The sequence below is a fragment of the Aeromonas sp. ASNIH7 genome, from assembly GCF_002903485.1.
Classification (GTDB): domain Bacteria; phylum Pseudomonadota; class Gammaproteobacteria; order Enterobacterales; family Aeromonadaceae; genus Aeromonas; species Aeromonas caviae.
In genome coordinates this window covers 2,457,443-2,513,584 of record NZ_CP026226.1, presented here as the reverse complement: position 1 = coordinate 2,513,584, position 56,142 = coordinate 2,457,443, and the positions used below count along the sequence as shown (strand labels likewise).

At 62.3% G+C, this 56,142-nt stretch carries 54 protein-coding genes, 4 tRNA genes and 1 pseudogene (2 of these 59 only partly in view); 19 read left to right on the top strand and 40 right to left on the bottom strand.

Going from position 1 to position 56,142, the window contains the following annotated elements:
* From rpoB to C2U47_RS11770, 11 genes are all read right to left on the bottom strand, one after another.
* On the bottom strand, positions 1–1,715 hold the beginning of the coding sequence (gene rpoB, locus C2U47_RS11820; protein WP_010675956.1) for a DNA-directed RNA polymerase subunit beta. 2,314 nt of this gene lie to the left of the window's left edge; the window shows 1,715 of its 4,029 coding nt (coding positions 1–1,715); its start codon is at positions 1,713–1,715; the stop codon falls past the left edge of the window.
* A 223-nt stretch (positions 1,716–1,938) separates the two neighbouring features.
* On the bottom strand, positions 1,939–2,304 hold the full coding sequence (gene rplL, locus C2U47_RS11815; protein ID WP_010675957.1) for a 50S ribosomal protein L7/L12: 366 nt from the start codon (positions 2,302–2,304) through the stop codon (positions 1,939–1,941).
* Positions 2,305–2,355: 51 nt separating this feature from the next.
* Complete coding sequence (gene rplJ / locus C2U47_RS11810) at positions 2,356–2,856, bottom strand: 50S ribosomal protein L10 (protein ID WP_042016252.1); 501 nt, start codon at positions 2,854–2,856, stop codon at positions 2,356–2,358.
* A gap of 256 nt (positions 2,857–3,112) precedes the next feature.
* Positions 3,113–3,814, bottom strand: coding sequence for a 50S ribosomal protein L1 (gene rplA / locus C2U47_RS11805; protein ID WP_010675958.1), 702 nt, complete (start codon positions 3,812–3,814; stop codon positions 3,113–3,115).
* A 4-nt stretch (positions 3,815–3,818) separates the two neighbouring features.
* Complete coding sequence (rplK, locus tag C2U47_RS11800; protein WP_005306313.1) at positions 3,819–4,247, bottom strand: 50S ribosomal protein L11; 429 nt, start codon at positions 4,245–4,247, stop codon at positions 3,819–3,821.
* Between the two features lie 134 nt (positions 4,248–4,381).
* Entirely contained in the window at positions 4,382–4,933 is a 552-nt protein-coding gene (gene nusG, locus C2U47_RS11795) for a transcription termination/antitermination protein NusG (RefSeq protein WP_010675959.1), read from the bottom strand.
* Positions 4,934–4,942: 9 nt separating this feature from the next.
* Positions 4,943–5,314: a preprotein translocase subunit SecE gene (gene secE, locus C2U47_RS11790; RefSeq protein ID WP_010675960.1), complete on the bottom strand. Its 372-nt coding sequence runs from the start codon at positions 5,312–5,314 to the stop codon at positions 4,943–4,945.
* Positions 5,315–5,374: 60 nt separating this feature from the next.
* Positions 5,375–5,451, bottom strand: a tRNA-Trp gene (locus C2U47_RS11785).
* A gap of 52 nt (positions 5,452–5,503) precedes the next feature.
* Positions 5,504–6,688, bottom strand: coding sequence for an elongation factor Tu (gene tuf, locus C2U47_RS11780; RefSeq protein WP_005306325.1), 1,185 nt, complete (start codon positions 6,686–6,688; stop codon positions 5,504–5,506).
* A 172-nt stretch (positions 6,689–6,860) separates the two neighbouring features.
* A tRNA-Gly gene (locus tag C2U47_RS11775) sits at positions 6,861–6,935 on the bottom strand.
* Positions 6,936–6,973: 38 nt separating this feature from the next.
* Positions 6,974–7,058, bottom strand: a tRNA-Tyr gene (locus tag C2U47_RS11770).
* A gap of 263 nt (positions 7,059–7,321) precedes the next feature.
* Here C2U47_RS11770 and coaA point away from each other — a divergent pair.
* Positions 7,322–8,260, top strand: a complete 939-nt coding sequence (gene coaA, locus C2U47_RS11765) for a type I pantothenate kinase (RefSeq protein ID WP_029314861.1) — start codon at positions 7,322–7,324, stop codon at positions 8,258–8,260.
* A 59-nt stretch (positions 8,261–8,319) separates the two neighbouring features.
* Here coaA and birA read toward each other — a convergent pair whose 3' ends face one another.
* Both birA and murB read right to left on the bottom strand, forming a co-directional pair.
* On the bottom strand, positions 8,320–9,285 hold the full coding sequence (gene birA / locus C2U47_RS11760) for a bifunctional biotin--[acetyl-CoA-carboxylase] ligase/biotin operon repressor BirA (RefSeq protein ID WP_049636022.1): 966 nt from the start codon (positions 9,283–9,285) through the stop codon (positions 8,320–8,322).
* Positions 9,282–10,319 (bottom strand): UDP-N-acetylmuramate dehydrogenase, encoded by a 1,038-nt coding sequence (gene murB, locus C2U47_RS11755; protein ID WP_049636023.1) that lies wholly within the window; start codon positions 10,317–10,319, stop codon positions 9,282–9,284. The genes birA and murB overlap by 4 nt, the downstream gene beginning before the upstream one ends.
* A gap of 125 nt (positions 10,320–10,444) precedes the next feature.
* Here murB and C2U47_RS11750 point away from each other — a divergent pair, with 125 nt between their 5' ends.
* A complete protein-coding gene (locus C2U47_RS11750) occupies positions 10,445–11,098 on the top strand; it encodes a potassium channel family protein (RefSeq protein WP_010675965.1) in 654 nt (217 codons plus the stop codon).
* A pseudogene (locus tag C2U47_RS11745) lies at positions 11,095–12,449 on the top strand (TrkH family potassium uptake protein). The gene C2U47_RS11750 and the pseudogene C2U47_RS11745 overlap by 4 nt, the downstream one beginning before the upstream one ends.
* A gap of 73 nt (positions 12,450–12,522) precedes the next feature.
* Here C2U47_RS11745 and C2U47_RS11740 read toward each other — a convergent pair.
* Complete coding sequence (locus tag C2U47_RS11740) at positions 12,523–14,532, bottom strand: DNA topoisomerase III (RefSeq protein ID WP_049636024.1); 2,010 nt, start codon at positions 14,530–14,532, stop codon at positions 12,523–12,525.
* A 298-nt stretch (positions 14,533–14,830) separates the two neighbouring features.
* On the opposite strand from C2U47_RS11740, the gene C2U47_RS11735 reads away from it, so the two are divergent.
* Positions 14,831–15,961 (top strand): NapC/NirT family cytochrome c, encoded by a 1,131-nt coding sequence (locus C2U47_RS11735; RefSeq protein ID WP_049636025.1) that lies wholly within the window; start codon positions 14,831–14,833, stop codon positions 15,959–15,961.
* A 22-nt stretch (positions 15,962–15,983) separates the two neighbouring features.
* The gene (torA, locus tag C2U47_RS11730; RefSeq protein ID WP_049636026.1) at positions 15,984–18,464 is read left to right on the top strand and encodes a trimethylamine-N-oxide reductase TorA; all 2,481 of its coding nucleotides are present in this window, start codon (positions 15,984–15,986) and stop codon (positions 18,462–18,464) included.
* Positions 18,465–18,531: 67 nt separating this feature from the next.
* Here the strand turns inward: torA and C2U47_RS11725 are convergent, their stop codons facing one another.
* From C2U47_RS11725 to C2U47_RS11710, 4 genes are all read right to left on the bottom strand, one after another.
* Positions 18,532–18,993, bottom strand: a complete 462-nt coding sequence (locus C2U47_RS11725) for a hypothetical protein (RefSeq protein WP_045522787.1) — start codon at positions 18,991–18,993, stop codon at positions 18,532–18,534.
* Between the two features lie 102 nt (positions 18,994–19,095).
* Positions 19,096–20,442, bottom strand: coding sequence for a sensor histidine kinase (locus C2U47_RS11720; protein ID WP_010675971.1), 1,347 nt, complete (start codon positions 20,440–20,442; stop codon positions 19,096–19,098).
* A gap of 31 nt (positions 20,443–20,473) precedes the next feature.
* Positions 20,474–21,130 carry a response regulator transcription factor gene (locus tag C2U47_RS11715; protein WP_005332666.1) on the bottom strand — a complete coding sequence of 219 codons (657 nt, stop codon included), beginning with the start codon at positions 21,128–21,130 and terminating at the stop codon, positions 20,474–20,476.
* 87 nt (positions 21,131–21,217) lie between these two features.
* Positions 21,218–21,550, bottom strand: coding sequence for a PepSY domain-containing protein (locus tag C2U47_RS11710; RefSeq protein ID WP_041211926.1), 333 nt, complete (start codon positions 21,548–21,550; stop codon positions 21,218–21,220).
* 63 nt (positions 21,551–21,613) lie between these two features.
* On the opposite strand from C2U47_RS11710, the gene C2U47_RS11705 reads away from it, so the two are divergent.
* Entirely contained in the window at positions 21,614–21,862 is a 249-nt protein-coding gene (locus C2U47_RS11705; protein WP_010675973.1) for a PepSY domain-containing protein, read from the top strand.
* Between the two features lie 10 nt (positions 21,863–21,872).
* On the opposite strand, the gene C2U47_RS11700 is transcribed toward C2U47_RS11705, so the two are convergent.
* Both C2U47_RS11700 and msrP read right to left on the bottom strand, forming a co-directional pair.
* Positions 21,873–22,526 carry a protein-methionine-sulfoxide reductase heme-binding subunit MsrQ gene (locus tag C2U47_RS11700; RefSeq protein ID WP_102948933.1) on the bottom strand — a complete coding sequence of 218 codons (654 nt, stop codon included), beginning with the start codon at positions 22,524–22,526 and terminating at the stop codon, positions 21,873–21,875.
* Between the two features lie 91 nt (positions 22,527–22,617).
* Positions 22,618–23,628, bottom strand: coding sequence for a protein-methionine-sulfoxide reductase catalytic subunit MsrP (gene msrP, locus C2U47_RS11695; RefSeq protein ID WP_102948934.1), 1,011 nt, complete (start codon positions 23,626–23,628; stop codon positions 22,618–22,620).
* Between the two features lie 371 nt (positions 23,629–23,999).
* Between msrP and C2U47_RS11685 the strand changes: the two genes are divergently transcribed.
* Entirely contained in the window at positions 24,000–24,473 is a 474-nt protein-coding gene (locus C2U47_RS11685) for a DUF1097 domain-containing protein (RefSeq protein WP_043153924.1), read from the top strand.
* A 60-nt stretch (positions 24,474–24,533) separates the two neighbouring features.
* Here C2U47_RS11685 and C2U47_RS11680 read toward each other — a convergent pair whose 3' ends face one another.
* From C2U47_RS11680 to cydH, 4 genes are all read right to left on the bottom strand, one after another.
* On the bottom strand, positions 24,534–25,814 hold the full coding sequence (locus C2U47_RS11680; protein WP_102948935.1) for a sigma 54-interacting transcriptional regulator: 1,281 nt from the start codon (positions 25,812–25,814) through the stop codon (positions 24,534–24,536).
* Between the two features lie 54 nt (positions 25,815–25,868).
* Positions 25,869–26,378, bottom strand: a complete 510-nt coding sequence (locus tag C2U47_RS11675) for a hypothetical protein (protein WP_039039694.1) — start codon at positions 26,376–26,378, stop codon at positions 25,869–25,871.
* 105 nt (positions 26,379–26,483) lie between these two features.
* Entirely contained in the window at positions 26,484–27,896 is a 1,413-nt protein-coding gene (locus C2U47_RS11670; protein ID WP_045522797.1) for a sensor histidine kinase, read from the bottom strand.
* 102 nt (positions 27,897–27,998) lie between these two features.
* Complete coding sequence (gene cydH / locus C2U47_RS11665) at positions 27,999–28,091, bottom strand: cytochrome bd-I oxidase subunit CydH (RefSeq protein WP_010675981.1); 93 nt, start codon at positions 28,089–28,091, stop codon at positions 27,999–28,001.
* Positions 28,092–28,216: 125 nt separating this feature from the next.
* Here cydH and folK point away from each other — a divergent pair, with 125 nt between their 5' ends.
* A complete protein-coding gene (folK, locus tag C2U47_RS11660) occupies positions 28,217–28,762 on the top strand; it encodes a 2-amino-4-hydroxy-6-hydroxymethyldihydropteridine diphosphokinase (RefSeq protein ID WP_049636031.1) in 546 nt (181 codons plus the stop codon).
* A gap of 58 nt (positions 28,763–28,820) precedes the next feature.
* Here folK and C2U47_RS11655 read toward each other — a convergent pair whose 3' ends face one another.
* Positions 28,821–29,525 carry an SDR family oxidoreductase gene (locus C2U47_RS11655; protein WP_039039618.1) on the bottom strand — a complete coding sequence of 235 codons (705 nt, stop codon included), beginning with the start codon at positions 29,523–29,525 and terminating at the stop codon, positions 28,821–28,823.
* A gap of 159 nt (positions 29,526–29,684) precedes the next feature.
* On the opposite strand from C2U47_RS11655, the gene C2U47_RS11650 reads away from it, so the two are divergent.
* Positions 29,685–30,089, top strand: a complete 405-nt coding sequence (locus tag C2U47_RS11650; protein WP_049636032.1) for a CBS domain-containing protein — start codon at positions 29,685–29,687, stop codon at positions 30,087–30,089.
* 257 nt (positions 30,090–30,346) lie between these two features.
* A complete protein-coding gene (locus C2U47_RS11645; protein WP_234915651.1) occupies positions 30,347–31,102 on the top strand; it encodes a substrate-binding periplasmic protein in 756 nt (251 codons plus the stop codon).
* A gap of 101 nt (positions 31,103–31,203) precedes the next feature.
* Here the strand turns inward: C2U47_RS11645 and asnC are convergent, their stop codons facing one another.
* Positions 31,204–31,665, bottom strand: a complete 462-nt coding sequence (asnC, locus tag C2U47_RS11640) for a transcriptional regulator AsnC (protein WP_041214272.1) — start codon at positions 31,663–31,665, stop codon at positions 31,204–31,206.
* Between the two features lie 154 nt (positions 31,666–31,819).
* Here asnC and asnA point away from each other — a divergent pair, with 154 nt between their 5' ends.
* Positions 31,820–32,812 (top strand): aspartate--ammonia ligase, encoded by a 993-nt coding sequence (asnA, locus tag C2U47_RS11635; protein ID WP_049636034.1) that lies wholly within the window; start codon positions 31,820–31,822, stop codon positions 32,810–32,812.
* Between the two features lie 254 nt (positions 32,813–33,066).
* On the opposite strand, the gene C2U47_RS11630 is transcribed toward asnA, so the two are convergent.
* A complete protein-coding gene (locus tag C2U47_RS11630) occupies positions 33,067–33,573 on the bottom strand; it encodes a DUF1543 domain-containing protein (RefSeq protein WP_049636035.1) in 507 nt (168 codons plus the stop codon).
* Positions 33,574–33,599: 26 nt separating this feature from the next.
* Positions 33,600–34,226, bottom strand: coding sequence for a LysE family translocator (locus C2U47_RS11625; protein WP_049636036.1), 627 nt, complete (start codon positions 34,224–34,226; stop codon positions 33,600–33,602).
* A 171-nt stretch (positions 34,227–34,397) separates the two neighbouring features.
* On the opposite strand from C2U47_RS11625, the gene C2U47_RS11620 reads away from it, so the two are divergent.
* On the top strand, positions 34,398–35,303 hold the full coding sequence (locus C2U47_RS11620) for a LysR substrate-binding domain-containing protein (RefSeq protein ID WP_049636037.1): 906 nt from the start codon (positions 34,398–34,400) through the stop codon (positions 35,301–35,303).
* Between the two features lie 93 nt (positions 35,304–35,396).
* On the opposite strand, the gene clpB is transcribed toward C2U47_RS11620, so the two are convergent.
* The 3 genes from clpB to rluD all read right to left on the bottom strand — a co-directional run bounded on the left by clpB (position 35,397) and on the right by rluD (position 40,061).
* Positions 35,397–37,973, bottom strand: a complete 2,577-nt coding sequence (clpB, locus tag C2U47_RS11615; protein ID WP_042882774.1) for an ATP-dependent chaperone ClpB — start codon at positions 37,971–37,973, stop codon at positions 35,397–35,399.
* A gap of 250 nt (positions 37,974–38,223) precedes the next feature.
* Positions 38,224–38,961: a peptidoglycan editing factor PgeF gene (gene pgeF / locus C2U47_RS11610; RefSeq protein ID WP_049636038.1), complete on the bottom strand. Its 738-nt coding sequence runs from the start codon at positions 38,959–38,961 to the stop codon at positions 38,224–38,226.
* Positions 38,962–39,080: 119 nt separating this feature from the next.
* The gene (rluD, locus tag C2U47_RS11605) at positions 39,081–40,061 is read right to left on the bottom strand and encodes a 23S rRNA pseudouridine(1911/1915/1917) synthase RluD (RefSeq protein WP_010675991.1); all 981 of its coding nucleotides are present in this window, start codon (positions 40,059–40,061) and stop codon (positions 39,081–39,083) included.
* 116 nt (positions 40,062–40,177) lie between these two features.
* Between rluD and C2U47_RS11600 the strand changes: the two genes are divergently transcribed.
* A complete protein-coding gene (locus C2U47_RS11600; RefSeq protein WP_029314864.1) occupies positions 40,178–40,933 on the top strand; it encodes an outer membrane protein assembly factor BamD in 756 nt (251 codons plus the stop codon).
* Positions 40,934–41,005: 72 nt separating this feature from the next.
* Here the strand turns inward: C2U47_RS11600 and C2U47_RS11595 are convergent, their stop codons facing one another.
* The 5 genes from C2U47_RS11595 to yqhD all read right to left on the bottom strand — a co-directional run bounded on the left by C2U47_RS11595 (position 41,006) and on the right by yqhD (position 48,024).
* The gene (locus C2U47_RS11595; protein WP_049636093.1) at positions 41,006–42,313 is read right to left on the bottom strand and encodes an L-cysteine desulfidase family protein; all 1,308 of its coding nucleotides are present in this window, start codon (positions 42,311–42,313) and stop codon (positions 41,006–41,008) included.
* A 26-nt stretch (positions 42,314–42,339) separates the two neighbouring features.
* Entirely contained in the window at positions 42,340–43,011 is a 672-nt protein-coding gene (locus C2U47_RS11590; RefSeq protein WP_041211936.1) for a helix-turn-helix transcriptional regulator, read from the bottom strand.
* 323 nt (positions 43,012–43,334) lie between these two features.
* Entirely contained in the window at positions 43,335–44,819 is a 1,485-nt protein-coding gene (gene pntB, locus C2U47_RS11585) for a Re/Si-specific NAD(P)(+) transhydrogenase subunit beta (protein WP_049636039.1), read from the bottom strand.
* Positions 44,820–44,830: 11 nt separating this feature from the next.
* On the bottom strand, positions 44,831–46,357 hold the full coding sequence (locus C2U47_RS11580) for a Re/Si-specific NAD(P)(+) transhydrogenase subunit alpha (protein WP_010675996.1): 1,527 nt from the start codon (positions 46,355–46,357) through the stop codon (positions 44,831–44,833).
* A 506-nt stretch (positions 46,358–46,863) separates the two neighbouring features.
* A complete protein-coding gene (gene yqhD, locus C2U47_RS11575) occupies positions 46,864–48,024 on the bottom strand; it encodes an alcohol dehydrogenase (protein WP_049636040.1) in 1,161 nt (386 codons plus the stop codon).
* A 118-nt stretch (positions 48,025–48,142) separates the two neighbouring features.
* On the opposite strand from yqhD, the gene C2U47_RS23290 reads away from it, so the two are divergent.
* Genes C2U47_RS23290 through C2U47_RS11560 form a run of 4 tightly spaced genes read left to right on the top strand, consistent with a single transcriptional unit; the run spans position 48,143 to position 50,028 of the window.
* Positions 48,143–48,724 (top strand): AraC family transcriptional regulator, encoded by a 582-nt coding sequence (locus C2U47_RS23290; RefSeq protein WP_233735812.1) that lies wholly within the window; start codon positions 48,143–48,145, stop codon positions 48,722–48,724.
* Positions 48,700–49,065 carry a helix-turn-helix domain-containing protein gene (locus C2U47_RS23285; protein ID WP_233735811.1) on the top strand — a complete coding sequence of 122 codons (366 nt, stop codon included), beginning with the start codon at positions 48,700–48,702 and terminating at the stop codon, positions 49,063–49,065. The genes C2U47_RS23290 and C2U47_RS23285 overlap by 25 nt, the downstream gene beginning before the upstream one ends.
* 1 nt (position 49,066) lies before the next feature.
* Positions 49,067–49,588, top strand: coding sequence for a lipocalin family protein (locus C2U47_RS11565; protein WP_049636042.1), 522 nt, complete (start codon positions 49,067–49,069; stop codon positions 49,586–49,588).
* On the top strand, positions 49,585–50,028 hold the full coding sequence (locus tag C2U47_RS11560) for a GNAT family N-acetyltransferase (protein ID WP_049636043.1): 444 nt from the start codon (positions 49,585–49,587) through the stop codon (positions 50,026–50,028). The genes C2U47_RS11565 and C2U47_RS11560 overlap by 4 nt, the downstream gene beginning before the upstream one ends.
* 128 nt (positions 50,029–50,156) lie before the next feature.
* Here C2U47_RS11560 and C2U47_RS11555 read toward each other — a convergent pair whose 3' ends face one another.
* Both C2U47_RS11555 and C2U47_RS11550 read right to left on the bottom strand, forming a co-directional pair.
* Entirely contained in the window at positions 50,157–52,046 is a 1,890-nt protein-coding gene (locus tag C2U47_RS11555) for a methyl-accepting chemotaxis protein (RefSeq protein WP_102948937.1), read from the bottom strand.
* 200 nt (positions 52,047–52,246) lie between these two features.
* Positions 52,247–52,744 (bottom strand): lactoylglutathione lyase family protein, encoded by a 498-nt coding sequence (locus C2U47_RS11550; RefSeq protein ID WP_041209527.1) that lies wholly within the window; start codon positions 52,742–52,744, stop codon positions 52,247–52,249.
* 100 nt (positions 52,745–52,844) lie between these two features.
* On the opposite strand from C2U47_RS11550, the gene C2U47_RS11545 reads away from it, so the two are divergent.
* A complete protein-coding gene (locus C2U47_RS11545) occupies positions 52,845–53,717 on the top strand; it encodes a LysR family transcriptional regulator (protein ID WP_049636044.1) in 873 nt (290 codons plus the stop codon).
* A gap of 54 nt (positions 53,718–53,771) precedes the next feature.
* On the opposite strand, the gene C2U47_RS11540 is transcribed toward C2U47_RS11545, so the two are convergent.
* Positions 53,772–55,142, bottom strand: a complete 1,371-nt coding sequence (locus C2U47_RS11540; protein WP_049636045.1) for a phosphatidylserine decarboxylase family protein — start codon at positions 55,140–55,142, stop codon at positions 53,772–53,774.
* A 209-nt stretch (positions 55,143–55,351) separates the two neighbouring features.
* Positions 55,352–55,428, bottom strand: a tRNA-Trp gene (locus C2U47_RS11535).
* Between the two features lie 202 nt (positions 55,429–55,630).
* Here C2U47_RS11535 and C2U47_RS11530 point away from each other — a divergent pair.
* On the top strand, positions 55,631–56,142 hold the 5' portion of the coding sequence (locus C2U47_RS11530; protein WP_042015644.1) for a hypothetical protein. It continues 31 nt past the right edge of the window; 512 of the gene's 543 nt are visible here — the first part of the coding sequence; it begins with the start codon at positions 55,631–55,633; the stop codon falls past the right edge of the window.

Genomic DNA, 56,142 nt, shown 5'->3' with positions numbered 1-56,142 from the left:
ATCAGACCGATGTTCGGACCTTCCGGCGTTTCGATGGGACACAGACGACCGTAGTGGGTCGGGTGTACGTCTCGAACTTCGAAACCGGCACGCTCACGGGTCAAACCGCCCGGGCCCAGCGCGGAGATACGGCGCTTGTGGGTCACTTCGGACAGCGGGTTGTTCTGGTCCATGAACTGGGACAGCTGGCTGGAACCAAAGAACTCTTTGACCGCTGCGGAGATCGGCTTGGCGTTGATCAGATCCTGCGGCATCAGGGTGTCCAGATCGCCCAGAGACAGGCGCTCCTTCACCGCACGCTCGACACGGACCAGACCGACACGGAACTGGTTCTCGGCCATTTCACCGACGGAACGAATACGACGGTTACCCAGGTGGTCGATATCGTCCACTTCGTCGTTACCGTTACGGATGTCGATCAGGCGCTTCATGACCTCGACGATATCGTCCTTGGTCAGCACGCCAACGCCAGTCTCGTCTTCACGACCCAGACGGCGGTTGAACTTCATCCGACCTACGGTAGACAGGTCGTAACGCTCGGACGAGAAGAACAGGTTCTCGAACAGCTGTTCGGCCGCTTCGCGAGTGGGCGGCTCGCCCGGACGCATCATGCGATAGATCTCGACCAGAGCTTCCAGGCGGCTGGAGCTGGAGTCGATACGCAGGGTCTCGGACATGTAGGCACCGTGGTCCAGTTCGTTGGTGAACAGAACCTCGAAGTGCTTGAAGCCGGCTTGGGACAGGTTGGCAACTGCTTCCAGGCTCAGGGCCTGGTTGGCAGTCACGACCATTTCACCAGTCTGCGGATGTGCATAGTTCTTGGCTGCAACTTTGCCAACAACATACTCTACCGGCACCTCGATCTGAGTGATGCCGTCTTTTTCCAGCTGACGGATGTGACGGGCAGTGACACGACGACCGGTCTCGACCACCACGGCGCCATTGGCAATGATGTCGAAGGTCGCGGTCTCGCCACGCAGGCGCTCGGGCACCAGATCCATCATCAACTTGCCATCTTTCACTTCGAAACCGATGGTCTCGAAGAAGGTGGCCAGGATTTCTTCGGAGCTGAAGTCCAGGGCGCGCAGAATAATGGAGGCTGGCAGTTTACGACGACGGTCGATACGGACAAACAGGTTGTCTTTCGCATCGAACTCGAAGTCCAGCCAGGAGCCACGGTAGGGGATAACGCGAGCGTTATAAAGCACCTTACCGGATGAATGTGTTTTGCCTTTATCGTGGTCGAAGAAGACGCCCGGGCTGCGGTGCAGCTGGGAGACGATGACCCGCTCGGTACCATTGATGACAAAGGTGCCGTTTTCGGTCATGAGCGGAATTTCGCCCATGTAAACTTCTTGTTCCTTGATGTCTTTGACGGTGCCGGCAGCTGCTTCACGGTCGTACAGAACCATACGAAGCTTGACACGCAGCGGCGCGGAGTAGGTCACTCCACGGATCTGGCATTCTTTTACGTCAAATACCGGCTCACCCAGGCGATAGCTGACATACTGAAGCTCAGCACTACCGGAGTAACTGGTGATCGGGAAAACGCTACGGAAGGCGGCTTCTAGGCCGTACTCACCTTCCGGGTCAGCCTCGATGAACTGCTTGAAGGAGTCCAGCTGAATGGACAACAGATAAGGCGTGTCCAGTACCTGGTCTCGCTTACCGAAGTCCTTACGTATGCGTTTTTTTTCGGTATAAGAGTAAACCATAGGGTTCCTCAGCTCGCTGATAAGTGACCCACTCTGTCCCCACGGGACAGCTCTGTCTCAACACCGTTTTGTGTTGGCCCGGACGATGAGGCGGTCCGGATTGCTGGTGCACCGAGAGTCGTGAACGGTGTGAAATACTCTCAGTCTACAGCGCAAAAAGGCTGGTGAATAAAGATTCACCAGCCTTAGCCTGTTTTATCAGGCTAATCTACATAAATGCAGATTATTTGATCTCAACAGAAGCACCGGCAGCTTCCAGCTCTTTCTTCAGAGCTTCAGCTTCGTCCTTGGACACGGCTTCTTTCAGATTGGTCGGAGCAGCTTCTACCAGGTCCTTGGCTTCTTTCAGGCCCAGACCGGTAGCGCCACGAACGGCCTTGATGACGGCAACTTTGTTGGCGCCAGCAGCAGTCAGAACTACGTCGAACTCGGTCTTCTCTTCTACTGCTTCAGCAGCAGCCGGGCCGGCCATGACGGCAGCAGCGGCAGAAACACCGAACTTCTCTTCCATAGCTTCGATCAGCTCAACAACTTCCATTACGGACATGGAAGCAACGGCTTCGATGATTTGGTCTTTAGTGATAGACATGACAAAAATTCCTGATGTTGAATAAACTCAAACAGCCTAGATAGGCGAGAATCAAGCAGCAGCTTGTTTCTGGTCGCGAACAGCAGCGATAGTACGAACCAGTTTGCCAGCAGAGGCTTCCTTCATGGTAGCCATCAACTTCGCAATTGCTTCTTCGTAAGTCGGCAGCGTGGCCAGACGATCAATTTGTGCTGCGGCGATAAACTCACCGTTAAAAGCGCCAGCCTTGATTTCGAACTTTTGGTTCGCTTTGGCAAACTCTTTGAACAGACGAGCGGCAGCGCCCGGGTGTTCGTTAGAGAAAGCAATCAAGGTAGGACCGGTAAATGCGTCGTTCAGGCACTCGTATTCGGTACCTTCTACCGCGCGACGCAGCAGGGTGTTACGCACAACGCGCATGTACACACCAGCTTCACGAGCGGTCTTACGCAGGACGGTCATCTTCTCTACAGTGACGCCGCGAGAATCGGCTACAACTGCAGAAAGAGCGCCTTTGGCAGCTTCGTTGACTTCAGCAACAATTGCCTTTTTGTCTTCGAGTCCCAATGCCATTGGCTTAACTCCTGGATTGAATCCGGGTCTGTTGACCCAGTACTGACACATCCCCCCTACCTTTACAACAGAGGGGAACGATGCGGTAGCAGGATTCCAGAAGAGAAAGAATCTTTCTCGCTGGGTTTCCGGCACCGTCTACGCAGGAAGAATTAAGGCTTTGCGGCCTCCTGCGGTCTTGGACGGAGGTCGAAACCCCCAACCAATCAAGGCGCAAAATTATAGATTAAATTTTGCGCCTTGTAAAACCCATCAATTAGGCCTGAGCTTCCAGGGAAGCTTGGTCTACGGCAACACCGGCACCCATGGTGGTGGAGATGCTGACTTTCTTGATGAATACACCCTTGGCGGAGGACGGCTTGGCCTTCTTCAAGGCAACCAGCAGCGCTTCCAGGTTTTCTTTCAGCTGAACTTCGTTGAAAGAGACCTTGCCCAGTGTGGTATGAATGATACCGTTCTTGTCGTTACGGTAACGAACCTGACCAGCCTTGGCGTTCTTGACGGCTTCGGCTACGTTCGGAGTGACGGTACCCACTTTCGGGTTCGGCATCAGACCGCGCGGGCCCAGGATTTGACCCAGTTGACCAACAACACGCATGGCATCCGGGGATGCGATGACGACGTCGAAGTTCATCTCGCCTTTCTTGACCAGCTCGGCCAGGTCGTCCATACCAACCAGTTCAGCACCGGCAGCCTTGGCGGCTTCGGCGTTGGCACCCTGGGTGAACACGGCGACACGGATGTCACGACCGGTACCGTGCGGCAGTACAGTTGCACCACGTACGTTCTGATCGGATTTACGAGCATCGATACCCAGGTTAACGGCAACGTCAACGCTTTCAACGAACTTGGCAGTAGCCAGTTCTTTCAGCAGGGCAATGGCTTCGTTGATGGAGTACTCTTTGGTACCGTCAACTTTTTCGCGAATAACGCGCATACGCTTGGACAGTTTAGCCATTGTCTTACTCCTCCACTACCAGGCCCATGGAACGAGCGGAACCGGCGATGCAACGTACTTTTGCATCCAGATCGGCACCAGTCATATCCGGCTCTTTGGTCTTGGCGATTTCTTGCAGCTGAGCCACAGTCACCTTACCAACCTTGTCTTTGTTCGGCTTGGCAGAACCAGACTGGATACCAGCGGCTTTCTTCAGCAGGAAGGAAGCGGGCGGAGTCTTGGTTTCGAAGGTGAAGGAACGGTCGCTGTAAACGGTGATCACGACCGGAGTCGGAGAACCTTTTTCCAGCTTTTCTGTACGGGCGTTGAACGCCTTACAGAATTCCATGATGTTCACGCCGTGCTGACCCAGAGCGGGACCAACGGGAGGGCTGGGGTTAGCACTGCCAGCCTTAACTTGCAGCTTGATATAAGCTGTGACTTTCTTAGCCATTACAAAAATACCTCAAAAATGGGTTCTAACGCCTCGGAGACATGCTCCTGCAAACGGCTCCCCAACAAATAAAGGGGCAGCGAATTATAGAGATAATCGCTGCCCCTGACAACCGTTAAACGTACAGAGATTAATCAGCCTTTTTCGACCTGACCAAAATCCAGTTCTACCGGCGTTGAGCGGCCGAAGATCAGTACGGAGACCTTCACGCGGCTCTTTTCGTAGTCCACCTCTTCAACGGTACCGTTGAAGTCGGCGAACGGACCATCGGCAACCCGGACCATCTCACCCGGTTCAAACAGGGTTTTCGGACGCGGCTTGTCGTGGGCATCTTGCAGACGATTGAGGATGGCATCCGCTTCCTTATCGGAGATAGGAGCAGGGCGATCGGAGGTACCGCCGATGAAACCCATTACACGTGGTACATTGCGTACCAGGTGCCATGTGGTTTCATCCATCACCATCTGGACCAGGACGTATCCCGGGAAAAATTTGCGCTCACTCTTGCGCTTCTGGCCAGCACGCATCTCGACCACTTCTTCGGTCGGGACCAGCACTTCACCAAACAGCTCTTCCATGCCATGCATCTTGATATGTTCACGCAGGGATTTGGCAACACGGCCTTCGTAGCCGGAAAATGCCTGCACGACATACCATCTCATACGCTGTTCACGTTGTTCAGTCATGGCTTATCCTTACACACCGGTAATCAGGTTGACCAACCAGACCAAGGCGCCGTCCAACACGAACAGCAGCAGCCCCATCACGGCAGTCACCGCCAGCACAATCAGGGTTGTCTGAATGGCTTCCTGACGGGTCGGCCATACGACCTTGCGGACTTCCAGGCGAGACTCACGGGCAAACGCCAGTGTTGCCTTGCCCTTGGTGGTTTGCAGGGCCACTGCACCGGCAGCAGCGATGACAACGACCACACCCAGGGCGCGGACGGCAGCAATAACGTCGCTCAGCAGGTAATTGCCCACTACAGCGGCCGCCAGGATGATGAAAACCAGGCCCCAAAGCAGGGTATCCTTGCTTCCGCCCTGACCCTCAGAACTAACACTCATACAACCCACCTGTATCTGACGTAACCAAAGACACAAAAGCCCCGTACGAGACGAGGTATATGGCAGGGGCGGCAGGACTCGAACCCGCAACCATCGGTTTTGGAGACCGCTGTTCTACCAATTCGAACTACGCCCCTGCATAAGAAAGCCCCTATTATAGGGGCTTTGCTTTATTTATGTAAGCCAAGATTAAGCGATAACTTTGGCTACAACACCAGCACCTACGGTACGGCCACCTTCACGGATGGCGAAACGCAGGCCGTCGTCCATCGCGATCGGGGCAATCAGGGTAACAACCATCTTGATGTTGTCGCCCGGCATTACCATCTCTACGCCTTCCGGCAGTTCGATGGTACCGGTCACGTCGGTAGTACGGAAGTAGAACTGCGGACGGTAGCCCTTGAAGAACGGGGTATGACGACCACCTTCTTCTTTGGACAGCACGTACACTTCAGATTCAAACTTGGTGTGCGGCTTGATGGTGCCCGGCTTGGCCAGTACCTGACCACGCTCTACGTCTTCACGCTTCACGCCACGCAGCAGTGCGCCAACGTTCTCACCTGCACGACCTTCGTCCAGCAGTTTGCGGAACATTTCAACGCCGGTACAGGTGGTCTTGGTGGTATCTTTGATACCAACGATTTCCACTTCTTCACCAACCTTGACGATACCGCGCTCTACACGACCGGTTACTACGGTACCACGGCCTGCGATGGAGAAGACGTCTTCGATAGGCATCAGGAACGGCTGGTCAATGGCACGCTCCGGCTCCGGAATGTAGGTGTCCAGGTGGCCAGCCAGTTCCAGGATCTTCTCTTCCCACTGAGCTTCGCCTTCCAGCGCTTTCAGTGCGGAACCACGGACTACCGGCAGGTCATCACCCGGGAAGTCGTACTCGGACAGCAGTTCGCGAACTTCCATCTCGACCAGTTCCAGCAGCTCTTCGTCATCTACCATGTCGCACTTGTTCATGAACACGATGATGTACGGAACGCCTACCTGACGACCCAGCAGGATGTGCTCACGAGTCTGCGGCATCGGGCCGTCAGTCGCTGCTACTACCAGGATTGCGCCGTCCATCTGGGCAGCACCGGTGATCATGTTTTTAACGTAGTCGGCGTGACCCGGGCAATCTACGTGAGCGTAGTGGCGGGTAGCGGTGTCGTATTCTACGTGGGAGGTGTTGATGGTGATACCACGCTCACGCTCTTCCGGTGCCTTGTCGATCTGGTCGAAGGCGAAAGCTTTACCACCGAAGTGCTTGGCCAGCACGTTGGTGATGGCGGCGGTCAGGGTGGTTTTACCGTGGTCAACGTGGCCGATGGTACCCACGTTAACGTGCGGTTTATTACGCTCAAATTTTTCTTTAGACATGATCGTCCCTCTAAACTAACGCTGAGTACGCGGTGGCAAGCTAACCACAGAACAGTTTATATGATGGATATGAATCAAGGGGAGTAGAGAGGTTGGTGCTGACAGGCTGGTTCGATTGCCGAACTCACCCTAAGGTGTGGCTCTCAGAATTACCTGAGCCATATCAGCATCTTGGAGCGGGCAGCGGGAATCGAACCCGCATCATCAGCTTGGAAGGCTGAGGTAATAGCCATTATACGATGCCCGCATTTCTCTAACCCAAAGAACTCAAACCGCAGAGAAATATGGTGGAGGGAGAAGGATTCGAACCTTCGAAGGCAGAGCCGTCAGATTTACAGTCTGATCCCTTTGGCCGCTCGGGAACCCCTCCAGTTGCATAAATGCCACAACGGTAATTCTGCTTGCACCCGTTGTTTTTGTCGCTTTTGCTGGGCAAATAGACGACAGACATCCAAGCGTCGCGCATTTTATGGTAAGGATTTTGGGGATGCAACCATTGCACCTTGCAAAATGTGCATTTATGCCGGGATCCAGGCAAAAAAACGCTCCTTCTCCGTCCCGACCGGACGCGTCCCTTGTCGCTCCCGATCCCTTGGTGTATGGTCGCCCTGCCCAAGAAACAGTGATGACACCATGACGACAGAGCATAACCCCTATTTGCAATTCACCCGCGAACAATGGGCGTTATTGCGCGATGCGGTCCCCCTGACCCTGACCGAGCACGATCTGCAGACCCTGCGCGGGATCAACGAGAAGGTGTCATTGCGGGAAGTGGAAGAGATCTATCTGCCCCTCTCCCGTCTCCTCAATCTCTACGTCAAGGCCAAGCAGCGCCGCAGCCGGGTGCTGGAGCAGTTTCTCGGTCAGTCCCGCGGCAAGGGCACCTATATCATCAGCATCGCCGGCAGCGTGGCGGGGGGAAAGAGCACCACGGCCCGTATCCTTCAGGCATTGCTGGAGCGCTGGCCGGAGCACCCCAGGGTGGAGCTGGTCACCACCGACGGCTTCCTGTTTCCCAACAAGGAGCTGGAAGCCCGTGGCCTGATGCGTCGCAAGGGGTTCCCCGAGTCTTATGACATCCGCCATCTGGTGGAGTTTGTCGCCAATATCCGCGCCGGCCACGAGAAGGTCGAGGCCCCCGTCTACTCCCACCTCATCTATGACATCCTGCCCGACGAGAAGAAGGTGGTGGAGCAGCCGGACATCCTGATCCTGGAAGGGCTCAATGTGCTGCAAAGCGGCATGGACTATCCCCAGGACCCTCATCGCGTGTTCGTGTCGGACTTCGTCGACTTTTCCATCTATGTGGATGCCGATGCCGAGCTGCTGCGCACCTGGTACATCGATCGTTTTCTCAAATTCCGCAGCGGCGCCTTCTCGGATCCCGACTCCTATTTCCACCACTACGCCAAGCTGGCCGAGAGCGAGGCGACCGAGATCGCCAACAACATCTGGCAGGATATCAACTACCTGAATCTGCAAGAGAACATCTTGCCGACCCGGGAGCGGGCCAACCTCATCCTCACCAAGGGCAACGAGCACGCCATCGAGCAGATCAAGCTGCGCAAATAATGACAGCGACGAAGAGGGGGCCCATGGGCCCCCTCTTCTCATTCATGCCGGATGGAGTCTCAGTCCCCCCGGCGCAGGGAGATCTCCCCGCCCAGGTAGAACTTGATCCCCTCCTCCGTCTCCAGCCGCAGGGCCCCGCGATCGTCGATGCCCCTGGCGATCCCGCGGATCACCTGCCCCCCCATCAACAGTTTCACCGGCTGGCCGGCGAAGTGATCGAGCCGGTTCCAGCTCTCGACGAAGCTCGCCAGCCCGGTCTGTTCGAAGGTCTGCATGGCCTGCTGCAGGTGCAACAGCACGCAGGCAGCCAGCTGGTTGCGGTCCACCAGTTCGGGCTGGATGTGGCGCAGCTCGGACCAGGCCTGATCGATCTTCTCCCCCTCCCGGCTCGGCATCGCAAGATTGAGGCCGACCCCGATCACCAGATTGCAGCTGGCACCGGCACTGCCGCTCATCTCCACCAGGATGCCCGCCAGCTTGCGGCCCTGATAGTAGAGATCGTTCGGCCACTTGAGCTCAACCCCTGGATAACCGAGCGACTCCAGCGCCTCCACCACGGCCACCCCCACCGCCAGGCTGAGCCCCATAGCGGCCGCCATGCCCTGCTCCAGCCGCCAGTACATGCTGAGGATCAGCTGGCAGCCGAAGGGGGAGACCCAGGGCTTGCCGCGGCGCCCCCGGCCGGCGGTCTGGCACTCGGCCAGACAGCTCTCGCCTGAGCTCAGTTGATTGACCCGCTCCAGCAGGTACTGGTTGGTGGAGTCGATCACCGGGAAGCAGTGCACCGGTGCCATGGGCGCCAGCGCCCGCAGCTGCGCCTCGTCATAGAGCGCCATGGGCACCGCAAGCCGGTAGCCTTTGCCGGTCAGGCTGAATAAGTCCAGCCCCAGCTCCTTGAGCGCAGCCATGTGCTTGCTCACCGCCGCCCGGCTGATGCCGAGCCGCTCGCCGAGCTGCTCGCCCGAGTGGAACTGGCCGTCACTGAGCAGGGTGATCAGCGTCTGCCGGATGGGGGTCAGGATCATGCCAGTACCTCATCGAGCCGGGTCTCGCCGCTGCGGCCCATGAAGCGCACCTCGTGCTCCAGCACCACCCCGAACTTCTGCTCCACGCTGTCCCGCACATGGGCCGCCAGGGCGATCAGCTCCATGGCGCTGGCGCCTCCCAGGTTAACCAGCACCAACGCCTGCTCCTGATGGACGGCGGCACGGCCGATGGCGAACCCCTTGAGGCCGCACTGTTCGATCAGCCAGCCCGCCGCCAGCTTCACCTGACCGTCGCCGGCCGGGTAGCTGGGCATCTGCGGGTATTGCTGTTTCAGGGTCTCGGCCAGGGCGGCGGGCACCACAGGGTTTTTGAAGAAACTGCCCGCGTTGCCCAGCACCGCCGGATCCGGCAGCTTGGCCATGCGGGTGGCACAGACGGTGTCGAAAATGGCCTGTGGCGAAGGGGCATCCCCCAGCGCCGCCAGCGGGCCATAGCCGGCGACCGGGCGCCATGCCTTGGGCAGGCGCAGACCGACGGCGATGATGAAGTGGGAGTCCTGATAGTCGTGCTTGAAGATGCTGTCACGGTAACCGAACCGGCAGTCGGCCGCCGCGATGCGCTCAACCTCGCCACTCTGCCAGTTGAACGCCTCCACGTAGGCACAGACGCTGGCCAGCTCGACCCCGTAGGCACCGATGTTCTGTACCGGGGCCGCCCCGACCGTCCCGGGAATGAGTGCCAGATTCTCCAGCCCGTGCCAGCCCTGTTGCAGGGCGTGACATACCAGCTCGTGCCAGTTTTCACCTGCCGCCACGTGTAGCAGCCAGTGCTCGGACTCCTCGTGCAGCGTGATCCCTTTCAGGCCGTTGTGGACCACCAGACCGGCAAAGTCATCGCAGAACAGGATGTTGCTTCCTCCTCCCAGCACCAGGCGCGGCAAGGTGGCCAACTCCGGGTTAGTCCGCAGTTGCGCGAGATCATCCGGCCGGGTCACATCGGCCAGCCAGAGGCAGTGTGCGTCCAGGCCCATAGTATTGAGGGTCGACAGGGAGGCGTGGGGGGTGAGTTTCATCTGTGTGTTCCGACAAGGACAAGGGCGCAGTTTACCCCAGATTCCCCGGGACAAAAAACCCGGACACTTTTCGGACTCAGGGCTCTGGAGTAGAGTAACCCCTTCATCCCGCTGAGGAAGCATGCATGAACAATCAATTCGCCGTCATCGGCCTGGGCCTGTTTGGCAGCGCCTTGTGCGAAGAGTTGCAGCGCCAGAATGCCGAGGTACTGGCCATCGACATCGACGAGAGCAAGACCCGCCAGATAGCCACCCTCTGCAACCACGTCATCGTGGCCGATGCCACCGACGAGGCCACGGTCGCCGAACTGGGCCTGGCGAATTTCGACATCGTCTTTGTCGCCATCGGCGACAACCTGGAGACCAGCATCCTGACCACGCTGGTGCTGAAAGAGGCGGGCGTGAAGAAGGTCTGGGTCAAGGCCCGCGACAAGTTCCACGCCAAGATCCTGCAGAAGGTGGGCGCGGACAAGGTGATCAACCCGGAGTGGGACATGGGCCGCCGGGTGGCCCAGAGCATGCTGGACAACCGGCTGTTCGACTACCTGGAGCTGGGTCACGACATGGTGCTGACCGAGTTCGTGATCGGCTTGCAGCAAAACACCCGCACCCTGGCCGACTTGCGCCTGCTGCAGCAAAGCGATTTCCAGCTGTTGGCCATCAAGCGGGGTGAGGTGCTGCACAACGTCCTGACCGGCAAGATGGAGCTGCAACTCGGTGACATCCTGATCCTGGCCGGCAACAAGCACGCCATCGATCACTGGCTCGACACCCTATGATCAACTGGCGCAGCAACTACGCCTTCACCCTGCATCGGGAAGACAACTCCCGCTGGAGCGAGGCCAAGCTCATCCTGGGCAGTTTCCTCATCATCCTGCTGGTTGGCACCCTGTTTCTGGTCCAGCCCTCCAGCCACAAGGGTGAGGTCACCGTCATCAACGCCCTGTTCACCGCCACCTCCGCCATCAGCGTGACCGGCCTCGGGGTGGTGGATACCGGCACCGCCTTCACCCTGCAGGGGCAGATCATCCTGTTGATATTGATGGAGATTGGTGGTCTCGGCCAGATGACCATGACACTGCTGCTCATCGCCATGTTCAGCAAGCGGGTCGGGCTGCGCCAGCAGGTGCTGGCCAAGGAGGCACTGGGCCAGGAGGGATCCGTCAACATCGTCCAGCTGGTGAAACGCATCGTCCTGTTCGCCCTGATTGCCCAGCTGATCGGCACCGCCATCATGGCCATTCGCTGGGTGCCCGACATGGGCTGGGGTCACGGCCTCTACGTCAGCTTCTTCCACGCGGTGTCGGCTTTCAACAACGCCGGCTTCTCGCTGTTTGCCAACAACCTCATGGACTACCGGGATGACCCCATCATCAGCCTGACCATACCGGCCCTGCTGATCCTGGGGGGGTAGGCTTCACCGTCATCGTCGACCTGGTGCGCAACCGCCGCTGGCGCAAGCTGAAACTGCACAGCAAGCTGATGCTGCTGATGACCCCTGCCCTGCTGCTGCTGGGGACCCTGATGTTCTGGCTGCTGGAGCACAACAACCCGGGCACCCTGGGCAACGCCTCCTTCGGGAGCCAGTGGCTGGCAGCCTTCTTCCAGTCGGCCACCGCGCGCACGGCGGGCTTCAACACGGTGGATATCGGCCAGATGGTACCGGCCTCCCTGCTGTTCATGATGATGCTGATGTTCATCGGTGCCGGGGCAACCTCCACCGGGGGCGGTATCAAGGTCACCACCTTTGCCGTCGTTCTGCTGGCGACCCGGGCGTTTCTGACCAAGCGCCCCCATGTCACCGCCTTCGGCCGCACCCTGTCACCCCAGATAGTGACCCGCTCCCTGGCCATCATCATCGTCAGTACCATGGTGCTGATGCTGGCGATGTTCCTGCTGATGCTCACGGAGTCGCAATCATTCGACAAGATCATGTTCGAGACCATCTCGGCCTTTGCCACCGTGGGACTGTCCACCGGCATCACCGCTTCTCTAAGCGAACCGGGCAAACTGATCCTGGTGCTGGTGATGATCTGCGGCCGTCTGGGGCCCCTCACCCTGGCCATCATGCTGGCCCGCCCGGTGGAGACCCGCATCCGTTATCCGGAAGAGAGCGTCTACACGGGGTAAGCCGCTCCATCCATGCAAAGAGGGGCCACTGGCCCCTCTTCTTATTTTTATGTGATCACGGCGCGCACCAGCCTCAGGCAGCCTTGCCCCTGGTCGTCCCCTTACCAGTGCTCTTTCCAGGGCTCTTCCCCACACGAGCACTCTTGCCCGTGCTCGTGCGGGGGCGTGCGGCGGTGGACCCAGTCCGCTTGCGGCGGGCAAAGCGTTGCTTGCTGTCACCGGGCGCCGCCTTGGGCAGCGCGCTGAAGCTGGCGCCGGAATCCTGCCGCGCCCCCTCGATCAGGCCGTTGAGCTGCTCGGTGAGCGGCCCCATGAACTGCTGGTAGCTGCCGTGACGTTCGGCGATCTGACCCAGACTCTGCTCCCACAGTGCCGTCATGTCCGGTGTCGTGGCGGTCGTGGGCAGCGCCTGGACCAGGGCTCGCCCGGTCGGGGTGGCCTTGATGCTCTTGCCCTGGCGCACCAGGAAGCGGCGCTTGAACAGCAGATCGATGATCCCGGCCCGGGTCGCCTCGGTGCCCAGACCGTCGGTCTCCCGCAGGGTCTTGCGGATCTCGGGATCCTGCACATAACGGGCGATGCCGGTCATGGCGGCAAGCAGGGTGGCATCGGTAAACGGCTTGGGGGGCTGGGTCATCTTCTCCAGCAGTTCCCCCCGCTCGCACAGCAGTTCCTCCCCCTCTTTCAGGGCAGGCAGGGTTCCCGCCTCCTCCTCGTCATCCTCTTCCACTCCGAGCAGCGCCTTCCAGCCCGCCTTGAGGATGCGGCGCGCCTTGGCCTGGAACAGCCCTCCGGCGATGCGCAGCAACACCTTGCTGTCGTTGTACTCGAACGGCGGGTAGAACTGCAGCAGATACTGGCGGGCAATCAGGCCGTAAAGCTTCGCCTCGTCGGCCCCCAGGCTCCCCTCGTTCCCCCTCTTCTCGGTGGGAATGATGGCGTGGTGGGCATCCACCTTGCTGTCGTTCCACGCCTTGCTGCGGATCCTGCCATCCGCTTCGGCGACCGCCCTGGCCAGCGCAGGGGCCGTGCTGGCGATGGCCTCCCGCACCTGGCCGGCCCGGTTGAAGTGCTCGCTCGGCAGATGGCGGCTGTCGGATCTGGGATAGGTGATGAGCTTGTGCCGCTCGTAGAGGCTCTGGCAGATATCCAGCACCCGCTTGGCATCCATGCCAAAGCGCTTGGCCGCGTCGATCTGCAGGCTGGAGAGGTTGTAGGGGAGCGGCGCCGCCTGCTTGCGCGCCTGCTCCTCCACCGCCTCCACCCGGGCGGGTTGCCCCTGGATCCGCTCCACCACCTTGGCGGCCAGCGCCCGGTTGAGCACCCGTCCCTCCTCATCCTGCCAGGGCAGACATGCCTCCGATGGCAGCCACCTGGCGGTGAAGCGTTCGTTGCCCTGGGTCAACAGATGGGCCATCACCTCGTAGAACGGCTTAGGAACGAAGGCCTCGATCTCGAGATCCCGGCGCACCACCAGACCGAGCAAGGGGGTCTGTACCCGACCCACCGACAGCAGTTCGCTGCAGCCCCCCTTGCGGCCAAGCAGGGTATAGGCCCGGGTCATGTTGATGCCATAGAGCCAGTCGGCACGGCTACGGGCCAGCGCCGACACCGCCAGCGGCACGAACTCCTTGTTGTCTCTGAGCTTGTCGAGGGCGCGGCGCACGGCGGGGGGATTGAGATCGCTGATGAGGCAGCGCTGAACCGGTTTGGTCTTGGGATAGCCGAGAAAGTCGATCACCTCGTCCACCAGCAGTTGCCCTTCCCTGTCCGGGTCACCGGCGTTGACCACGCAGTCCGCCTGCTTGATGAGCCCCTTGATGACGGCCAGCTGGGCCTTGGTCTTGGGTTTGGCCACCAGCTGCCACTGGGTCGGGACAATGGGAAGGGATTCCATGCGCCACTGCTTGTAGGCGGCATCGTAGGCATCGGGCTCGGCCTGCTCCAGCAGGTGACCGATGCACCAGGTCACCACGTCTCCCTGCGCCGTCTCGATGAAACCCTCCCCCTTCTTGTGAGGTTTGGGGAGGACATCGGCGATGGCGCGGCCAAGGCTGGGTTTCTCGGCGATAAAGAGTCGCATGATGGATACACCTGAATACTGTATATGTGAACAGTATACAATCCTCTCGCCACAAACCCCAAGCCCCGGGGTGGCGTACTGCCTCCTCGCCCCGGCTTGGGCATCGCTCCCACCACCGCACATCCCGCTCCCGCTGTATGGGAAAAATGCGATTTAAATTCAATAAATCATGCCAAAACAAATAACAAAACCAAAAATCAATTATATGTCGAAATTAAAACCATGACCGAGGTCAACCCTTAGAATCCTGGGACTACTACTATATTGGTAATACCCGAATTCGAAGGACACCGTCACCATGCTTGGAAAACTGTTGAGAAAGACCTGGTTCTGGCTTCTGCTGCTCGGGGCCCTGCTGGGGATCGCCGCACTGGGCGTCACCGTCACCGTGCTGCACAAGACCAGCTCCACCGAGTTCTGCGTCTCCTGCCACTCCATGCAGACCCCCCTCGCCGAATATCAGGGCAGCGTCCACTTCCAGAACGTGAAGGGGATCCGCGCCGAGTGCGCCGACTGCCACATCCCCAGTGAACCCGCCGCCTATCTCTGGACCAAGATCCGCGCCGTGAAAGACATCTATCACGAGGCGATCGGCACCCTCGACACCCCGGAAAAATACGAGGCCCACAAGCTGCGCATGGCCCAGACCGTGTGGGATCAGCTCAAGGCCAATGACTCCGCCACCTGTCGCAGCTGCCACAGCTACGCCGCCATGGACATCCTGGCCCAGCGCCCCAATGCCCGCGCCGAGCACCCGGTCGCCATCAAGGAGGGTCAGACCTGCATCGACTGCCACCGCGGCGTTGCCCACATCATGCCGGACATGAGCGGCCTGGCTGCCGCCGGTGCCAGCGAGCTGGCGCAAGCCGCCGCCCAGACCCCGGCCACCGTCACCACCCGCTATGCCATCGCCACCACCCCGCTCTATCTGGATGCCGGCGCCAAGACTGATGAAGGCACCCTGATGCCCTCCACCCAGGTGGAAGTGCTGGCCAACGACAACGGCCGCGCCCAGGTGCGCATCGACGGCTGGCAGCAGGACGGGGTGAGCGAGGTGTTCTACGCCGCCCCCGGCAAACGGATCCTGAGCGTGCTGGTCGGCGAAGCCGCCAGAAAAGCCCTCGTGACCGGCAAGAGCGAGACCGACAGCGCCACCAACCTCACCTGGCATCAGGTCAGCCTGACCGCCTGGGTCGACCAGAGCCAGCTCATCGGCGACCAGGGCAAGCTGTGGCAATACGCCTCCACCCTGATGTCCAACAACTGCACCGGCTGTCACGGCCTCACCGCGCTGGATCACTTCAACGCCAACCAGTGGATCGGCGTCATCAAGGGGATGGAGTCCCGTACCTCCCTCACCCCGGAGCAGGCGCGCATGCTCACCCAATACGTGCAGAAACACGCCAGCGACATGAGCGCGGCCCATTAAGGCAGGAACAGAGGACTCTCCCATGACTTTTTTCAATGACCAACAGACCAACCTCTCCCGCCGTACTCTGCTCAAGGGGCTGGGGGCCTGTGCCGCCTTGCCCCTGCTGGCCGGTATCTTCCCGAAAAGCGCCCTGGCCAAGGCCGTCAGCACGGCCCTTGAGCAGTTCCCCACCCTGGTGCCCGCCCAGAAGGGCATCCTGACCGGCGCCCACTGGGGAGCCTTCGAGGCCATCGTCTCCGAGGGCCGCATGGTGCGGGTCCAGCCGGTGGCCGATGACCCAGCGCCGAATGACCTCATCGACATGGCGCCGTTCCAGGTCCACGCCAAGAACCGCATCAAGTACCCCATGGTGCGCAAAAGCTGGCTGGAGCACGGCCCGGGCGCCAGACCGGAGTTGCGCGGTGCCGACGAGTGGGTACGGGTGAGCTGGGAAAAGGCCATCGACTTGGTGGCCGGCGAGATCCAGCGCGTTCAGTCTGATTTCGGCCCGCAGGCGATCCACGCCGGTTCCTACGGCTGGAAGAGTGTCGGCATGTTCCACAACAGCCGCACCCTGCTGCACCGCCTGATGAACCTCTCCGGCGGCTTCACCGGTTATGCCGGTGACTACTCCACCGGCGCGGCTCAGGTGATCATGTCCCACGTGATGGGCTCCATCGAGGTGTACGAACAGCAGACCGCCTGGCCCAACGTGGTGGAAAACGCAGAACTGGTGGTGCTCTGGGGGGTCAATGCTCAGGTGACCCTGAAGAACAGCTGGAACATACCGGATCATGAAGGTCAAGCGGGCTTCAAGGCGCTGAAAGAGAAAGGCACCCGCGTCATCAGCATCGATCCGGTCTACAACGAGACCGCCAAGCTGGTCGGCGCCGAGTGGATTGCCCCGAACGCCTACACCGACGTGGCCATGATGCTGGGGGTGGCCCACACCCTCTACAGCGAGAAGAAGCACGATCAGGCCTTCCTCGATCGCTACACCGTCGGCTTCGACAAATTCCTCGCCTATCTGCTTGGCAAGGATGACGGTCAGCCGAAGAGCGCCGACTGGGCGAGCAGCGTCTGCGGCGTCGATGCCAAGGTGATCCGCCAGCTGGCCCTCGACATGGCCGCCAAGCGCACCATGATCATGGCCGGTTGGGGCATGCAACGTCAGCAGCATGGCGAACAGCCGAACTGGATGCTGGTCACTCTGGCTGCCATGCTGGGCCAGATCGGCCTACCGGGGGGCGGCTACGGCTTCAGTTACCACTACTCCTCCGGTGGCAGCCCCACCGCCAAGGGCGGCATTCTGGCGGGGATCTCCGCCGGCAACGCGCCGAAGAACAGCCCGGCACCGATCCCGGTGGCCCGCATCGCCGACTGCCTTGCCAACCCGGGCAAGACCATCGACTTCAACGGCCGCAAGGTGACCTATCCGGACATCAAGCTGGTCTACGTGGCGGGGGGCAACCCCTTCCACCACCATCAGGACACCAACAACCTAGTCAAGGCGTGGCGCAAGCCGCAGACCGTGATCGTGCACGAGCCCTACTGGACGGCGACTGCCAAACACGCCGACATCGTGCTGCCGGTCACCACCAGCTACGAGCGCAACGACCTGGAGATGGGGGGCGACTACTCCCAGCGCTACGTCTTCCCGATGCACCAGTGCGTGCCCCCCCAGTTTGAAGCCCGCAACGACTTCGACATCTTCAGCGCCATCGCAGCCAAGCTGGGCGTGCAGGAGCAGTACACCGAAGGGAAGGACGAGATGCGGTGGCTCAAGCAGATGTACGACGGCATGGCGGCGCAGGCCCGTGGCGCCCGTGTGGCGCTACCGCCGTTCAACATGTTCTGGGAGTCCAACAACTACATCCGCTTCCCGATCCCGGAGGCCAACCGCCAGTGGATCCGTCACGCCGATTTTCGCGAAAACCCGCTGCTCAACCCGCTCGGTACCCCGTCCGGCAAGATCGAAATCTTCTCCAGCACGGTGGCCGGCATGGGTTATGCCGACTGCGCCGGTCATCCCAAGTGGTATGAGCCCAAGGAGTGGGTGAAGAGCGAGGTGGCGGCGCGCTATCCGCTGTCGCTCAACACTTCCCACCCGACCCAGCGGTTGCACTCCCAGCTCGACAACACCCCGCTGCGGGACAAGTTCGCCATCGCCGATCGGGAGGCGATCCTGATCCATCCGGACGACGCCAAGGCGCGCGGCATCCAGGATGGCGATCTGGTGCGGGCCTTCAACGAGCGCGGCCAGATCCTGGTGGGGGCCCTGATCTCCGCCGATATCCGGCCCGGGGTAGTGCGGGTGTGTGAAGGGGCCTGGTACGATCCGGCCAAGCCGGGGGAAGCGGGCAGCATCTGCAAGAACGGCAACGTCAACTGCCTCACCTTCGACGAGGGCTCGTCCAGTCTGGCCCAGGGCAACTGCGGCCACATGGCCCAATTGCAGATAGAGAAGTATATCGGGCCAGTGCTAGCCAACACGGCGCACGAGGTACCGGCCAACGGCTGAGGCGGTTGCATGCAGACAAAACGGCGCCATAGAGGAGCCGTTTTCTTATCGCAGTTTGTGGTGTGGCTCAGAAGTCTCCTTCCACCATGTACTCTTCGGCGCACTCCACCAGCTGGGGCCAGAGATCTTCCGGCACCCAGGCCTCGGGGTCATCCTCGTCACCGTCATATTGGCTCCAGAAGAAGGCTCGCAGCCCGCTTGCGAAGTCGTCGCTCAACTCCGCCAGTTCGGAGAGGGGCCCCAGCCAGGCAATGCGGCGCAGGCCGGAGGCGAGATCGTTGATGGCATCCATCAGGGTGCGATCATCCAGGCTCTGCTCCACCAGCAGGGTGAAGCGCTCGCGGGCGCTCTCGGTCTGCTCCTCGTCCAGCTCGCCCACGTCGGCCAGCAGGTCGACAAAATCCTCCAGCAGGAACTGGATCAGGGCATCCCTGTCCTCGAACCACTGGATCTGGGCCCCCTTGGTGCCCAGCACCGAGGCATCGAACGAATCATCGAGATGGCACAAAGCCCAAGGATCGTCAGTCATTGCTACCCTTCCTACACCTGAAACAAGAGACGTATCTTATGCCGGGTGCCGCACCCTTGCCAGCACGGCGGCACAAAAGGGGCCCCCCGACGGGGCCCCCCGTCACTCGACCCTGGCCACCTTGGGCAGGGAGAGGGAAGCGGCGAGCCCCCCCAGCTCGGCCCGCCCCATGATGAGGCTGCCACGGTAAGCCTCCGCCAGGTCTGACACTATGTTGAGACCGAGCCCGGAACCCGGCACCTTCTCGTCGAGGCGCACCCCCCGCAGCACCGCCTTGGCGATCTGATCCTCGCTCATGCCGGGACCGTCGTCCTCGATGCGCAGGGTGATCCAGCCCCCCAGCTCGGCGCTGGAGATGCGCAGCTCGCTGGCGGACCACTTGAAGGCGTTCTCCAGCAGGTTGCCCACCATCTCGTCGAAGTCCTGCTCCTCCACCCCGACCGCCAGATTGACCGGCACCTGCAAGTCCACCGTCTTGCCGGGATAGAGGCGGGAGAAGGCGCGGCAGATGTACTCCACCCGGGCCCGCACCGGGGTCGACACCCCGAGGATCTTGGCGGCGCCGGTCACCCGCGCCTTGCCGAGGTGGTAGTCGATGTGGCGCTGGATCTGGTCGAGCTGCTCGCCGAGGGCGGCCTGATCCTCCGGCGGCAACTGGGTCACCTGGTTGCGCATGATGCTGAGCGGCGTCTTGAGGGCGTGGGCCAGGTTGCCGGTGTGGGAGCGGGCCCGTTGCAGCAGCTCGCCATAGTGGTGCAGCAGGCGGTTGATATCCTCCACCAGCGGCTGGATCTCCAGGGGGTAGCGAAGCCGGAACCCCTCCTGATGACCCTGATGGACGCGGCTCAGCTCGCGGCGCAGCAGGTGCAGCGGGCGCAGGCCGTAGAGGATCTGGAACATGAAGCCGAGCACCAGGCCGGTGGCGGCGAAGCCGAGGCCGAGGAACAGGCTGATGCGGGTCTTCTTCAGGGTCTGGGTCAGGGCGCTGCTGTCCTTGGCCATCACCAGGGTGAAGACCCGATCAGACCCCGGCAGCAGCACGGTACGGGTCATGATGAGCAGGGGCTCCTTGTTGGGCCCCTTGCCGACAAAGAGATCCGGATCGCCGAAAGCCGACTTCAGGCCGTGGGCACTCAGATGGGCATCCCACAGGGAGCGGGAGCGACTGACCACCGTCTCCCCCAGCTCCAGTTGCCAGTAGTAGCCGGAGTAGGGCTGGCGATAACGGGGGTCGGCCATGGGCTCGGTGACCACCGGCATGCCGTCCGGCTGGATCTCGAGGCGGGAGAGCAGATCGTAGAGCTGCAGGCGCAGGCCATCGGCCTCCGCCTCCTGCCAGTAGTTGCGCATCATGGTCTGCAGGCTGAAGCCGGTGGCGAACAGGAAGAGACCGCACCAGACCATGGCGATCACCACCAGCCGACCTCGCAGGGTGCGTACCAGCCTCATTCAACCCACCCCGCCATCGGTTGCGAGGGTGTCATTCGTTGATCCGGTAGCCGAGGCCGCGCACCGTCTCGATGAGATCGGCGTGGGTCTTCTTGCGGATGCGGCCGATGAACACCTCCACGGTGTTGGAGTCGCGATCGAAATCCTGGGCATAGATGTGGTCGATCAGCTCGCTGCGGGACACCACCTTGCCCCTGTGCTGCATCAGGTAGCCCAGCACCCGGAACTCGTGGGCGGTGAGCTTGATGGGGGTCCCTTCGTACCACACCTGGGAAGCCGCCATGTCGAGACGCACGCCACCGATCTCGAGGATGGAGCTGGCGTTCCCCGCCGCCCGGCGCACCAGCGCCTGCACCCTCGCCACCAGCTCCGCCACCTGGAAGGGCTTGGTGAGGTAGTCGTCAGCCCCGGCGTTGAGCCCTTCAATCTTCTCGTGCAACTGGCCACGGGCGGTCAGCACCAGCACCGGGGTGTCCATCCCCTTGCTGCGCCACTCCTTCAGTACGCTCAGGCCGTCGCGACCGGGCAGGCCGAGATCCAGGATGATGGCGTCATAGGGTTCGGTCTCGCCGAGAAAGCCCGCCTCGTTGCCATCGTGGCAGAGATCGGTGACGAAACCGGACAGACGCAGCTGTTCCGCCAGCTGGCCCGCGAGGATCTTTTCATCTTCAACTATCAGAATGCGCATACATGGGTATCCAAAACAGGGTTGTGCCAGCACCGGCAACGGTTGGGGGGACGAACCGGACGGCGGTACGTTCGCGGACTCACGCCGTTACTCCTCTTCCGGGGGCGGGCGCGGAGCGAACAGGCGTTCCAGATGGTGCCCCTTGAGCCACACCATCTCCAGGTTGTCAGCCCGGTAGCCCACCTTGATGACGCTGTTCTCCTCGTCGATGAGCCTGAGCTCGTAGAGCCAGACGCCATCCTCCTCACCCAGATCGACCCGCAGCACCCGCACCGGCAGGCGGGAGGCCACCGCCATCAGCTCATGAAAAGGACGGACCCGCCCCTCGCTGACCGCCTGTTGCAGCAAGGCCTCGTTCGGCTGGGCCGCCTGAACCAGCATCGGCAGCAGCAATCCAAGCAGGGGCAGCGCGCTATTCATGGGTGATTCATCTCTCAAAACCTAACATAATGCCGTTTATAGTGTGCCAGCCATGAATCCGGAATGAATATGATCCCACGCAGTATCCTGCTGATCTTGTGCCTCTTTTCCACCTTTGGCTGGGCGGCGCAGACACGTCTCGACATGGCCGGACTGGTCAAGTTGTTGCTGGCACAAGGGTATCACGACATTCGGGAAGTGGAGCTGGAAGGGGACAAATTCGAGGTCGATACCCTGAATGCCGACGATCAGCGCGTCCAGTTGCAGGTCGATGCCAACACCGGCGAGATCACCAAAAAAGAGGCCGAATAGGCCTCTTTTGCTATGGGCGTGACGGCTGTTGCGCCGCCCCCCTCCCGGCCACTTGCGGGCGCCTGCGCCAGGTGCGCAGCAGCTTCTCCCGACGGGGCCACAGCAGGGCGCAGGCCAGCACCAGATAGATGAGCGGCTCCTGCCACCCGCTCTTGACCGACCACCAGTAGTGTACCGGCACCAGCAGAGCCACCCCGTAGATCCAGTTGTGCAGCTTCTGCCAGGCCGGCCCCATGCGTCGCAACAGGGCCGGGATCGAGGTGATGCCGAGCGCCAGCAACAGCAGCAGCGCCACCATGCCCACCACTATGTAGCTGCGCTTCACCAGCTCGCCGCCAATCAGCCCCCAGTCGAACTGCAGATCCAGCCCCAGCCAGACCATGAAGTGCAGGGACGCCCAGGCGGCGCACCAGAGCCCGAGGGGGCGGCGCAACTTGATGAGCTGCCCCTGGCGCCAGCGCTTGGCGAGCGGCGACACCAGCAGGGTCAGCAACAGCAGGTGGAGGGCCCCCTTGCCAAGGTAATGGGTCAGCCCCTGGACCGGATCCCCCCCCAGCAGCCCGGCTGGCACGGCATAGCCCAGCCAGAGCAGAAAGCCAAGCGAACCAAGGTGCACCAGCGCCCGCAAGCCGTTGATATGGGCTGTTTTCAGTCTCGGCGTCATATTGCAGTTCCCGTCATGTTTTTCCCGCTTCTCATCCCCTCTCCCACCAGGGGAGAAGGAGGCAAGAGATCAGTCGGGCAGCGCGTCAGTCTCAATACCATTTACGCAGATCCATCCCCTGATAGAGGGACGCCACCTCGTCGCCGTAGCCATTGAACATCAGGGTCGGCTGGCGCTTGGCCCCGAAAATGCCCCCCTCGCCGATGAAACGCTCGCTCGCCTGGCTCCAGCGCGGGTGATCCACGTTCGGGTTGACGTTGGCGTAGAAGCCATATTCGTTGGGGGCCAGCAGGTTCCAGGTGGTGGGGGGCATCTCCTCCACCAGGCGGATGGAGACGATGCTCTTGATGCTCTTGAAGCCGTACTTCCAGGGCACCACCAGCCGGATGGGAGCCCCGTTCTGGGCGGGCAGGGTCTTGCCATAGAGCCCCATGGCGAGGAAGGAGAGGGGGTGCATGGCCTCGTCGAGGCGCAAGCCCTCCACATAGGGATAATCGATGCCGCCCCCCAGGGCACGGGAGGCCTGCCCCGGCAACTGTTCCGGATCATAGAGCGTCTCGAAGGCCACGAACTTGGCGCGACTGGTGGGCTCGGCACGGCGGATCAGATCCGCCAGCGCAATGCCGCTCCAGGGCAATACCATGGACCAGGCCTCCACGCAGCGCAGCCGATAGATGCGCTCCTCCAGCGTACTCTTGTTGATGAGATCCCACACATCCAGGGTGAAGGGTTTGGCCACCTCCCCTTCCACCTTCAGGGTCCAGGGCTCGGGCCTGAGGTAATGGCCGTTGCGGGCCGGGTCCCCCTTGTCGGTCCCCAGCTCGTAGAAATTGTTGTGGGTGGTGGCCTTCTCCTCCGGGGTGAGGATCAATCCCTCTGGCCGGGTCGCGGCACGGATGTCGAGGGGTCTGGTGGGGGCCACGGTGGCCGGCTTGTCCGGTGCGAAGAGATCCAGCAGGCTGGCCTTCACCGGAAACGCCAGGGTGGCGGCACCGACGCCCAGGCCCAGCCCTTTCAGGATGCGGCGACGATCCTGATAGACGGTTTCCGGCGTGACATCCTGTTCGGTGGGGTGATGAGAAGTACGGCGCTTGATCAACATGAAAAAACTCCCGGGACGATGAGGTTGACAACCATAAGACCCGCCCCGGCCGAGTTTTATTTCACACAGAATTACATGAGTTGGTAAAGGGGCAGTGCCTTGGCCATGGTACCGGCCAGGAAGAGCACTACGAACACCAGCAGAGGAACGATCACGTTTGGCACCATCAGACTCACTCCATGAGCAGGACAGGGCCTCTAACTATGGAACAAGGTCTGCGGCGCCTCCAATGAATTTTTTTCGCGAGCGCAAGCGTATTCCAGAGTTGCAAAGAGTGATCGGGATCACACACAATCCGGCCCCCGCTTGCTGCCGCTCTACCGCGGAGTAGGCTGCCTCCTTTTCCGGATTCAACCACTGAGAGTCACGCCATGAGCCCACTGTTCGCCATCGCCATCACGACCGGAATCCTCTCCGCCGTCTGGGGTGGACTGGCCGCCGCACTCGGTCTCATCTCCTGGGTCGGCTTCCTCGGCTGCACCAGCTACTTCGCCTCGAGTGGCGGTTACAAGGCGCTGTTGCAGACCCTGCTGTGCAACACCACCGGCATGCTGTGGGCACTCCTGCTGATCCACGGGGAGACCTGGTGGGGGGCCGGCATGGCGGGTTATCTGATGACAGGGGTGGTGGCCACCCTGATGTGCGTGCAGGCCAGGCAGCAGTGGCTCGCCTACATTCCCGGCACCTTCGCCGGTTGCTGTGCCACCTTCGGCGCCGCAGGCGAGTGGCGGCTCATTCTGCCCTCCCTCATCATCGGCGCCCTGTTTGGCTATCTGATGAAGGCGAGCGGCCTCTGGCTCTCCCAGAAGACTCTCTCTACCAGCGGTGTCAGCGACCCGGCCTGAGGCCGATTCTGTCGGAAACCAGAGGGGCGGCCCGTCATCGACGGGCCGCCCCTCTGTCATTTATCCCTTCGACTTGAAGTTGGCCGCCTCGATGCCGTGCCGATTCAGCAGCTTGTAGAAGTCGGTGCGGTTTCTCCCCGCCATGTTGGCCGCCAGGGTCACATTGCCTTCCGTGGTGCGCAGCAGCCGGATCAGGTACTCCTTTTCAAACTCGGCCCGCGCCTCGTTGAACGAGGGAATGCCGCCACCGCCGCCACTCAGGGCCGACTCCACCATGGCCGCGCCGATCACCGGGCTGCAGCAGAGGCTCGCGAGCTGCTCCACCACCCCGCAGAGCTGGCGCACGTTGCCCGGCCAGGCCGCGGCGGCCAGCAGGGCCAGCGCCTCAGGCGAGAAGCCGAGGGCGGCGCAATCGGGGTGACGGTTGCGGTAATCGTCCAGCGCCTGACGGGCCAGCAGGGGGATGTCCTCGCTGCGGGCGCTCAGAGGCGGCAGAGTGATGTTGGCCACGTTGAGGCGGTAGAAGAGATCCTCGCGAAAACGCCCCTCTTCCATGGCGGTCACCAGATCCTGATGGCTGGAGCTGATGACCCGCACCTCGGGGGTGCCCTGACCATACTCCGCCAGCACCTGGAGCAACTTGGCCTGGAGTGACTCCGACAGATCCCCTATCTCGTCGAGGAAGAGGGTGCCGCCTTTGGCCTCGGCAAACAGGCCGGACTGGCCATCCTCGCCAAACAGCTGCAAGTCCAGCGTGGGCCAGGGCAGAGCCGCACAGTTGATGGTATGCAGCGGCTTGTCGCGGCGGTGGCTGGCCTGGTGCAGCGCCTGGGTCATCACCCCCTTGCCGACGCCGGAGGGACCCAGGATCAGCACGGGCACGTCCATGGTGGCGATGCTGCTCGCCTGGATCAGCAATTGCTCCATCTGCGGGTTACGGGTCTGGATGAGGGACTGCCACTCCTGCTGCTGCTTCGGACGGGTCAGGCTGAGAGCATGCTCTATGGTGACCAGCAGCTCGTCCTTGTCGATGGGCTTGGTGAGGAAGCTGAACACCCCGGAGCGGGTCGCCTGGATGGCGTCGGGAATGGTGCCGTGGGCGGTCATGATGATCACCGGCATGCCGAGCCACTGGGACTGGATCCGCTCGAACAGCGCCAGCCCGTCCATGCCCCCCATGCGCAGATCGCTCAGCACCAGGTCGGCCCGCTGTTGGCGCAGCCTGTCCAGCGCTCCTTCGGCGCTGTCGGCGGTATCCACCTCGTAACCCTGGCTGCGCAGGCGCATGCTCATCAGCTTGAGCAGGCTGGCATCATCGTCCACCAGCAGAATACGGCTCATGCTCTCACCCCCTCTTGGCGAAAAACGCGATCATTGCGGCGCGGTCCGGAGCTGTCATGGCTGACCTCCCCCATTGAGCTTACGCTGGTTGAGCTGCTCGTCGATGGCGGAGAGCTGCTCTATCTGCTGGCGCAGACGCTTCACCTCCTGACTCTGATCGTCGCGGCGGCTGTCTCGCACCAGCAGCTCCTCCCCGAGGGCGATCCAGCTGCGCAGGAAGGCCTGGGCATCGAGACCGAGCTCCGGCAACAGAGCCTTCAGCTGATCCAGCCCGGCCCGGCGGCTGGCCACCGATTCGGACGGGTGGGTGTTGACCATGGCCAGGCTGACCCGGCTCTCGAGGTCGGTGGCGCCGGCCAGTCGCTGGCGCTCCTGCATCCGCTGCTGGGGATGGCTGGCCAGCAGCCAGTCCGAGTATTGCAGGCGCACCTGCATCTCCTTGTTGGCAAACTCCATCCGCCTGGCGATCGCCTCCTGGGAAGGCTCGGTGAGGCTGGTAGAAGGCAGCAGGGAACAGCCAGCGAGCAGGCCTATCATCAATACGGGAATCACAAATCGTTTCATCTTGAATGTCACTTCAGATCCTGGTGGGGAACAGGCACCTGCCCGCTCCTCTCAATATTCGGTGTCAAGGCGCCACCCGCACCTGCGGGGTCGCCGCCACGCCCGTCAGCTCGGGCGCACGTTCAAATCCAGCCGGAAACAGACATCCGCCTGGGCATCCTCGATCAGCCTGAGCTCGCCGCCCAGACTCATGGCAGACTCACGGGCAATGGAGAGGCCCATGCCGGAGCCTTTCAGCAATCCCTGGCGCACTATGCTGCCCTGTTCAAAGGGCTCGAAGATGCGCTCCCGCTCGTCTGGCGGGATGACAGGCCCTTCGTTGGCCACCTCCAGCCAGCCGCCGCCCGCTCCCGCCCCGGCGCGGATCCAGATCTGTCCGCCCCTGGCGCCATAGCTGACCGCGTTGGAAAAGAGATTGTCGAGGATGAGTCGCAGGCGGTAGGGCTCTGCCCGCAGGCTGATGGGCTCGGGCGGCAAGTGTACACTGATTTGCTTGGATTCCAGCGCGAGCCGGTACTCTTCGGACAAGTCTGACAACAAGGGCGCCAGGGGCACCTCGGACAGGGTGAACACCTCCTGCTGGCTGAGGCGATTGAAGTCGAGCAGCCGCTCGATCAGGGTCTGCAGACGGCGGCTGTTCTCCTCCAGCATCTGGCAGATCTCCTGCTGATCCCCGTTGAGGGGCCCCACCAGCTGCTCCGAGAGCAGATCAGCCCCCTCCCGCAGCACGGCAAGGGGGGTTTTCAGCTCGTGGGATACGTGGCGCAGGAACTGGTATTTCTGCTGTTCCAGCTCCTTGAGCTTGTCGTGCAGCCAGCTGATCCGCTCCCCCAGCAGCACCAGTTCGGCCGGGCCATCCACCGGGCGCTGATCCGGCTCGACGCCTGCGCCCAGACTCAGGATCCGCGACTCAATCTGACGTACCGGGTGGATGATGAGGTAGGTAAAGAGCAACACCAGCAGCAGGCTGAGCCCGACCACGAAGCCGCTGACCCACCAGATCTGCTGTTTCAGCTCCACGATGGCGCCCCGCATGCGGGTCACGTGATCATCCACCTGGCTGCGGGTGACCACTTCCAGTTGCTGGTTCAGTTCGTTGAAGTCGGTGAAACGGGGGCTGGTCGCCTCCTGCCTGGCCTTGCGCAGATCCTGCAGGCCGTCGAGCCAGACCAGCGTCGCCTCGAGATCTCCGTAGACCTCGGCATCCGGAATGGAGTCCTGATGGGTCGCGAGCAGTTCCCGGTAGCGCACCAGCTGCTGCCGATAGCTGGCCAGGATGCGATCATCACCCAGGACCGCATAGCGGCGCAGGGTGCGCTCCAGATCGATAGCCTGGGTGGAGAGCAGCGTCGCCCGGCGAGTGTCCCGCACCGCACGTTCCATCTCGTCGCTGGTGAGCTGGCCCAGGTGGGAGAGAGCCTGACTGTCGTGCCAGATCATGCCCCCCAGGGGCATCAGCACCAGCACGAAGCCCATCAGTACTACCTGGAGCAGGGAGCGGGGCCGAACCTTGGTCATCTTCTGCGGTCTCGATTCGTCATGGGGGAGCCAGCATATCCGCACTGCCCCAAAAAGCAAAACCGGCCATAAAGCCGGTTTGATTGCTCACCGAGGCCGGATTCACGCCAGGCCGACGGACGCCACACAGATGACAATGATCATGGCAAGGGCCCCTGACGCGGCCAACAGTGCCCATTTCATTTCTACGCTCATGCAAACCTCCTTTCTGCCAATCAGCGTTGGATCACAACAGATAACGACATGTTAATTCATAGTGAATCCCATAACCGTGAGCTGCGTATATATTTCAGACGAGCCCAACCCAAGGAATGGAAAGCATGTTTTACCTCTGTAGCATTGGATCCAATCTCGACCCCGCCCTGCACGTCAGTCAGGTCGTCGCCGAATTGCTGGCCCGCTTTGGTCGCCTTCACCTGAGTTCCGTCATCCAGACCAAACCCGTGGGCATGCATTCGCGCCACGACTTCCTCAACTGCCTGTTCGTCGTCCAGAGCGACCTCTCCCCCGTCCAGCTCAAGGCCGAGTTTGTCACCATGGAGCTGACCCATGGCCGGGATCGCAGCAACCCCCTGTGCAAGGTGGCGGACAGGCCACTGGACATCGACATACTGGCCTGCGGCGAACGGGATGACTTCGCCGAGGCCGGGGTGGATGCCTACCTGGGGGATCTGCTGGCGGAGATGTATCAGGGCGGCAGTGTGGACTCCGGCAAGGTGACCCTCGGCCTGCCGGGCAGCAAGGTGTTTGCGAAGCAGCGCATCGGCCAGGCCCCCATCCATCTCTGCCAGCAAGACGAGGCCCTGCTTCCCGGCAACGGCCACCCCGGCCCCCCTTCCCGGCACGCCGCCATCCGGCACCCTTGAGCCGTTCACACACATGAGGCGCCCAAAGGCGCCTCATGTCATGGCGGCCCGCCTTGCCCTAGATGACGGCGAGGGCGCGCCCCCCGTCCACCCGGATGCTGGCCCCGGTCATGTAGTCGTTCTTCATCAGCATCTGTACCGCCTGCCAGATGGGCTCCAGACCCCCTTCCCGCGCCAGCGGCGTCTTCGCCAGCACCTGCTGGCGCCAGTCATCCCCGTGCTCGTCGAGAAACAGGATGGGGCCAGGCTCTATGGTGTTGACCCGCACGGCAGGCGCCAGTTCGCGGGCAAAGCTCATGGCCAGGGAATGGGCTCCCGCCTTGGTGGCCACGTAGGCGGCAAACTGGGGCGCCGGGGCATGGATGTAGATATCGGTGATGTGGATGATGCCCCCGTTGGGCTGGCGGGCAAGGGCAGGGGCCAGCGCCCGGTTGAGCTGGAACGGAGCCGCCATGTGTACCCGGTAGAACTGATCAAACTGGGCCAGCTGCACCGCAGGATCCGCCGCCTGGGGCTCGAAGGCGGAGGCATTGTGGATGATCAGGGCAAGATCCTCATGGGCCGCCAGCGCCGTCACCACAGCGCCCACCTCCTCTTCCCGGGTGAAGTCCGCCTGTACCAGCTCGACGCCCACGTCTCGCAGACGATCCAGCTCGGGCCGTTCGCTGCGATAGCTGCCCGTCACCTGCCAGCCAGCGGCCACCAGCTGCTCACACAGATAGAATCCCAGGCGACGGCCACAGCCCGTTACCAATGCACGCATACCCTCTCCTTGTGGTTGTCGCCCTCCCCGATCCATGCAGGATCGCACGGAGGGCCCATTCATCGGCCATGACCTATCGATGTCCGAGGCAAAACCCATTGGCCCCGTGTCACAGCCACCGGGCATAGTGGCCCCATCGACCCCCATGGAGCCACCATCATGCTACAAATTCGCGATCATATGCAGCCATTGACCCACTCACTGCACCCCGGCCTCGGTCTGGCCGAGGCGCTGGACAGACTCCATCGGGCAAACCTGGGGGGCCTGCCGGTACTGGATGACCATCAGCACCTCGTCGGATTTCTCTCCGAGCAGGATTGCATTCCCGCCCTGCTCACGGGCAGCTATCACTGCGACACCCGTACTCTGGTCGAAGATCTGATGAGCCGGACCCCGCTGTTCGTCTCTCCTGATGACAACATCGTGGATCTCGCCCGCCAGATGGCCGGGGCCAGACCCAAGATCTATCCGGTAATGGAGGGAGGCAAGGTGACGGGCATCATCAGCCGTCGTCAGGTGATGCAGGCCCTCAACACCCAGATGAAACAGTGTCAGGCAACCTGAGGCAGGCAACCTCGCACAGGTTTCATGCCGACCACCCTCCCGCCCACAGCCGGCGAGTGGCTGGTCCATCCCGCCCGACTCTGCCACGGGGCGGCCTGTCGATGCAGCCCGCCCCCCTCCCACCGGCACCGTTCGTTTGTCCCCTCCCCATTTCAGGGTTTGCCATCCGTGGTCGTCTCTAGTTAGATAGGTGCCGGTCACAGTCCCTGCCGGATGCGACCCCGTCCCGAGTGCTCAGGAGATGTAACGTGCGACGCTTGCTCGTATTCTGCTTGCTGCTGCCCTGCTGGCTGTCAGCCAGGGAGCTGGTCATTGGTGGCATCCTGGAGCCCCCTCTCAAGTGGCTGGATGCACAGGGACACCCTCGCGGGCTGGATGTTGATCTCGTCACCGCCATCTTCGGCACGCTCCATACCCCCATCAGGATTGAGCTCATCGATTCGGGGGCCAGGCTCACCCGCAATGCCGAAAGCGGCTTCTATGACCTGCTGCTGACCCACTCCTACAAACCGGAGCGGGAGGCCTATCTGCTCTACCCCGAACAGGCCCATATGCTCCATAGCTGGCACTTCTTCATACGCAAGGAGTCCGCAGGCCGGATCCATTATGACCATCTGACGGATCTCAAACCCTGGCGCATCGGTGTCACCCGGGATTTCTCCTATACCCCCGAGCTCGCGGCGGCCATGACAGACCCGAGCTATCACTTCCAGGAGATCCCCATCAACCAGCTGCAACTGCGCAAACTCATCGCCGGTCGCATCGACGTGGTGCCCATGTCCCTGGTCACCGCCTTCACCCAGATAAGAGAGGAGGGACTGGAAGGCAAGCTCGACTACCTGCCAAAACCCCTCAAGACCAGCCCCTACTTCAATGTCTGGACCCGTTCCCGGGCCGATGCCGACACCCCGGCCCTGATGGCCGCCTATGATGCCGAACTGCTGCACATGAAGCGGGACGGCCGGCTCAAGGCCCTCTACGACAAATACGGCATCCCCTATATCGAACCCTGATCCACCGGTCAGGGTGTCATAGCCCACAGGGTCAAATTCTGCTGCGCGGACAGGGTCTCGCACGGGAGAGGGATCTCAACGCCCCCCTCAGACCACCCGACTCAAGGCTTCACATCCCGCAGGATCGGGTTTTGCAGCGAAATCAGCGTCTCGGTGGACTGGATCTCGTCGATGGTCTGGATCTTGTGGATCAGTACCGTCTGCAACTCGTCGATGGAGCGGGTCATCACCTTCATGAAGATGCTGTAGTGGCCCGTGGTGTAGTAGGCCTCCACCACCTCGTCCAGCGCCTGCAGTTTGGCCAGGGCCGACGGGTAATCCTTGGCGCTCTTGAGGTTGATCCCGATGAAGCAGCAGACGTCGTAGCCCAGCTTCTTGGGGTTCACCTGCACCCGCGTTCCCTCGATGATGCCCGCCTGCTTCATCTTCTCTACCCGCACGTGGATGGTGCCCGGGCTCACCAGCAGTTGTTTGGCCAGCTCGGCGTAAGGCAGGCGCGCATTCTCCATCAGGGCGGAGAGGATGGCCTGATCGAGATTATCGATCCGATAATTTTCTGACACTTTTTTGCGCTCCTTTTAATGATTCATCATTAATTGATGGCTTATTTTGAAGAAAAAAACACACAAAGCCTATTTCAATTATCGAATATTGAATTTAGTTGGCATTCTGTTGAAGAATCACCGCATTCAACGGATTCACGACAGGTAATTCAGCATGAAACAGCACTACATCCGCAGCCAACAGCAGATCAGCTTCGTCAAAGAGATGTTCTCCCGCCAACTCGCACTGCAACTCGGCCTGATGGAGGTACAAGCCCCCATTCTGAGCCGGGTCGGTGACGGCACCCAGGACAACCTCTCCGGCTGCGAGCATGCAGTGCAGGTCAAGGTGAAAACCCTGCCGGAGCACAGCTATGAGGTGGTCCACTCCCTGGCCAAGTGGAAGCGCCAGACCCTGGGTCGCTTCGGTTTCGGCCCGGGTGAAGGCATCTACACCCACATGAAGGCACTGCGTCCGGACGAGGATCGTCTCAGCCCCATTCACTCCGTCTACGTCGACCAGTGGGACTGGGAGAAGGTGATGCCGGGCGAGCGCCGGGATCTGGCCTATCTGCAGGAGACGGTGCGCGGCATCTGGGCCGCCATCAAGGCCACCGAGCGCGCGGTCTGTGCCGAGCACGACCTGACCCCCTTCCTGCCGGCGGATATTCAGTTCCTGCACAGTGAAGAGCTGCTGACCCGCTACCCGAACCTCGATGCCAAGGGACGCGAGCGCGCCATCGCCAAAGAGCTGGGAGCGGTCTTCCTCATCGGTATCGGTGGCGCCCTCTCCCACGGCGAACGCCACGACGTGCGAGCCCCGGACTACGACGACTGGAGCAGCGAGAGCGAGCTCGGGCTGGCGGGTCTGAACGGTGACATCCTGGTGTGGAACCCGGTGCTGGAAGACAGCTTCGAGATCTCCTCCATGGGGATCCGGGTGGACGCAGAGGCCCTGCGCCGCCAGCTCGCCATCACCGGCGACGAGGATCGCCTGCAATATGACTGGCATCAGGATCTGCTGGCAGCACGGATGCCGCAAACCATCGGCGGCGGCATCGGCCAATCCCGTCTGGCCATGCTGCTGCTGCAAAAAGAGCACATCGGTCAGGTCCAGGTCGGCGTCTGGCCATCTGAAATGAAAGCTGCCATCCCAGGCATGCTGTAACGAATTGATTTGATTGCATCTGTCCTCCTATCGCGGCAACACGGCGCGGGACAGACGCGATAGCGAAGCTGGTCAGCCGGGGTGGAGAGCGTATCCCGACTGACTGTAAGGCGGGCATGGTCGCTGACTGTGCCTGCCGACCCTGGGGCTTGCCCCTGCGATCCGCTCAACCCACGTCAGATCGCATCGAATACATTCCTCCCGGCAATCTTCGGATTGCCGCTTTTTTTATCCCCCGCCTGCAACCGTCACGCTCAGCGGCCGATGGGCTGATATCCCTGCCATTGCGGTCTGAAGGGGCTCCCTTCGGAATCGGGCACAAGGTGCACGTACAGACCGCTCACCGTCTCCAGCAGCAGGCAGTCGTCCACCTCTTTCAGGTTGTCCTTGTGCTGGTGCCTGACCCCCTTTAGCAAGGATGCGAGCCCCCTGGCTTTTGCTTCCTTTGCATCCTTTGCCACAAAGAAATCGAAGGCATGCAGCTCCGCGAGGGAGTCTGGGTGATAGCCACCCATGTTCACAAAGTAGAGGCGGGGAGCTTCTTTCTCAGGAGGCGTCTCCCGCAGATACACCGAATAGCCATCCGCCCAGAGCAGCCTGGCGTAACCGTCGATATGCACCTTGTCGGGATCGCCGAACCAGGCCTCCCGCAGTGCAGGCCAGGCCCCCTCGGGGGTCTGCGCCGCCACAAACTGGATGTCGTGGACCTCGATATTGGATTGGCCGGCGTTGCCGCCCAGATAGAACACGAATAGAAACATGTCTGACTCCCTTGTCTCACCCCTGGTCACGCCAGCATCAGGGTGACTTTCACCCCATTGTACAGAACCCCGAACAGTGAAACTGCGAGCAAAAACAAAGATGAAATCAACGCGATATGCTTGCTGTGCCGGGCCGGCATCCAACGCTTCACCAGCAGGACATAGAGACTCAGCACCAGCAGATCGAAGAAGATCCATACCATGGAGAGGGTCAGAATGCTGGTGCCAAAGTGCGGTGTCACCGCGATGAACTGCGGGAAGAAGGCGACGAAGAAGAGAATGTCCTTGGGATTGGCCACGCCGGTCATGAAGCCCTGCGTAAAGCCACCACCTGCAAGGACAGGCGCACCGGACCGGGTATCCCGGCTCACCCCTGCCATCAAGCCGCCCACGGCCGCATAACCGATGTAGAGTGACCCCGCCCCGCCCAGCAGATAGAGCCACAAGGGTGGCAGAGAGATCACGCCGGCCAAGATCAGGGTCGCCATCAGGATCAGCACCAGGGAGGCCCCGTTGGTGCCGAGCAGGGTCATCCAGGCCTGGCGATAACCATGACGAACCGCCGTGCCGGTGACGAGCGCCACGACAGGCCCCGGAGTCAACAACAGGAGCACGACCGACAAGGTGTAGGCCCCCAGCAACATCATGTTCATTCCGTCTTTCCTCCTTCGTTGATACCGCCATGTCCGCCTTTAGCCAAGGCGGCATGATGAGTCATGCTCAACCAGCCCCGGGGTTGGCTGCATTATTCAACGGGACTCGGCCCTTGAAAAACGGATAAAACTCCCATTGAATGTGAGTAAAGCTCACATTGATATCGAACGATGACCCTTCCCCCTCTCTACGCGCTGCGTGCGTTTGAAGCCGCGGCCCGGCTCGGCTCCTTCAGCAAGGCGGCAGCCTCTCTGCACGTGACGCCGGGCGCCGTCAGTCGCCATGTCCAGACCCTGGAGGCCTGGTTCGAGTGCGAACTCTTTCACCGCCATGGCCCCAGGGTCGAGGTGACGGAAGCCGGCCGCGCCCTGGCGGAGCAGTTGACGGAGGGGTTCCAGAGCCTGACGATGGCGTGTCAGACTTTTCGCCGCAACGGCCAGGAGCTGCGACTCAAGGCGCCCTCGACCCTGACCATGCGCTGGCTGCTGGATGTGCTCGGCACGCTCCGTGAACATCACCCCACTCCCAGGATCCTGGCCTCCAGCGTCTGGATGGACATAGACGGCGTCGATTTTCACCGCGAGCCCTATGACTGCGCCATCTTGCTGGGGAACGGCCATTTCGGGGATGACACCGAGTGTCACCTGCTGTTCGAAGAGTGGCTGATCCCCCTCTGTGCCCCGGCCCTGGTGGAAACCGCCCGCACGGATTTGGCGGCGTGCGAACTGATCCACCCCTCGCCGGATCGCCGTGACTGGCGGCGGTGGCTCAAGGGAACCGGCGCCAGGCCAGGGCTCAATCTGGCCAGTGGCAAGGTGTTCGACACCCTGGAGCAGGGCAACATGGCCGCCATCAGCGGTCACGGCATCTCGGTCGGGGATCTGCTGCTGAGCCAGGAGGCCATCGCAAACGGGCTGCTGGCACTGCCCTTTCACCAAGCCGTCGCCACCACGGATGGATACTACCTGGTGTGGCCCAGACACAGCGCACGGCGCAAGCATATCGACAGCCTGCGCCGCTGGCTGACCGACGCCGTGCCACACAACAGGCTGGAGCACATTGAATGGGTCGGGTGACATGCCGCAACAGTGCACAGGATCCCCCTGACGGGTTGCGAACGCCCATAAAAAAACGCAGGCGCGAGGCCTGCGTTTTCATCGATAACGGCGTTAAGGCTGGCTCATGGTGAGCCCATTGCTGTCGGCCCCCAGCCGCAGTGTCTTGCCCGGGATGACCCGGCCGCTGAGCAGGGCCTGGGCCAGCGGGTTCTCCACCTTCTGCTGGATCGCCCGCTTGAGGGGGCGCGCCCCGTAGACGGGATCAAACCCGGCATGAACCAGCTTGGTCAGCAGCTCCTCGCTCACCTCCACCTCGAAGCCCTGGGACTCCAGACGGCTCATCAGGCTCTTGAGCTGGATGCGGGCGATGGACTTGATGTGCTCCTCACCGAGGGGGTGGAACACCACGGTCTCGTCGATCCGGTTGATGAACTCCGGCCGGAAGCTGCGGGTCAGCACCTCCATCAGCATGGCCTTCATCTCGTCATAATCCTTCTCGGAGTGGTGCTCCTGGATGAGATCAGACCCGAGGTTGGAGGTCATGATGACGACCGTGTTGCGGAAGTCCACGGTACGCCCCTGACCGTCGGTCAGGCGGCCATCGTCCAGCACCTGCAACAGGATGTTGAAGACATCCGGGTGGGCTTTTTCCACCTCGTCCAGCAGGATCACCGAATAGGGGCGACGGCGCACCGCCTCGGTGAGATACCCCCCTTCCTCGTAACCCACGTATCCCGGAGGCGCCCCCACCAGACGGGCCACGCTGTGTTTCTCCATGAACTCGGACATGTCGATCCGCACCATGGCGTCCTGGGTATCGAACAGGAACTCCGCCAGCGCCTTGCACAGCTCGGTCTTGCCCACCCCGGTGGGGCCGAGGAAGAGGAAGGAGCCGATGGGGCGGTTCGGGTCGGACAGCCCGGCACGAGAGCGGCGAATGGCGTTGGAGACGGCGTCCACCGCCTCTTCCTGGCCGATCACCCGGCTGTGCAGCTGATCCTCCATCCGCAGCAACTTCTCCCGTTCCCCTTCCAGCATGCGGGCCACCGGAATGCCGGTCCAGCGGGCCAGGACGTCGGCGATCTCCACGTCGGTGACCCGGTTGCGCAGCAGGCTGGTCTCCTGCATCTCGGCCTGGGTGGCGAGATCCAGCTGTTTCTCCAGTTCAGGGATGCGGCCGTACTGCAACTCGGACATGCGGCCCAAGTCCCCTGCGCGGCGCGCCACCTCGAGATCCTGACGGGCCTGCTCCAGTGCCGCCTTGATGTGCTGAGTCCCGGCGAGGGCAGCCTTCTCGGCCTTCCACACCTCTTCCAGCTCGTTGTATTCCCGCTCTTTTTCCGTCAGCTCCTGATTGAGCAGATCGAGGCGCTTGCGGCTGGCGTCATCGTCCTCCTTCATCAGCGCCTGCTGCTCCAGCTTGAGCTGGATGATGCGCCGCTCGAGCCGGTCCAGGGATTCCGGCTTGGAGTCGATCTGGAGCCGGATGCTGGCCGCCGCCTCGTCGATAAGGTCGATGGCCTTGTCAGGCAGCTGGCGATCCGCGATGTAGCGGTGGGAGAGCTGGGCCGCCGCGACGATGGCGGGGTCGGTGATCTGCACATGGTGGTGCAGCTCGTAGCGCTCCTTCAGGCCACGCAGGATGGCGATGGTGTCCTCCACCGAGGGCTCCTCCACCAGTACCTTCTGGAAACGGCGCTCCAGGGCGGCATCCTTCTCCACGTACTGCCTGTACTCATCGAGGGTGGTGGCCCCGACGCAGTGCAATTCGCCGCGGGCCAGGGCGGGCTTGAGCATGTTGCCCGCATCCATGGCACCCTCGCCCTTGCCGGCACCGACCATGGTGTGCAGCTCGTCCACGAAGAGGATGACGCTGCCCTCCTCCTTGGCCAGATCGTTCAGGACCGCCTTGAGCCGCTCCTCGAACTCGCCGCGATACTTGGCTCCGGCCACCAGGGCCCCCATGTCGAGGGAGAGCACCCGCTTGTTCTTGAGCCCTTCCGGCACTTCGCCATTGATGATGCGCTGGGCCAGCCCCTCGACGATGGCGGTCTTGCCGACGCCGGGGGCACCGATCAGGACCGGGTTGTTCTTGGTGCGGCGTTGCAGCACCTGGATGGTGCGGCGAATTTCGTCATCCCGGCCGATCACCGGGTCGAGCTTGCCGAGTTCGGCCCGCTCGGTGAGATCGATGGTGTACTTCTCCAGCGCCTGGCGATTCTCCTCGGCGTTGGCATCCTCCACCTTCTTGCCGCCACGGACCTTGTCGATGGCTGCCTCGAGTTTTTCCTTGGTCAGCCCCTGGGCACGCAGCAGCTCGCCCAGCGTCCCCTTCTCGTCCAGGGCCGCCAGCACGAACAGCTCGGACGAGATGAACTGATCCTTGCGCTGCTGGGCCAGCTTGTCGCAGACGTTGAGCAGGCGGCCTAGGCCGTTGGAGAGCTGTACGTCCCCTTCCACGCCGCTGACGCGGGGCAGGCGGTCCAGCTCCTCGCCGAGGCGCGAGCGCAGGGTATTGATGTCGAGCCCGGTCAGGGTGAGCAGCGGACGAATGGATCCGCCGTCCTGATTGAGCAAGGCGCTCATCAGATGGACGGGTTCAATGAATTGGTGGTCACGACCCAGTGCAAGAGACTGGGCATCGGAAATGGCAATCTGGAATTTGCTGGTCAGGCGATCGAGGCGCATTGCACTCCCCCTTCAAGACAGACGCCGCATGCGCGGCAACAACATCGCTTTCTGACAAGGAAGATGTGGTCTTGAAGGGCAATTTCAAGGGGTGGCTGTTTATTTTTTCCTCAATAGCAATGACCGAGGGAAAACGACCTCGCAATGGCAGCCTGTACCCTGAGCCTGCTCGGCAGCAAGACATGGCCGCCAAAGGGCCATCACCAGGGAGTGAAGAGGCGCTTGCGGCCACTCGCGAGCGCCCCTTCGGCTATTTTTCCAGCCATACAAGGGAGGCCATGCGACCCGTCTGCCCGTCGCGGCGATAGGAGTAGAAGCGCTCGCTGTCGCTGAAGGTGCAATGTTCGCCACCATAGATGGCGGTGACGCCGGCGCGGGCGAGGCGCAGTCGGGCCAGCTGGTAGATATCCGCCAGCCATTTCCCTTCGTTGAGGGATGGCACGAATGCAGTCGCCGCTTCCGCCTGCTCCGCCATGAAGGCATCGCGCACCTCGCCACCCACTTCGAACGCGGCGGGACCGATGGCCGGGCCCAGCCAGGCCAGGATCTCGCCAGGCTCGCAGCCCATGGCGGCGATGCTTGCCTCCAATACGCCCCCCTGCAGTCCGCGCCAGCCGGCATGGGCCGCCGCCACTACGGTGCCTGCCCGATCGCAGAACAGCACCGGCAGGCAGTCGGCAGTCATCACGATGCAGGCCTGCCCCGCCTCATGCGCACAGGCGGCATCGGCATCCGGTACGCGCTCATAACGGTCGCTCACCGGATGGACGGCGATGCCATGTACTTGGTTGAGCCAGTTGAGAGTGCCGGGGATCCCCGCCACCTGCTGCAGTCGGGCGCGGTTGGCCTCGACCCTGGCCAGTGCATCGCCCACATGGGCCCCGAGGTTCAGACCAGCAAAGACCCCTTCGCTGATGCCGCCGTCCCGGGTGGTCGAGAGAGCCCTGACATTGCCCGGTGCGGGCCAGTCGGGTGCGATCCAGTTCATCTGTGGCTCCTTTCGTTCATATGAAAACGGGGCCCCTTGGCTGCAACCAGTCAAGGGGCCCCGCATCAGATCATGGAGGGCAGGTTACGGCAGGAATCGTCGCAAGGCCGCCTCCGGGATCAGTTCCAGACAAGATCGTCCGGATTGGCCAGGGTATCCGCCCGCAGCACTTCCATCAGCGCCACCATATCCTGCGGCGTGGGGGAGTGCCACTCCATCACTTCACCCGTGATGGGGTGCGCCAGCTTCAGCATGGTGGCGTGCAGTGCCTGACGGTGAAAACCGCGCAGGGCCTCGGTCAGTTCGGGGGTGGCGTTGCGCAGCAGACGCAGACGACCGCCGTAGGCGGGATCCCCCACCAGCGGATGCTTGATGTGGGCCATGTGGACACGGATCTGGTGGGTACGGCCGGTCTCCAGCCGCAACCGCAGACGGGTGTGACCACGGAACTTCTCGTGCACCCGGTAGTGGGTGACGGACTCGCGCCCGTTGGGCACCACGGCCATGTGGGTACGCTGGGTCGGATGACGACCGATGGGGGCATCGACGGTGCCGCCGGCGGTCATGTGGCCGATGGCAATCGCCTCGTACTCACGAGTGATCTGGCGTGCCTGCAGGGCTTCCACCAGGTGGGTCTGGGCGGGAATGGTCTTGGCCACCACCATCAACCCCGTGGTGTCTTTGTCCAGACGGTGCACGATACCGGCGCGGGGGACCTCGGCGATACCGGGGTAGCGGTGCAGCAGGGCGTTGAGCACGGTGCCGTCCGGCGTACCGGCGCCCGGGTGAACCACCAGGCCGGCCGGCTTGTCGATCACCAGGATGTGTTCATCTTCATAAACGATGTTCAGCTCGATGTTCTGGGCATCCCAGCGGGTGTCGTCTGCCAGTTCCACGTTTACATGTACCTGCTGCCCGGCCACCACTTTCTCGCGCGGGGTATTGGCAACCTGACCGTCCAGGGTCACTCTGTCCTGTAAAATCCACTCCTTGATGCGGGTCCGGGAGTAGTCGGGAAACAATTCGGCCAGGGCCTGGTCGAGTCGTTGCCCGAATTGGTGATCCTGAAATTCGCCTGTCAGTTCAATATGCTGGCTCATGTATGGTCTCTTGAGCGGGGGTATCAATTCGAAATAATCCGGGTATTCTAGCTTTTCTTTTAGCCAAGCATAACGGATACTTTGCCAATTTCGTGGAAATGGACCGGATGTTGTTGATGGGAAAGAAGTCTCACCTGCTGATGTCGCTCGCCTTGGTCGCTACTCTGATCACTGGCTGTTCCAGCACCAAACCCAAGGTTCCCGACGAACCGCCGGAAGTTCTGTACCAGAAAGCCCGCATCAAACTGGATACCGGCAACTACCTCAATGCCATCGAACTGCTGGAAGCGCTGGACTCTCGTTACCCGTTCGGTGCCTACTCAAACCAGGTTCAGCTCGATCTCATCTATGCCTACTACAAGCAGGATGATACCGCCCAGGCGATCGCCAACATCGACCGTTTCATCCGCCTGAACCCGGCGCACAAGAACATCGATTACGTCTTCTATATGCGCGGCCTGACCAACATGGCGGCGGATTACAACTTCTTCCAGGATTTCCTCGGCATCAATCGGGATGACAAGGACCCCTCCTACGCCCGTCAGGCCTTCCAGGACTTCAAGACCCTGCTGCAGAACTACCCCAACAGCAGCTATGCAGCCGATGCCCGTGCCCGCATGATCGGCCTGAAGAACCGTCTTGCCCGCTATGACCTGGGGGTAGCCGAGTACTACGTCAAGCGTGACGCCCTGATCGCCGCAGCCAACCGCGCCAAGCTGATCGTCGAGACCTATCCCGACACGATGGAAACCGAGAAGGCACTGGAAATCATGGTCAACGCCTATGACACCCTGAAGATGCCGACCCTGGCCCAGCATGCCCGAGAAGTGCTGGCCAAGAACTACCCGGACAACCGTCTCGGTCGCGGCTGAGTAGCGAACGGACAATGAAAAACCGGAGCCACTGGCTCCGGTTTTTTTATGGCCGACGGCGGCACTCCGGGGTCACTGGTGCTTACCCTGCTGCTTGGCCCGCATGATGTTGATGATCTCGATGTCGGTATCCAGCATCCCCTCCCTGGAGAGGCGACCCAGGTTGGCGATGGTCTGGTCCACATCGTCCGAGACGATCCCCTCGCTCTGGGGCACGCGCAGGTTGTTGATGGCCATCAGCGAGGATTTCACCGCCGCCGAGGTGGAGGTGGAGACCTTCATGGAGCAGGCGCTGCCGGCGCCGTCGCAGATGATGCCGGAAACATCCCCAATCATGTTGTTGATGCAGTGGCTGATCTGCTCGAACTGGCCTCCCAGCAGCCAGGTGATGGCGGCCCCCGATCCCATGGCGGCGGTACTGGCTGCACACAGGGCGGAGAGCTTGTTCTGGTAGGCCTTGATATAGATGGCCACCAGGTGGCTCATCACCAGAGCACGGGCCAGCTGCTCGTCATCGGCCTTGAGGAAGCGGGCGGCGGCGACCACCGGCATGGTGGCGGCAATGCCCTGGTTGCCGGAACCGGAGTTGGACATGGCGGGCAGCATGGCGCCATCCATCCGCGCATCGGAGGCGGCAGACGACAAACGCATGGCCAGGGTCATCAGATCGTCGGAAAGCAGCTTGCGCTCCACCTGGTCGGTGAGGATCTTGCCGATGCGCAGGCCATAGCCCTGCAGCCCTTCGTCCGCCAGCGCCTGGTTCATGGTGGCCGCCTCGCGGATGAAGTCGATCTCGGCCAGCGGCACCTCCAGGGCGAAGGCCACGATCTCCTTCAGGGTCATGGCGGGCTTGCCGGCCTTGGCTGGCTGGATCTGCACCCCGGGGGCGCTGTCCTGCACCATCAGCACCTCGCCATCCTTCTCCATCAGCACGATGCGGGTGTGGTCGGTACAGATCACCACCCGGGCGCTGTGCCCCTCCACTTCGGCCAGCACCTCGGCGTAGAGCACGTCGGGCACATCCTTCACATCCACCTCTATGGTGGGCAGCAGCCCCTTGGCCGCCTCAACTTGATCCGGCGTGAGGCTCTTGAGCACCTCCAGCCCGGCATCCGGGTTGCCACCGGTGATGCCGACGGCGGCGGCCACCGGCAGGCCGATCATGCCGGTGCCGGGCACGCCGACCCCCATGCCGTTCTTGAACAGATTGCCGCTGACCCAGACGCGGGTGCGAGTCGGTACCTGCCCCAGCAGCTTGCGGCAGTTGGCCGCCGCCAGGGCGACCGACATGGGCTCGGTGCAGCCGAGGGCCGGCACCACTTCACGCTTGAGCAGGGTAATAAAGTCGGTCCATTGTGCGTTCATTGCGATGTGTCTCATGTTCATGACGCCCGCGTGCGGGCTCGTCATTGTTGTTCGGCCAGTTCCGCCTTGTGATTGCGGATATGCAGGTAAACGGTATGGCGGGAGATGCCGAGCAGCTCGGCCACCAGTTGGGCGGCATCCTTGATCTCGAAGATGCCCATGTCGTAAAGCCGGTGCACGATCGCCTTGTTGCGCACGCTGCTGCCCAGCCCGGGATCCCTGTCCACCTTGGCGATCACCTGCGCCACCAGATCATCCACCGAGCTGGCGAAGGTTTCGGTGCCGTGGGCAGGGGGCACTGCGGGCGGGGCAAAGGTGTCGAGCAGGCTGCCAAGGGGCGTGTCCAGACTGAAATTCACGCACAGCATACCGATGGGTTTGCCCTCGCGGTTGCTGATGGTGATGGACGAGGACTTCAGCAGGGAGCCCTCCCGGGTGCGGGAGAAATAGCTGCTCCACTGGCTGCCGGCGGCACTGTGCAACTTGTCGAGCGCGAAGTCGGTGACCGGCGCTCCCTCCTGGCGGCCGGTGATGTGGCCGTTGGCAATCTTGATGACGGAGGCGTGCAGGCTGTCAAAGGCGTGCAGCACCACCTCGCAGCCCGGGCCAAACAGGGCGGACAGCGCCGCCACCGCAGGCTCAAAGCTGGCAATCAGATGGCGCTCTTCATCGGTCAGTGTGCTGGCGTCGCGCAAGGGAGCTACCTCGGTCATGGGGTCATCCGGTCAACGTTGGGCAAGGATAATCAAAGCGGACTCAAATAAAATTGAGCAAATCCGCTTTTTGCGCGGGCATTATGCCCGACTGGTGAGACAACACCACAAAATGTGAGCAAAATCACGACTGAAATGACAAAAAGGCCCCATGAGAGGCCTTTAAGGTGGTTTTTTGGTGCTTTTGCTCAACTTTAATTGAGCCAGGGCTCGTCAGTCCGGACAGTCAGGCACCACCGCCTGTCTGTTCCCTGCCACGGTCATCCACTCTGGTCATAAAAAAAGGAGGCCGAAGCCCCCTTTTTGTCTCATCCGGTCAACGCTTACAGCGCCTTCAGGATGGCCTCGACGCTGGCCTTGGCATCGCCAAACAGCATCTGGGTGTTCTCCTTGAAGAACAGCGGGTTCTGGACACCGGCGTAGCCAGTGTTCATGGAGCGCTTGAAGCCGATGACGTTCTGCGCCTTCCACACTTCCAGCACCGGCATGCCGGCGATGGGGCTGCCCGGATCTTCCATGGCGGCCGGGTTGACGGTGTCGTTGGCACCGATCACCAGCACCACGTCGGTGTCGGCGAAGTCTTCGTTGATCTCGTCCATTTCCAGCACGATGTCATAGGGGACTTTCGCTTCCGCCAGCAGCACGTTCATGTGACCAGGCAGACGACCGGCCACCGGGTGGATGCCGAAGCGCACCTTGACGCCGCGATCACGCAGCTTTTGGGTGATCTCGGCCACCGGGTACTGGGCCTGCGCCACCGCCATGCCGTAGCCCGGGGTGATGATGACGGAGCTGGCGTTCTTCAGCATGTCGGCCACGTCTTCGGCGTTGGTCTCGCGGTATTCGCCCAGCTCCTGCTCGGCGGTGGAGGCCACGCCGTCGGAGCCAAAGCCTCCTGCGATCACGGAGATGAAGGAGCGGTTCATCGCCTTGCACATGATGTAGGAGAGGATGGCACCGGAGGAACCCACCAGGGCACCGGTGACGATCAGCAGGTCATTGGAGAGCATGAAGCCCGCCGCCGCTGCCGCCCAACCGGAGTAGGAGTTCAGCATGGAGACCACCACCGGCATGTCCGCACCACCGATGGAGGCGACCAGGTGCCAGCCGAAGGCGAAGGCGATCAGGGTCATCACCAGCAGGGCGAAGGTGGAGCCACCGGCGTTGACGAAGTGGATCATCAGCGCGATGGAGACCACCACGGCCAGCAGGTTCAGCTTGTGGCGGTGCGGCAGCATCAGCGGCTTGGAAGAGATGAGGCCACGCAGCTTGCCGAACGCCACCACGGAACCGGTGAAGGTCACGGCACCGATGAAGACGCCCAGGAACACTTCCACCAGGTGGATGTTCAGCATGGCGCCGGAGAGGTGCTCGACCTGGGCGACGCTTGCCGCCTGCTCGAACGCCGCCCGGGCGGCTGCCAGGGTCGCATCCAGGTTGGAACCGACGGAGACCACCACTTCAGCGGGGGCGGAGGGGTGCAGATCGATGAAGCTGTTGAAGCCCACCAGCACCGCTGCCATGCCCACGAAGCTGTGCAGCACGGCCACCAGCTCGGGCATCTCGGTCATCTCGACCTTGAGGGCCAGACGCACGCCGATGGCGCCACCGATGGCCATGGCCAGGATGATCCAGTGGACGCCACTGGTTTCCGGGTTGAAGACGGTGGCGAGCAGGGCGATGGCCATCCCCGCGATACCGAACAGGTTGCCATGCTTGGCCGTTTCTTGCTTCGACAGTCCCGCGAGACTGAGGATGAAGAGCACGGCGGCAACGATATAGGATGCTGTTACCAGTCCTTGAGACACGTTAAACCCCCTTAATCCTTACGGAACATCTTCAGCATGCGCTGAGTGACGGTGAAGCCACCGAAGATGTTGATACTGGCAATCAGCACGGCGACAAAGGCCAGCACGGTGACCAGGGTCGACCCTTGTCCAATCTGCAACAGCGCACCGACCACGATGATGCCGGAGATGGCATTGGTGACCGACATCAACGGCGTGTGCAGGGCGTGAGAGACGTTCCACACCACGTAGTAACCGACCACGCAGGCCAGGATGAAGACGGTGAAGTGGGAGAGGAAGGCGGCAGGCGCCACAGCGGCCACCCAACCGAAGGCGGCGATGCCGAGGGCACCGAACACGAACTTCTTGTTGGAGGGCTTGGCCTCTTCCTTCTTGGCGGCCGGTTTGGCGGCAGCAGGTTTCTGCGGGGCGGCAGAGACGGAGATGGCGGGGGGCGGGAAGGTCACTTCACCGGCCTGGACCACCGTCATGTTGCGCTGTACCACGTCTTCGAAGTCGATGGCGACGTTGCCGTCCTTCTCCTTGCACATCAGCTTCATCAGGTTCACCAGGTTGGTGCCGTAGAGCTGGGAGGATTGGGCAGGCAGGCGGCCCGGCAGATCGGTGTAACCGATCACCTTGACGCCGTTGTCGGTGACATGCAGTTCACCCGGAACCGTGTATTCGCAGTTGCCGCCGGCCTGGGCCGCCATGTCCACGATGACGGAGCCCGGCTTCATGCTGTCCACCATTTCCTTGGTGATGAGCTTGGGTGCCGGCTTGCCCGGGATCAGGGCGGTAGTGATGATGATGTCCACTTCCTTGGCCTGCTGGGCGAACAGCTCCATCTCGGCCTTGATGAACTCTTCGCTCATCACCTTGGCGTAACCGTCGCTGGATGCGCCATCTTCGCCGCCGAAGTCCAGCTTGAGGAATTCCCCACCCATGGACTCGATCTGCTCGGCCACTTCCAGACGGGTATCGAAGGCACGCACGATGGCACCGAGGGAACCGGCGGTCCCGATGGCGGCCAGACCGGCCACACCGGCACCGATGACCAGCACCTTGGCGGGCGGTACTTTACCGGCGGCGGTGATCTGGCCGGTGAAGAAGCGACCGAACTGGTGCGCGGCTTCTACGACGGCGCGATAGCCACCGATGTTGGCCATGGAAGAGAGGGCGTCGAGGGACTGGGCACGGGAGATCCGCGGCACCATGTCCATCGCCATCACATTGATGTTGCGCTCGGAAAGCTTCTTGACCAGCTCGGGGTTCTGGGCGGGCCAGATGAAGCTCACCAGGGTGGCACCATCCTTAATTTGTGCGATTTCGGCCTCGGTCGGCGCGTTGACCTTGAAGACAAGGTCGGCTTGCCAGACGTTCGGTACCACGCTGGCACCGGCAGCCTCGAAGGCGGCATCATCGAAGCTGGCTCGCAGGCCGGCACCGGCCTCGATGGCAACCTCGAAGCCGAGCTTTTTCAGCTGCTCGACAGTGGCCGGGGTCGCTGCGACCCGGGTCTCACCGGCGAGACTCTCTCTCGGTATTCCAATCTGCATGACTATTCCCTGATGGTTAATAAACAATCATCGCCAAGTCTCTCATGTCTGAGGGGACAAGGCATGATCAAAGTGCAGGTCACGGGCCCTTTGTTATGAAAATCAGCAGGCTTCACCTCGACCTCCTGTCACGGTCAGGCCCCCGCTTTTCAGGCGCGAGGGTGATTAGTATCAAATTTTGGAGTTTTATTACAACCACGGCCCCGGGCGGGCGGGTACAGAATTCAGCCCATCCCGGACCATGATTAAAAAAAACAAACCAAATTAGGGGCTTATACCAGCAAAAAGCGCTAAAAAAAGTGATCCAACCAGTCAAAAAAAATGTTTAACCCGGCCTCTACCTTAGCGTTTTTTGTTCTTACGAAATCTGCCGTTGGCTCATCTGATGAGATGAAAAGGGAAAAAGTAACCATTTTGCAACGATTAGGGGGCCGCGTCCCCGCCTGCTGGCGGGTTCGGGCCCCCTGGTGCAACCGGGCCTTGGGCCCGTTTCAGGCGCGCTCTGCTTACCAGGCCGCCTCATAAATATGCCGGCTCTGGGCCAGGTCGATGTCGCCGTGCTCACCCAGAGCGGTCATGCCGTGCTCTTCGAGCTTGGCCAGCAGGGCGTCGATCCGGGCGTCGGCCACGTAATCCCGCAGCCGGGTCTTGATCCCCATCCGCTCGAAGAAGTCGCGGGTGGCGGCGATGGCACCGTCGATACGCGCCTCGTCACTGCCGCTGCGCAGATCCCAGACCCGATCGGCGTATTGCAGCAGCTTGGCGCGCTTCTGCTCGCGCTTGGCCTGCAGCAGGGCGGGCAGCACCACCGCCAGGGTCTGGGCGTGGTCCAGACCGTGCAGGGCGGTGATCTCGTGGCCCAGCATGTGGGTGGCCCAGTCCTGGGGCACGCCGGCTCCGATCAGGCCGTTCAGCGCCAGGGTGGCGCTCCACATGATGTTGGCACGCACGTCGTAGTTTTCCGGCTCCACCAGCGCCTTGGGCCCCTCTTCCGCCAGGGTCAGCAGCAGCCCTTCTGCGAAGCGATCCTGCACCTTGGCATCCACCGGGTAGGTGAGGTACTGCTCCAGGGTGTGGATGAAGGCATCCACCACCCCATTGGCCACCTGACGGGCGGGCAGGGTGTAGGTGAGCACGGGGTCGAGCACGGCGAAACGCGGCATCACGAAGGGAGAGAAGAAGTGCTGCTTGTCCCCTGTGCTCTTGCGGGTGATGACGGCGCCCATGTTCATCTCGGAACCGGTGGCCGGCAGGGTCAGCACGCTGCCCAGAGGAATGGCGGAGGCCACCTCGCCCCCGACGGTCTCGAGGATGTGCCAGGGATCCCTGGCCGGATCGTAGTGAGCGGCCGCGGCGATGAACTTGGAGCCGTCCAGCACGGAGCCGCCGCCCACTGCCAGCAGGAAGTCGACCTTCTCGGCGCGGGCCAGTTCGACGGCGCCCATCAGGGTTTCATAGGTGGGGTTGGGCTCGATGCCGCCAAATTCAAACAGGGTCAGGCCGGCCAGCTCGCTGCGGATCTGGTCCAGCAGGCCGCTGCGCACCACGCTGCCACCGCCGTAGGTGACGAGGATGCGGGCGTCGCTGGGGATCTGGCCGCGCAGCTGGGCCACCTGGCCCTTGCCGAACAGCACCTTGGTGGGGGTGTGCAGGATGAAGTTGTTCATGGGATCTCCCGGGGTGGTCGTAGTCGGTAAGGTATGGGTTGCATTTTTCTCTTATAACCTCCTACCATCAAGGGAGCTTTCTGCCGATTTCTTGCCTATTTCTACTGAGCCTGGATAAATGAGTACAAATCAGCCCATCGCGGCGACCCACCAGTCCGCCCTCGCCAGCCGACTCGCCGCCCTGGCACCCCACCCGGGGATCACCGCCGCCCCCGTGCCCGGCGTGCACCTCATCTACACCACGGAGCATCACGACCGCATCCCGGTGCTCTACCGCCCGCGCATGATCATCATCCTGCAGGGGCACAAGGTGGGCTATCTCTCGGACTTCACCTTCCGCTACGACCCCGAGCACTACCTGATGATGACCCTGCCGCTGCCCTGCGAGTGCGAGTGCTTCGCCTCCCCCGAATCCCCCCTGGTGGGGCTCTCGGTGGAGATCGACGTGGCGGCGCTGCAGGCCCTGCTGCTGGAGATGGGGGACGCGGCCCCCGCCCCGGCGGAACCGGGTCGCGGCGTCGTCTCCGTGCCCCTCTCCGAGACCACGCTCTGCGCGGTGGAGCGCCTCATCGACGTGATGGACAAGCCGCTCCACGCCCGGGTGCTGGGGCCCCAGATCGTGCGCGAGATCCTGTTCCACGCCCTGCACGAAGGGGGGCCCCCGCCCTGCTGGCCATGGCCAGCCGTCACAGCCAGGTGAGCCAGATAGCCCGGGTGCTGCGTATCATGGAGCAGCGCTTTACCGAGAACCTGACGGTGGAGGAGCTGGCCCGGGAGGCGAACATGAGCGTCTCGGCCTTCCACCACCACTTCAAGGCGGCCACCGCCACCTCGCCCCTGCAGTACATCAAGACCCTGCGCCTGCACCGGGCGCGGCTGATGATGCTGCACGACGGCCTCAAGGCCGGGGTGGCGGCGGACAAGGTAGGCTACGAGAGCGGCTCCCAGTTCAGCCGCGAATACAAACGCTTCTTTGGCAACACCCCGAGCGAACACGCGGCACGCTTCCGCTCGGGACAACTGCGTATCGTGGAGGGATGACATGCGCACACTGATCCTGCTCGTTCTGACCCTGCTGGCCACCGCCTGCACCGGCATTCCACCGGGACACCAGGTGGTCAAGCCCTTCCAGCTCGACCGCTACCTCGGCACCTGGTACGAAATCGCCCGCCTCGATCACGGTTTCGAGCGCGGCCTGAACCGGGTCACCGCCACCTACAGCCTGCGGGATGACGGCGGTGTCAGGGTGATCAACCGGGGGCAGGACGGACAGGGGGAATGGCGCGAGGCCGAGGGGCGCGCCTACTTCGTGGGCGACAGCGACGAGGGGCGCCTCAAGGTGAGCTTCTTCGGCCCCTTCTACGGCAGCTACAACGTGCTGGCGACGGACTATGAGCTCTCCCTGGTGAGCAGTTACAACCTCCAGTACCTCTGGATCCTCTCCCGCACGCCCCATCCCCCCAAAGAGAAGGTAGAGGCCCTGGTCGAGCGGGCCCGGGGGCTCGGCTTTGCCACCGACCTGCTGATCTGGGTCAGCCAGGATCCGGCGGGGAACGCCCCATGAGGATCTTCCAGGCCACCCCCGGGGACATTCCCCGGGTCACCCCCCTGTTCGTGGAATACCGGGCGTTCTACCAGCTGCCTGCCCGGCCCGAGGCCGCCGAAGCCTTCCTGCTGGAGCGCTGCACCGCCGGGGAGTCGGTGCTCTTCGTGGCCCAGAGCGAGGCGGGAGAGGTGCTGGGATTTGCCCACCTCTATCCCCTGTTCTGCTCCCTCGCCCTGAAACCCATCTGGCTGCTGTACGATCTGTTCGTGGCGCCGGCGGCCCGCCAGCAGGGGGTGGCCCAGGCGCTGCTGGCGCGGGCCGATCGCCACGGCCAGGACACGGGCGCCGCCTTCCTGATGCTGAGCACCGCCACCGACAACCGGCAGGCTCAGGCCCTCTACGAAGGGCACGGCTACCAGCGGGACAACGAGTTCTACAGCTACATCAAACCTCTCTGAGCCTCTGCCTGCGCCCGTTGCAGGGCCAGGACCCGATATTATTCAGCGGGTGCATGGCGAAATAATATCCATACACAGGATGAATAAAGGCGACCCCGGGGTCGCCTTTGTCACATCCGGGTCTCAGCCTAGAGCCGGAAGCGCCCGATCTCCTGCTCCAGCCGCTCGGTGAGAGACTTGAGCTGGGCCGCCTGGGCGGCCTCTTCGCCGGCCTGGGCCGCCAGCGCCTGGGAGACGTGGCGGATATTCTCGGTGTTGCGGCTGATCTCGCCGGTCACCGAGGTCTGCTCCTCGGCCGCCGCCGCGATCTGGGTCGCCATGTCGCTGATGGCGCCGATGGCCTCGTTGATCCTGCCCAGGCTGAGATTCGCCGCTTCGGCGTCCTCCACGCTGGTGCCCGCCAGCTGGCGGCTGGTCTCCATGCCGCCCACCGCCTTGCGGGTGGTCTGCTGCAGCGCCTCGATCATCTGCTGGATCTCGGCGGTGGAGTCGTGGGTGCGGCGCGACAGCACCCGCACCTCGTCCGCTACCACAGCAAAGCCGCGCCCCTGCTCCCCGGCCCGGGCCGCCTCGATGGCGGCGTTCAGGGCCAGCAGGTTGGTCTGCTCGGCGATGCCGCTGATGGTGGCCAGAATGCCGCTGATCTGCTGGGCGTGGCCATCCAGCTCGTGGATGGTCTGGCTGGCGTCGGAGACCTCCCCCGCCAGCCCCGTGATGCTGCGCTGGCTCTGGCCGACCTGGGACTGGCCGGCCACCGCGAGGCGCACCGCATCACCGGCGGTGTTGGCGGCAAACTCGGCGTTGCCGGCGATCTCCTGGGTGGCGGAGGCCATCTCGGTCACCGCGGTGGCCACCATGACGATCTCGTCCTGCTGCTGGCGCACCCGCTGGCTGCGGGCCTCGGCCCCCGCCGCCTGGGTGCGGGACTGGGCCGCCAGCTCGACGGTGACGTCCCGCAACCGGCTGACGATGCCGTGCAGTCGCGCCACGAACTGGTTGAAGTTCTGGGCCAGCTGCCCCACCTCATCCTGGCTGCGGGTGGCGATCTGCACCGTGAGATCCCCCTCCCCGTGGGCGATGTCGGCGAGCGCCCTGGAGACCCGTCCCAGATCCGCGAACAGGTAGTTGAACATGGCGATGAGTAGGGCACCGAACACCAGCAGCAGTACCAGGGTCAGCCCCACCAGTTGCCACAACAGGGAGGCGAGCGGCGCCTCCAGCACCTCCTTGTACATCACCATGGCGAGCAGCCAGTCGGTGCCGGGCACGCCTTGCACCGAAAGCAGCACCTCGCGCCCGTTCAGGTTGGCGCCGTGCAGCTCGCCGTCGCGGCTCCACGCATCCAGCGCCGCCCCGGTGAGGCCGGGATCCAGCTCCGCCACCTGCTTGAGCGCCAGCTCCTTGTTCGGGTGGCCGACGATGAGGCCGGTGCGATCGAGCAGCATGGCGTAGCCCTCTCCCTGCACCTTCATGGCCAGCACCTCGTCGATGAGGGCGTCGAGGGAGAGATCCGCCCCGGCCACCCCGATCACCCGGCCCTGGTGGCTCACCGGCTCGGCCAGGGTCACCACCATCTGCTGCATGGTCACGCTGACATAGGGCGGCGTGACGATGAGCTTGCCCGCCTTGTCGGCGTTCTGGTACCAGGGGCGGGCCCTGGGGTCATAGTTGGCGGTGTTGAGGGCGGGATCGTGGCGGGTCATCTCCCCCTGCGCCGAACCAAAATAGGTGAGGCCGAAACCGCCGGAGGTGCGGGTCTGCAACAGGTGGGGCACCAGGGCCGTGTCGGGGTCGTGCGCAATGACGGCGGCCAGGGCGTCGACCGCGTGCTTGCGATCCTCAAGCCAGTTGCCGATGGCCACCGAGTGGGCGTGGCCGTAGTTGACCGCCTCGCTCTGGATGGCGTCAAGGGTGCGGGATTTGAGGGTGTGGAAGGCGACAATACCGAGCAGGGCTGCCATCAGCAGCACTACCCCCAGGCTGGCCGCGAGCAGCTTGCCGCGCAACGAGAGAGTCATGACAACGAATCCTTGTGGTAGCCGGGGGCCGGGAATACCCCCATCTTGGTAGTTCTATCGGCACAATGATGAACGGTCTTTAGTGAATCCTGATATTTTTTCATATATCAACAACAGAACGCACTACCAGCAACAGACTGTTCACTATTCCATGCTGACACCCGCAGGCACCACAAGGCCGCCCGAAGGCGGCCTGTCACTTACCCCTGATAGGCACCGGCGGAGTAGGTCAGCTCATAGCTGTGGCTGTAGATCTCGATGATGTTGCCGAAGGGATCTTCCATGTAGACCATGCGGTAGGGCTTCTCGCCCGGATAGTACTCGCGCACCGGCATCCGCTGCTTGCCACCCGCTGCGACGATGCGCGCCGCCAGCCCCTCGACATCCGGATCCTGCACGCTGAAGTGGAACACCCCGGTCTTCCAGAATTCGAAGTTGTTTTCGCGCTGCTCGCTGTTGGGGAACTCGAACAGCTCGATGCCGATCTTGTCGCCGGTGGAGAGATGAGCGATGCGGAAAGAGCCCCAGCCCGGGCCAAATACGTCGTTGCACATCACGCCGATGGCGGAGTCATCCTCGGTGATGGTGGTCGCCGGCATGATGAGATACCAGCCCATCACCTTGGTATAGAACTCGACTGCCTTGTCGAGGTCAGTCACCGTGATGCCGATGTGGGAGAAGTTGCGCGGGTAAGTCATAAGTCACCTTGAAATTGTGTGTGGGAAACAGGTGACATGATAGGAAGAGACGCCATAATGAAAAATAAGGTCAAACTAATGGAATACATAAATTAAATTTATGGTTAATCCACTCTGGCTCCACACCCTGGTGGTGGTGCATGAAACCGGCAGTTTTACCCGTGCCGCCGATCGGCTGGATCTCACTCAGGCCGCCGTCAGTCAGCATATCTCGCGCCTCGAGGCCGAATTCGGCCCCCTGCTGCTACGCAAGCCCCGTCAGCTGGAGCTCACCCCGCGCGGGCTGGTGCTGCTCGACTTCGCCCGCCAGCAGGCGCAGGCCGCCGAACAGCTGCGAGCCCGTCTCTCTGATGACGACCCTCACCGCGGCGCCATCACCCTCACCACCCCCGGCAGCATTGGCCTGCTGCTCTATCCCCTGCTGCTCGATCAGCAACAGGAGCATCCCGGACTCACCATCCAGCACCGCTTTGCCCCCACCCCCGACATAGTGCAGGCGGTACTGGCGGGGCGCAGCGATCTGGGACTGGTGGATCAACCGCCGGAGCACCCCAGCATAGCCGCCGAGCCCTTCGCCCGCGAACCCCTCTGTCTGGTAGTACCCAACGACGGCGAGGAGCCGAGCTGGCAGCACCTCTGTCAGCTCGGCTTTATTGACCACCCGGACGGCCGCAGCATGGCTCAGCGCCTGCTGGGACGACGCTATCCCGGCCAGCGCTTCGGCGAGATCCCGCTGCGCGGCTTTACCAACCAGATCGGCCTGATCCTGGAGCCAGTCGCCCGCGGCCTCGGCTTTACCGTGCTGCCCCGCTTCGCCGTCACCGCCTTTGCCCAACAGGAGCAGATCCGGGTGATCCAGAGCAGCATTGAGGTGATCGACACCCTCTGGCTGATCTACCGTGCCGAATGGCCGCTCCCCGCCCGCCACCAGCGGCTGGTGGAAACCCTCAAGACGCAGGTCGGCGCCATCTGATGGACAAACAACAAGGCCGCCTCAAGGGCGGCCTTTTACTGTCCGGCGGCTGGGTTATTTGACCCGCGCCAGCGCCGTGTTGATCCTCAGGTTGGTCGCCTCCAGCCCCGGCTGCTGGCCGTAGAAGTCGAACGCCAGCTCGACACCGGGGCGAAACAGCAGGCAGTGGGTGGAGCCGCCGAAGTGGAACATGCCGAGCTGCTCCCCCTTCGCGATCCGCTGCCCCGGCTGCACCGTCACCTCGCAGCTCGACACCTCCGCCATGCCCACCGGCACCACGCACATCAGGCCGATCCTGGGGTTGTCCGCCTCGATGAAGATGAGTGCACGGGTCGCCACCGCGGTCAGGAAGGGTTGGGACTGGTTCGGGGCGCTGGGATCGGGCCCCGCCGGGCTGTCGAAACCCTGGTGGCGGTTGGCCAGGTAGTAGCTGCCGTTGACCACCTTGACCGAGCGCACCGTGCCGCTCACCGGGCTGTGCCAGCGGTGATAGCTGAGGGCGCTGAGGAAGGCCTGATAGAGGGTGCCCCCCTCGAACGCGGCGGCGCGCGGGTCGAAGTCCAGCAGGTTGTCCAGGGAATAAGGCTGCCCCTTGAGCCAGAAGGCGTCCTGCCGCCGTACCCCGGTCACCACCTGCAGCGGGGCCGACTCACAGGCGTTGGCGATCACGCTGTCATCGTCCGGGGCCGTCACCGGCCGCACGCCGGGGCAGAAGCGGCGGGTGAAGAAGTCGTCCCAGCTGGCGAAGCCCTCGTATTCCTCTCCCGGCGCGGTGTGGAAGATCCCCTCGAAGCGCTCAGGGGTGGGGTTGTCGCCGGCCCCGAGCGCCCCCTGCGCCACCTTGACCATCTCCCGTTTCGCCACGTCACCCAGCCAGGGGACGATCAGGGTCTGGCGATCCAGGGGGCTCACCGACTCGGTCAGCACATAACGGGACGCGGGACCTTGCAGGAAGTCGGCCCAGTAACCGAGGATCTTGCGCAATTGCTGGTTCACCAGCGCATTGGCGAAGAAGTCGTACCCGGCGGCCGTCGCCATGGGCCAGTTGAGCAGGGCATTGATGGGGAATCCGATCAGCCCGGCGGGCTCCTGGGTCTGCACATCCTGATAGGCTTCCGGGGCCGTGGTCATGATGCCGTTGAGCAGCTGCAGGAACTCATCGAAGCTGCGCACCTGGACCTGACCGAGCGGCGTGCTGTGCTCGTGCTGCCACGCCTCGTCAAACATCCCCTGGGCCTGCTGATGCAGGAGAGGATCCTGCTCCACCAGCGCCTTCAATCCGGCGATCGGGGCCACCAGCGGGCGAGGCTGGCGGGTGACCGCCTGACGCAGCCGCTGTACCCAGCGCGCCACATGGGCCTGATCCCGGGGGACCCAGCCACCGGCATGGGCATGGGGGGGACGCGTATCCACTGCCTTGTTCATCGCACTCTCCTTGTTGAAGCGCCTTGGGCCCGCCGGATGCGATGCGCCTGAGGGCGCCATCTGGCAGGAAGCAAGGTGTAGCACAGGGGAAAAGCGGCCTCCATTGGCAGAAATGGCAGCGGCGAAGCGGGGAAAAAGAGGCTAACGGAGGCGGTGGCAAACGCCGGAAATGCGAAAGGCCAGCTCAATGAGCTGGCCTTTCTGAAAAATGGCAGGGGCGGCAGGACTCGAACCCGCAACCATCGGTTTTGGAGACCGCTGTTCTACCAATTGGAACTACGCCCCTGCAACAAACGAGGCGTAGTATACAAAGCGGAGGTCAAAGGTAAAGGCTTTTTTTCTCACTTTCGATGCGATCGAACAAATGACGACCAGATCCCCGCAATTCCAACAAGGAGCGGGGGTAAGCTGCTGTATTTGCAGCCCCGACGGGGTAGGAATGGGACACAAATGGGGGTAGGGTGAAACCAGGCTCAGGGAGGCTGCCCATGCTCAATTACCGACTGCTGCAACAGCTTGCGCCCCTCAACTTCCGGGATGAGCGCAAGACGGAGACCCTGGCCGACTATCTGGACAGAGTCTCTCCCCTGGTGCCCTCCATTCCCTCCAATGTGCTCGCCCAGTGGATTTACCGTCATTGGCGCGGTTTTGAATCCAACTGGAGCTTTATCGATCTCGCCAGCCATCAGTTCGAGTGCGAGCACTGGCCCACCGCCCAGATTATCGAGCAGATAGACTCCCGCCACATGGAGGTGATCGATCGCTGGGGCGAGATGCTGCGCAGCAACCGCTACGTGCGCCGCTCCTGGCTCGGCGATGACATGCTGCACCGGGGCACCTGGTCCGAGCCTGTCATCGTCCTCGCCACCGCCCCGGGAACCTGCTACCCGGACGGTCACCCCCTGCCCCATCCCTACTGCCTGCTGGAGGGGCACCACAGGCTCGGCTACCTGCGCAGCATGGCCGCCGATGGCGCTCCTTTGCAGGCGCAGCACGCACT

Coding starts and splice junctions, on each gene's coding strand:
- rplL (WP_010675957.1), bottom strand. CDS start 2,304: ATGTCTATCACTAAAGACCAAATCATCGAAGCCGTTGCTTCCATGTCC.
- rplJ (WP_042016252.1), bottom strand. CDS start 2,856: ATGGCATTGGGACTCGAAGACAAAAAGGCAATTGTTGCTGAAGTCAAC.
- rplA (WP_010675958.1), bottom strand. CDS start 3,814: ATGGCTAAACTGTCCAAGCGTATGCGCGTTATTCGCGAAAAAGTTGAC.
- rplK (WP_005306313.1), bottom strand. CDS start 4,247: ATGGCTAAGAAAGTCACAGCTTATATCAAGCTGCAAGTTAAGGCTGGC.
- nusG (WP_010675959.1), bottom strand. CDS start 4,933: ATGACTGAACAACGTGAACAGCGTATGAGATGGTATGTCGTGCAGGCA.
- secE (WP_010675960.1), bottom strand. CDS start 5,314: ATGAGTGTTAGTTCTGAGGGTCAGGGCGGAAGCAAGGATACCCTGCTT.
- tuf (WP_005306325.1), bottom strand. CDS start 6,688: ATGTCTAAAGAAAAATTTGAGCGTAATAAACCGCACGTTAACGTGGGT.
- coaA (WP_029314861.1), top strand. CDS start 7,322: ATGACGACAGAGCATAACCCCTATTTGCAATTCACCCGCGAACAATGG.
- birA (WP_049636022.1), bottom strand. CDS start 9,285: ATGATCCTGACCCCCATCCGGCAGACGCTGATCACCCTGCTCAGTGAC.
- murB (WP_049636023.1), bottom strand. CDS start 10,319: ATGAAACTCACCCCCCACGCCTCCCTGTCGACCCTCAATACTATGGGC.
- C2U47_RS11750 (WP_010675965.1), top strand. CDS start 10,445: ATGAACAATCAATTCGCCGTCATCGGCCTGGGCCTGTTTGGCAGCGCC.
- C2U47_RS11740 (WP_049636024.1), bottom strand. CDS start 14,532: ATGCGACTCTTTATCGCCGAGAAACCCAGCCTTGGCCGCGCCATCGCC.
- C2U47_RS11735 (WP_049636025.1), top strand. CDS start 14,831: ATGCTTGGAAAACTGTTGAGAAAGACCTGGTTCTGGCTTCTGCTGCTC.
- torA (WP_049636026.1), top strand. CDS start 15,984: ATGACTTTTTTCAATGACCAACAGACCAACCTCTCCCGCCGTACTCTG.
- C2U47_RS11725 (WP_045522787.1), bottom strand. CDS start 18,993: ATGACTGACGATCCTTGGGCTTTGTGCCATCTCGATGATTCGTTCGAT.
- C2U47_RS11720 (WP_010675971.1), bottom strand. CDS start 20,442: ATGAGGCTGGTACGCACCCTGCGAGGTCGGCTGGTGGTGATCGCCATG.
- C2U47_RS11715 (WP_005332666.1), bottom strand. CDS start 21,130: ATGCGCATTCTGATAGTTGAAGATGAAAAGATCCTCGCGGGCCAGCTG.
- C2U47_RS11710 (WP_041211926.1), bottom strand. CDS start 21,550: ATGAATAGCGCGCTGCCCCTGCTTGGATTGCTGCTGCCGATGCTGGTT.
- C2U47_RS11705 (WP_010675973.1), top strand. CDS start 21,614: ATGAATATGATCCCACGCAGTATCCTGCTGATCTTGTGCCTCTTTTCC.
- C2U47_RS11700 (WP_102948933.1), bottom strand. CDS start 22,526: ATGACGCCGAGACTGAAAACAGCCCATATCAACGGCTTGCGGGCGCTG.
- msrP (WP_102948934.1), bottom strand. CDS start 23,628: ATGTTGATCAAGCGCCGTACTTCTCATCACCCCACCGAACAGGATGTC.
- C2U47_RS11685 (WP_043153924.1), top strand. CDS start 24,000: ATGAGCCCACTGTTCGCCATCGCCATCACGACCGGAATCCTCTCCGCC.
- C2U47_RS11680 (WP_102948935.1), bottom strand. CDS start 25,814: ATGAGCCGTATTCTGCTGGTGGACGATGATGCCAGCCTGCTCAAGCTG.
- C2U47_RS11675 (WP_039039694.1), bottom strand. CDS start 26,378: ATGAAACGATTTGTGATTCCCGTATTGATGATAGGCCTGCTCGCTGGC.
- C2U47_RS11670 (WP_045522797.1), bottom strand. CDS start 27,896: ATGACCAAGGTTCGGCCCCGCTCCCTGCTCCAGGTAGTACTGATGGGC.
- cydH (WP_010675981.1), bottom strand. CDS start 28,091: ATGAGCGTAGAAATGAAATGGGCACTGTTGGCCGCGTCAGGGGCCCTT.
- folK (WP_049636031.1), top strand. CDS start 28,217: ATGTTTTACCTCTGTAGCATTGGATCCAATCTCGACCCCGCCCTGCAC.
- C2U47_RS11655 (WP_039039618.1), bottom strand. CDS start 29,525: ATGCGTGCATTGGTAACGGGCTGTGGCCGTCGCCTGGGATTCTATCTG.
- C2U47_RS11650 (WP_049636032.1), top strand. CDS start 29,685: ATGCTACAAATTCGCGATCATATGCAGCCATTGACCCACTCACTGCAC.
- asnA (WP_049636034.1), top strand. CDS start 31,820: ATGAAACAGCACTACATCCGCAGCCAACAGCAGATCAGCTTCGTCAAA.
- C2U47_RS11630 (WP_049636035.1), bottom strand. CDS start 33,573: ATGTTTCTATTCGTGTTCTATCTGGGCGGCAACGCCGGCCAATCCAAT.
- C2U47_RS11625 (WP_049636036.1), bottom strand. CDS start 34,226: ATGAACATGATGTTGCTGGGGGCCTACACCTTGTCGGTCGTGCTCCTG.
- C2U47_RS11620 (WP_049636037.1), top strand. CDS start 34,398: ATGACCCTTCCCCCTCTCTACGCGCTGCGTGCGTTTGAAGCCGCGGCC.
- clpB (WP_042882774.1), bottom strand. CDS start 37,973: ATGCGCCTCGATCGCCTGACCAGCAAATTCCAGATTGCCATTTCCGAT.
- pgeF (WP_049636038.1), bottom strand. CDS start 38,961: ATGAACTGGATCGCACCCGACTGGCCCGCACCGGGCAATGTCAGGGCT.
- rluD (WP_010675991.1), bottom strand. CDS start 40,061: ATGAGCCAGCATATTGAACTGACAGGCGAATTTCAGGATCACCAATTC.
- C2U47_RS11600 (WP_029314864.1), top strand. CDS start 40,178: ATGGGAAAGAAGTCTCACCTGCTGATGTCGCTCGCCTTGGTCGCTACT.
- C2U47_RS11595 (WP_049636093.1), bottom strand. CDS start 42,313: ATGAGACACATCGCAATGAACGCACAATGGACCGACTTTATTACCCTG.
- C2U47_RS11590 (WP_041211936.1), bottom strand. CDS start 43,011: ATGACCGAGGTAGCTCCCTTGCGCGACGCCAGCACACTGACCGATGAA.
- C2U47_RS11580 (WP_010675996.1), bottom strand. CDS start 46,357: ATGCAGATTGGAATACCGAGAGAGAGTCTCGCCGGTGAGACCCGGGTC.
- yqhD (WP_049636040.1), bottom strand. CDS start 48,024: ATGAACAACTTCATCCTGCACACCCCCACCAAGGTGCTGTTCGGCAAG.
- C2U47_RS23290 (WP_233735812.1), top strand. CDS start 48,143: ATGAGTACAAATCAGCCCATCGCGGCGACCCACCAGTCCGCCCTCGCC.
- C2U47_RS23285 (WP_233735811.1), top strand. CDS start 48,700: ATGGCCAGCCGTCACAGCCAGGTGAGCCAGATAGCCCGGGTGCTGCGT.
- C2U47_RS11565 (WP_049636042.1), top strand. CDS start 49,067: ATGCGCACACTGATCCTGCTCGTTCTGACCCTGCTGGCCACCGCCTGC.
- C2U47_RS11560 (WP_049636043.1), top strand. CDS start 49,585: ATGAGGATCTTCCAGGCCACCCCCGGGGACATTCCCCGGGTCACCCCC.
- C2U47_RS11555 (WP_102948937.1), bottom strand. CDS start 52,046: ATGACTCTCTCGTTGCGCGGCAAGCTGCTCGCGGCCAGCCTGGGGGTA.
- C2U47_RS11550 (WP_041209527.1), bottom strand. CDS start 52,744: ATGACTTACCCGCGCAACTTCTCCCACATCGGCATCACGGTGACTGAC.
- C2U47_RS11545 (WP_049636044.1), top strand. CDS start 52,845: ATGGTTAATCCACTCTGGCTCCACACCCTGGTGGTGGTGCATGAAACC.
- C2U47_RS11540 (WP_049636045.1), bottom strand. CDS start 55,142: ATGAACAAGGCAGTGGATACGCGTCCCCCCCATGCCCATGCCGGTGGC.